This window comes from Acinetobacter sp. 1542444 (genome assembly GCF_000581835.1).
In the GTDB taxonomy this organism is placed as follows: domain Bacteria; phylum Pseudomonadota; class Gammaproteobacteria; order Pseudomonadales; family Moraxellaceae; genus Acinetobacter; species Acinetobacter pittii.
Window position 1 is genome coordinate 1 of sequence record NZ_JEYA01000010.1, and the last position, 56849, is coordinate 56849.

The 56849-nt window shown below is 39.3% G+C and carries 46 protein-coding genes, 2 tRNA genes, 3 rRNA genes and 2 pseudogenes; 24 read left to right on the top strand and 29 right to left on the bottom strand.

Going from position 1 to position 56849, the window contains the following annotated elements:
- Positions 1–657: 657 nt before the first annotated feature.
- Positions 658–1890 carry a tyrosine--tRNA ligase gene (gene tyrS / locus J580_RS22105; protein WP_081403762.1) on the bottom strand — a complete coding sequence of 411 codons (1233 nt, stop codon included), beginning with the start codon at positions 1888–1890 and terminating at the stop codon, positions 658–660.
- Between the two features lie 61 nt (positions 1891–1951).
- Here tyrS and J580_RS22110 point away from each other — a divergent pair, with 61 nt between their 5' ends.
- Both J580_RS22110 and J580_RS22115 read left to right on the top strand, forming a co-directional pair.
- Positions 1952–3079: an anhydro-N-acetylmuramic acid kinase gene (locus tag J580_RS22110; RefSeq protein WP_017386211.1), complete on the top strand. Its 1128-nt coding sequence runs from the start codon at positions 1952–1954 to the stop codon at positions 3077–3079.
- Between the two features lie 127 nt (positions 3080–3206).
- Positions 3207–4049 (top strand): alpha/beta fold hydrolase, encoded by an 843-nt coding sequence (locus J580_RS22115; protein ID WP_032005961.1) that lies wholly within the window; start codon positions 3207–3209, stop codon positions 4047–4049.
- A gap of 60 nt (positions 4050–4109) precedes the next feature.
- Here the strand turns inward: J580_RS22115 and erpA are convergent, their stop codons facing one another.
- The 4 genes from erpA to J580_RS22135 form a co-directional block, all read right to left on the bottom strand.
- Complete coding sequence (gene erpA, locus J580_RS22120) at positions 4110–4445, bottom strand: iron-sulfur cluster insertion protein ErpA (RefSeq protein ID WP_002115421.1); 336 nt, start codon at positions 4443–4445, stop codon at positions 4110–4112.
- Positions 4446–4569: 124 nt separating this feature from the next.
- Positions 4570–5574, bottom strand: a complete 1005-nt coding sequence (locus J580_RS22125; protein ID WP_005804873.1) for a putative solute-binding protein — start codon at positions 5572–5574, stop codon at positions 4570–4572.
- A 352-nt stretch (positions 5575–5926) separates the two neighbouring features.
- Positions 5927–6934, bottom strand: a complete 1008-nt coding sequence (locus tag J580_RS23595; RefSeq protein WP_002115480.1) for a putative solute-binding protein — start codon at positions 6932–6934, stop codon at positions 5927–5929.
- Positions 6935–7189: 255 nt separating this feature from the next.
- On the bottom strand, positions 7190–8194 hold the full coding sequence (locus tag J580_RS22135) for a putative solute-binding protein (RefSeq protein WP_005804874.1): 1005 nt from the start codon (positions 8192–8194) through the stop codon (positions 7190–7192).
- 253 nt (positions 8195–8447) lie between these two features.
- Here J580_RS22135 and J580_RS22140 point away from each other — a divergent pair, with 253 nt between their 5' ends.
- Positions 8448–10376, top strand: a complete 1929-nt coding sequence (locus J580_RS22140) for an ATP-binding cassette domain-containing protein (protein ID WP_032005962.1) — start codon at positions 8448–8450, stop codon at positions 10374–10376.
- A 50-nt stretch (positions 10377–10426) separates the two neighbouring features.
- On the opposite strand, the gene J580_RS0104515 is transcribed toward J580_RS22140, so the two are convergent.
- The 6 genes from J580_RS0104515 to dnaA all read right to left on the bottom strand — a co-directional run bounded on the left by J580_RS0104515 (position 10427) and on the right by dnaA (position 18179).
- Positions 10427–11353 carry a TolB family protein gene (locus J580_RS0104515; protein ID WP_032005963.1) on the bottom strand — a complete coding sequence of 309 codons (927 nt, stop codon included), beginning with the start codon at positions 11351–11353 and terminating at the stop codon, positions 10427–10429.
- Positions 11354–11477: 124 nt separating this feature from the next.
- Positions 11478–11870: a cytochrome b562 gene (gene cybC, locus J580_RS22145; protein ID WP_032005964.1), complete on the bottom strand. Its 393-nt coding sequence runs from the start codon at positions 11868–11870 to the stop codon at positions 11478–11480.
- Positions 11871–11905: 35 nt separating this feature from the next.
- Positions 11906–14374, bottom strand: a complete 2469-nt coding sequence (gyrB, locus tag J580_RS22150; protein ID WP_032005966.1) for a DNA topoisomerase (ATP-hydrolyzing) subunit B — start codon at positions 14372–14374, stop codon at positions 11906–11908.
- Positions 14375–14426: 52 nt separating this feature from the next.
- Positions 14427–15509 (bottom strand): DNA replication/repair protein RecF, encoded by a 1083-nt coding sequence (gene recF, locus J580_RS22155; protein ID WP_032005968.1) that lies wholly within the window; start codon positions 15507–15509, stop codon positions 14427–14429.
- Between the two features lie 14 nt (positions 15510–15523).
- Complete coding sequence (gene dnaN, locus J580_RS23880) at positions 15524–16672, bottom strand: DNA polymerase III subunit beta (RefSeq protein ID WP_002115478.1); 1149 nt, start codon at positions 16670–16672, stop codon at positions 15524–15526.
- Between the two features lie 97 nt (positions 16673–16769).
- Positions 16770–18179: a chromosomal replication initiator protein DnaA gene (gene dnaA, locus J580_RS22165; RefSeq protein WP_032005970.1), complete on the bottom strand. Its 1410-nt coding sequence runs from the start codon at positions 18177–18179 to the stop codon at positions 16770–16772.
- A 681-nt stretch (positions 18180–18860) separates the two neighbouring features.
- Here dnaA and rpmH point away from each other — a divergent pair.
- The 5 genes from rpmH (at position 18861) to mnmE (ending at position 22960) form a co-directional block, all read left to right on the top strand.
- Entirely contained in the window at positions 18861–18995 is a 135-nt protein-coding gene (gene rpmH / locus J580_RS22170; protein WP_000831329.1) for a 50S ribosomal protein L34, read from the top strand.
- 29 nt (positions 18996–19024) lie between these two features.
- A complete protein-coding gene (gene rnpA / locus J580_RS0104520) occupies positions 19025–19417 on the top strand; it encodes a ribonuclease P protein component (RefSeq protein WP_005063921.1) in 393 nt (130 codons plus the stop codon).
- Positions 19418–19427: 10 nt separating this feature from the next.
- Positions 19428–19748 (top strand): membrane protein insertion efficiency factor YidD, encoded by a 321-nt coding sequence (gene yidD, locus J580_RS0104525; RefSeq protein ID WP_003656027.1) that lies wholly within the window; start codon positions 19428–19430, stop codon positions 19746–19748.
- A 5-nt stretch (positions 19749–19753) separates the two neighbouring features.
- The gene (yidC, locus tag J580_RS22175; protein WP_002115440.1) at positions 19754–21514 is read left to right on the top strand and encodes a membrane protein insertase YidC; all 1761 of its coding nucleotides are present in this window, start codon (positions 19754–19756) and stop codon (positions 21512–21514) included.
- 90 nt (positions 21515–21604) lie between these two features.
- Positions 21605–22960, top strand: a complete 1356-nt coding sequence (gene mnmE, locus J580_RS22180; RefSeq protein WP_009392881.1) for a tRNA uridine-5-carboxymethylaminomethyl(34) synthesis GTPase MnmE — start codon at positions 21605–21607, stop codon at positions 22958–22960.
- A gap of 48 nt (positions 22961–23008) precedes the next feature.
- On the opposite strand, the gene J580_RS22185 is transcribed toward mnmE, so the two are convergent.
- Positions 23009–23272, bottom strand: a complete 264-nt coding sequence (locus J580_RS22185) for a metal/formaldehyde-sensitive transcriptional repressor (RefSeq protein ID WP_009392876.1) — start codon at positions 23270–23272, stop codon at positions 23009–23011.
- A gap of 42 nt (positions 23273–23314) precedes the next feature.
- Here J580_RS22185 and dmeF point away from each other — a divergent pair, with 42 nt between their 5' ends.
- Positions 23315–24313 carry a CDF family Co(II)/Ni(II) efflux transporter DmeF gene (gene dmeF, locus J580_RS22190; RefSeq protein ID WP_081403763.1) on the top strand — a complete coding sequence of 333 codons (999 nt, stop codon included), beginning with the start codon at positions 23315–23317 and terminating at the stop codon, positions 24311–24313.
- A gap of 95 nt (positions 24314–24408) precedes the next feature.
- Positions 24409–25107 (top strand): DsbC family protein, encoded by a 699-nt coding sequence (locus J580_RS22195; protein ID WP_005804888.1) that lies wholly within the window; start codon positions 24409–24411, stop codon positions 25105–25107.
- Positions 25108–25159: 52 nt separating this feature from the next.
- On the opposite strand, the gene J580_RS22200 is transcribed toward J580_RS22195, so the two are convergent.
- The 8 genes from J580_RS22200 to J580_RS22240 all read right to left on the bottom strand — a co-directional run bounded on the left by J580_RS22200 (position 25160) and on the right by J580_RS22240 (position 32664).
- On the bottom strand, positions 25160–25411 hold the full coding sequence (locus J580_RS22200) for a GlsB/YeaQ/YmgE family stress response membrane protein (RefSeq protein WP_002115476.1): 252 nt from the start codon (positions 25409–25411) through the stop codon (positions 25160–25162).
- 172 nt (positions 25412–25583) lie between these two features.
- Positions 25584–26111, bottom strand: a complete 528-nt coding sequence (hpt, locus tag J580_RS22205) for a hypoxanthine phosphoribosyltransferase (protein ID WP_002115408.1) — start codon at positions 26109–26111, stop codon at positions 25584–25586.
- A gap of 214 nt (positions 26112–26325) precedes the next feature.
- Entirely contained in the window at positions 26326–27651 is a 1326-nt protein-coding gene (gene guaD, locus J580_RS22215) for a guanine deaminase (RefSeq protein WP_032005976.1), read from the bottom strand.
- Between the two features lie 56 nt (positions 27652–27707).
- Positions 27708–28763 (bottom strand): aromatic ring-hydroxylating oxygenase subunit alpha, encoded by a 1056-nt coding sequence (locus tag J580_RS22220; protein ID WP_032005977.1) that lies wholly within the window; start codon positions 28761–28763, stop codon positions 27708–27710.
- 292 nt (positions 28764–29055) lie between these two features.
- Positions 29056–30216 (bottom strand): glutathionylspermidine synthase family protein, encoded by a 1161-nt coding sequence (locus tag J580_RS22225; RefSeq protein WP_032005979.1) that lies wholly within the window; start codon positions 30214–30216, stop codon positions 29056–29058.
- A 21-nt stretch (positions 30217–30237) separates the two neighbouring features.
- Entirely contained in the window at positions 30238–30603 is a 366-nt protein-coding gene (locus J580_RS22230) for a hypothetical protein (protein ID WP_032005981.1), read from the bottom strand.
- Between the two features lie 188 nt (positions 30604–30791).
- Positions 30792–31748, bottom strand: coding sequence for a TerC family protein (locus tag J580_RS22235; RefSeq protein ID WP_017386224.1), 957 nt, complete (start codon positions 31746–31748; stop codon positions 30792–30794).
- A gap of 319 nt (positions 31749–32067) precedes the next feature.
- Positions 32068–32664 carry an undecaprenyl-diphosphatase gene (locus tag J580_RS22240; protein ID WP_032005983.1) on the bottom strand — a complete coding sequence of 199 codons (597 nt, stop codon included), beginning with the start codon at positions 32662–32664 and terminating at the stop codon, positions 32068–32070.
- A gap of 136 nt (positions 32665–32800) precedes the next feature.
- On the opposite strand from J580_RS22240, the pseudogene J580_RS22245 reads away from it, so the two are divergent.
- Positions 32801–34052, top strand: a pseudogene (locus J580_RS22245) (low temperature requirement protein A).
- A gap of 67 nt (positions 34053–34119) precedes the next feature.
- On the opposite strand, the gene mpl reads toward J580_RS22245, so the two are convergent.
- The gene (gene mpl, locus J580_RS22250) at positions 34120–35493 is read right to left on the bottom strand and encodes a UDP-N-acetylmuramate:L-alanyl-gamma-D-glutamyl-meso-diaminopimelate ligase (RefSeq protein ID WP_032005986.1); all 1374 of its coding nucleotides are present in this window, start codon (positions 35491–35493) and stop codon (positions 34120–34122) included.
- A gap of 240 nt (positions 35494–35733) precedes the next feature.
- Here mpl and J580_RS22255 point away from each other — a divergent pair, with 240 nt between their 5' ends.
- A complete protein-coding gene (locus tag J580_RS22255) occupies positions 35734–36096 on the top strand; it encodes a DMT family protein (protein WP_075384089.1) in 363 nt (120 codons plus the stop codon).
- Between the two features lie 70 nt (positions 36097–36166).
- Here J580_RS22255 and J580_RS22260 read toward each other — a convergent pair whose 3' ends face one another.
- Positions 36167–36625 carry a hypothetical protein gene (locus J580_RS22260; protein ID WP_032005988.1) on the bottom strand — a complete coding sequence of 153 codons (459 nt, stop codon included), beginning with the start codon at positions 36623–36625 and terminating at the stop codon, positions 36167–36169.
- Between the two features lie 228 nt (positions 36626–36853).
- On the opposite strand from J580_RS22260, the gene purE reads away from it, so the two are divergent.
- The 3 genes from purE to J580_RS22275 all read left to right on the top strand — a co-directional run bounded on the left by purE (position 36854) and on the right by J580_RS22275 (position 40494).
- Complete coding sequence (gene purE, locus J580_RS22265) at positions 36854–37369, top strand: 5-(carboxyamino)imidazole ribonucleotide mutase (protein WP_032005990.1); 516 nt, start codon at positions 36854–36856, stop codon at positions 37367–37369.
- Between the two features lie 9 nt (positions 37370–37378).
- Entirely contained in the window at positions 37379–38500 is a 1122-nt protein-coding gene (locus tag J580_RS22270; protein WP_032005992.1) for a 5-(carboxyamino)imidazole ribonucleotide synthase, read from the top strand.
- Between the two features lie 701 nt (positions 38501–39201).
- Positions 39202–40494, top strand: coding sequence for a lytic murein transglycosylase (locus J580_RS22275; protein WP_032005994.1), 1293 nt, complete (start codon positions 39202–39204; stop codon positions 40492–40494).
- Positions 40495–40557: 63 nt separating this feature from the next.
- Here the strand turns inward: J580_RS22275 and J580_RS22280 are convergent, their stop codons facing one another.
- The 6 genes and pseudogenes from J580_RS22280 to J580_RS22305 all read right to left on the bottom strand — a co-directional run bounded on the left by J580_RS22280 (position 40558) and on the right by J580_RS22305 (position 47046).
- The gene (locus J580_RS22280) at positions 40558–40932 is read right to left on the bottom strand and encodes a hypothetical protein (RefSeq protein ID WP_014207668.1); all 375 of its coding nucleotides are present in this window, start codon (positions 40930–40932) and stop codon (positions 40558–40560) included.
- A gap of 101 nt (positions 40933–41033) precedes the next feature.
- Positions 41034–42001 (bottom strand): annotated as a pseudogene (locus tag J580_RS22285) (M57 family metalloprotease).
- A gap of 138 nt (positions 42002–42139) precedes the next feature.
- Positions 42140–43045, bottom strand: coding sequence for a matrixin family metalloprotease (locus J580_RS22290; RefSeq protein WP_032005998.1), 906 nt, complete (start codon positions 43043–43045; stop codon positions 42140–42142).
- Positions 43046–43376: 331 nt separating this feature from the next.
- The gene (gene dnaK, locus J580_RS22295) at positions 43377–45317 is read right to left on the bottom strand and encodes a molecular chaperone DnaK (protein WP_002115449.1); all 1941 of its coding nucleotides are present in this window, start codon (positions 45315–45317) and stop codon (positions 43377–43379) included.
- Positions 45318–45435: 118 nt separating this feature from the next.
- Positions 45436–45990, bottom strand: coding sequence for a nucleotide exchange factor GrpE (gene grpE, locus J580_RS22300; RefSeq protein WP_032006000.1), 555 nt, complete (start codon positions 45988–45990; stop codon positions 45436–45438).
- A gap of 162 nt (positions 45991–46152) precedes the next feature.
- A complete protein-coding gene (locus tag J580_RS22305; protein WP_032006002.1) occupies positions 46153–47046 on the bottom strand; it encodes a LysR family transcriptional regulator in 894 nt (297 codons plus the stop codon).
- A gap of 107 nt (positions 47047–47153) precedes the next feature.
- Here J580_RS22305 and J580_RS22310 point away from each other — a divergent pair, with 107 nt between their 5' ends.
- Positions 47154–48020 carry an MBL fold metallo-hydrolase gene (locus J580_RS22310; RefSeq protein WP_032006004.1) on the top strand — a complete coding sequence of 289 codons (867 nt, stop codon included), beginning with the start codon at positions 47154–47156 and terminating at the stop codon, positions 48018–48020.
- 391 nt (positions 48021–48411) lie between these two features.
- Positions 48412–48642, top strand: a complete 231-nt coding sequence (locus J580_RS22315; protein WP_000733015.1) for a hypothetical protein — start codon at positions 48412–48414, stop codon at positions 48640–48642.
- A 169-nt stretch (positions 48643–48811) separates the two neighbouring features.
- Here J580_RS22315 and J580_RS22320 read toward each other — a convergent pair whose 3' ends face one another.
- Positions 48812–49129, bottom strand: coding sequence for a hypothetical protein (locus tag J580_RS22320; RefSeq protein WP_032006006.1), 318 nt, complete (start codon positions 49127–49129; stop codon positions 48812–48814).
- Positions 49130–49339: 210 nt separating this feature from the next.
- Between J580_RS22320 and J580_RS22325 the strand changes: the two genes are divergently transcribed.
- The 7 genes from J580_RS22325 to rrf all read left to right on the top strand — a co-directional run.
- On the top strand, positions 49340–50410 hold the full coding sequence (locus J580_RS22325) for an alpha/beta hydrolase (protein ID WP_032006008.1): 1071 nt from the start codon (positions 49340–49342) through the stop codon (positions 50408–50410).
- Positions 50411–50567: 157 nt separating this feature from the next.
- On the top strand, positions 50568–51125 hold the full coding sequence (locus J580_RS22330) for a peptidylprolyl isomerase (protein WP_032006010.1): 558 nt from the start codon (positions 50568–50570) through the stop codon (positions 51123–51125).
- Positions 51126–51516: 391 nt separating this feature from the next.
- Positions 51517–53054, top strand: a 16S ribosomal RNA gene (locus J580_RS22335).
- A gap of 59 nt (positions 53055–53113) precedes the next feature.
- A tRNA-Ile gene (locus tag J580_RS22340) sits at positions 53114–53190 on the top strand.
- Positions 53191–53245: 55 nt separating this feature from the next.
- Positions 53246–53321, top strand: a tRNA-Ala gene (locus J580_RS22345).
- Between the two features lie 352 nt (positions 53322–53673).
- Positions 53674–56564 (top strand): 23S ribosomal RNA (locus tag J580_RS22350).
- A 186-nt stretch (positions 56565–56750) separates the two neighbouring features.
- A 5S ribosomal RNA gene (gene rrf, locus J580_RS22355) occupies positions 56751–56849 on the top strand; the annotation flags it as partial.

Below are 56849 nucleotides of genomic sequence, written 5' to 3' on the forward strand. Positions count from 1 at the left end.
AATTATTTCGATTAATCAATCAGTAAAAATCCACACAAGTTGTTCTTCAATTCTCTTAATGATCTTCTTCCTGGTTCGTCACCAGCAAGCTAGGTCGGCTATATTACTCTTAATCTCTTAAAAGTCAACAGGTAATTTCGATATTTTTAAAACTTAATCTTAAAACCAACTTACCATCAAATTCATCACTTAAAGCAACCAACTCAATTCCAAGTAACTGTTTTTCAACAAGTTTCTATCTGCATCACCGCCGATGGATGTGCATTATAGACCATCTCATCCCCTTTGCAAGGGGTATTTCAGCCTTTTTCACTTGAGTGCCGTTTTTTTCTACTATTTTGCGAAAAAAGTGATATATATGGCTTTTTTTTAGGCATTTTCACTGCCTTTTATTAGTTTTATATTTAAGAATTTAGGATATTTTTAATTTCCTATGTCTTTATATACTTCCTTAAGTCCAAAGATTCCAAAGATTCCAAAGACGGACTAGAGCAAATACTCTATTTATTGATTAATACTTTCTATTCTTTACTTATTCTATTTTTCTACTTATTAAGTTAATTACAAATTGTTCCACGTGGAACGCTTAATTGATTTTGTGATCAGAAATAAAAAAAGCAGGATTACTCCTGCTTTTTACTCTATAACTTTATTTTATTATTCAGTGAAAATTACACGTGCAATTGCTTTTTTACCTGATTGAATAATAAAGCTTCCTTTTTCTTTTACAGAGAAGCTTGCATCAACGGCATTCCAGTCAACTTTTACCGCACCACGAGCAACCGCATCTTTTGCCGCAGCTGCATTTGGGTTTAGCCCCGCTACACGTAAAATCGTAGCAATAAAGATCTCTCCTCCAAACTCACCAAGTGAAATAGTCACTTCTGGTGTGTCTTCAGGTACTTCACCTTCTGTAATACGGTTACCAGCACTCTTATGGGCATTAGTTGCAGCCTCTACATCATGGAAGCGTTCAACTAGCTCAAGCGCAAGAATACGTTTTACTTCTTGCGGATTACGACCAGCAGCAATTTCATCTAATAGAGCTTTGATCTCATCAAGAGATTTGAAGCTTAATAAATCGAAATAGCGTTCAATTAAAGAGTCTGGCATTGATAAAACTTTTTGGTACATTGCCCCTGGTGTATCAAATACACCAATATAGTTACCTAAAGATTTAGACATTTTATTTACGCCATCTAGACCTTCTAGAATCGGCACGGTGATACACACTTGAGATTCTTGGCCATAACGGCTTTGTAAAGTACGACCCATAAGTAAGTTAAAGGTCTGGTCTGTACCGCCTAACTCAACGTCAGCTTCAAGCGCAATTGAGTCATAACCTTGAACTAAAGGATATAAAAACTCATGAATTGCAATCGGCTGATGATTGCTATAACGCTTAGTAAAGTCATCACGCTCTAACATACGTGATACGGTTTGCTGACTTGCTAATTGGATAAGGTCAGCAGCGGACTTTTGATTAAACCATTCTGAGTTAAAACGTACTTTTGTTTTATTCGGGTCTAATATCTTGAATACTTGTTCTTGATAAGTTTTAGCGTTGGCTTCTACTTGTTCACGTGACAACGGCGGACGAGTTGCACTTTTACCAGTTGGGTCACCAATCATCGCTGTATAGTCACCAATTAAGAAGGTAACTTCATGGCCCAAGTCTTGGAAAGTTTTTAGTTTATTAATAAGAACCGTATGTCCTAAATGTAAATCTGGTGCTGTAGGGTCAAAACCAGCTTTAATTTTAAGAGGACGATTCTCTTTGAGCTTTTTCAGTAAATCTTCTTCTGAAATAATTTCGTGCGTGCCTCGTTGGATGAGGGCAAGCTGTTCTTCGGCGGGCAAGAAATTTGACATCACAAAACCTAAACACATCAGTTATTCAATTTGTGCGATATACTAACATTTTTTCAGCGTCTTGCAGGGGAAGTTGCATATGAGCGCAATCTATATCGGCGTAATGACTGGCACTAGTATGGATGGTGTGGATATTGTAGCGGCTTCATTTGAGCCACTACAGCTTCATGCCACTCTTACAGTTCCATTCGAACCCGAGTTACGTGATGAGCTTATGGCATTAACTTTACCTGATGACAATGAAATTGACCGCATGGGTAAAGCTGATGTTGCTCTAGCCCAAATGATTGGTCATGGGATTAATACTCTGATTGAAAAGCATCAATTAGACCGTAGCCAAATTAAAGCAATTGGGTCGCATGGGCAAACCATTCGTCACCGTCCAGAACATGGCTTTACGCTACAAATTGGCGATCCCAACATCATTACTGAAATCACTCAGATTCCGGTTGTTTCAGATTTCCGTCGTAGAGATATGGCAGCAGGTGGTCAAGGCGCGCCATTAGTTCCGGCTTTCCATCAAGCATTATTTCAACATCCAAGTATTCATCGTGTAATTTTGAATTTGGGTGGTATAGCTAATGTGAGTATGCTGCCTGCCAATAACAGTGACGGCGTATTTGGTTTTGATACAGGTCCTGCAAATATTTTGATGGATGCTTGGTGCCATCGCCATACAGGTCATCCATATGATGAAAATGGTGACTGGGCAGCTTATGGTCATCCTATCCGCTCTTTACTCGACCGTCTCCATGCCCACGAGTATTTTTCTAAAGAACCGCCTAAGAGCACAGGACGTGAAGACTTTAATATTGACTGGTTAGATGATCAGTTAATCGATTGGCGAAATGATTTAACTTATGACGAGTTAGAAGATACACCTGAAAACATCCAAGCTACCCTATTAAAACTTACTGTGCGTGCCATTCAAAAAGCAATTTATCGCTCTGAGATGGAAACAGGTGAAGTGTATGTTTGTGGTGGTGGTGCTTATAACTCTTATTTACTAGAACAATTACGTTGGCGTCTTCGTAAGCACAATTGGTCTGTTCAACCTACCGATGTGTTAGGGCTTTCCCCTACTTGGGTCGAGGCTACAGCATTTGCATGGTTAGCAATGCGCTTTGTAGATGGTTTAAGTGGTAATTTGCCAGCAGTAACAGGTGCTTCGGATTTCAGAATCCTAGGTACGATCACGGCGGTATAAAGCTACCTGTGCAATTTAATTGGACAGATTAGACCTCATAGCACATTTACTGACCCGAAATGCTGTTATTAAATTGGACATAAAAATTCATGATAAATGCCAACAAAAATAAGTAAGGCATGTTGTTATGGATCTGACCAAACGTATTCATCAATACACACGTGGGACCTGGACATTCGATGTAATTGATTCAGGCCCTATAGATGGCCCTCTCGTGGTTTTATTGCATGGTTTTCCAGAAACTGCCCATAGTTGGGAGCAGACTTCGGAATTATTGCATGAGCATCAATTTAGAACACTTGCGATTCATCAACGTGGTTATAGTTTAAATGCTAGACCTCAAAGCCGATTTCAATATTCCTTGAGTGAACTTGTAGAAGACGTAGCAAGTTTAATTAAACAACTTGGCCAGCCAGTTTATTTAATGGGGCACGATTGGGGCTCGGCAATTGCCTCGGGCGTTGCTATGAAGTATCCACAATATATTCAACATCTCACTTTAGTTTCTGTGCCCCACCAAGCTGCATTTTTAAAAGCTTGTTTAAGCAGTAGACAACTTTTTAAATCTTATTATTTTGCAATTTTTCAGCTACCGATTTTGCCCGAACTTTTATTTAAAAAGATACCTAAATTGGGTCGTAAGTTTCTAAAGTCATCAGGAATGACTGAACAGCAAATTGCGATATTTGAGGCTGAGTTTATAAAGGAAAATAGATTAACCACGGCGTTGAATTGGTATCGTGGCTTTTTTTGGGACAAACCTCAAAATCCATTTAAAGCTATAGACGTCCCCACTCTTTTTATTTGGGGTAAACATGATATTGCCGTTACAGAAAAAAGTGCCGAGCTAAACTCACATTATTTTAAAAATAGTTATGAAGCAGTTTTTATGGATGCGTCGCACTGGATTCCATATCAGAATGCACCTGAACTCGTGCAATATTTTTTAGAATCTGTTCGTAAAAGATAATGATCTGATCAATAAAAAAACCTCTCAAAATAGAGAGGTTTTTTAAATTTTAAAATTCTGTTAAATCGAGAATGAAGAACCACAACCACATGTTGTTGTTGCATTCGGGTTTTGTACGATAAAACGCGAACCTTCAAGACCTTCTACATAGTCAACTACTGAACCAATGAGGTATTGGTAGCTAAGTGAGTCAACCAGCATTTTCACATCGCCATTTACGAATTCTGCATCATCTTCATTGACGCTTTCAGCAAAATTGAAGCCATATGAAAACCCTGAACACCCGCCTCCTGTCACATATACACGTAACATGAGATCGTCATTCCCTTCACTATCACGGAGTTGGCGTACCTTATTGGCAGCATTATCTGTCAAAACTAGAGCTTGGGCATTCATGATGATTGTTCCTCGGATTTTGCTGTGCCTTTCAAAATAAAAAAGACCCTATATTGAGTATAGCATAATCAATATAGGGTCTGTCTTCGAAGTTTAAAGCGAATCTTGAGTATTTTTATCAAGATTATTTGTAATTCTCGTCTTGTAAGCCACATTCGAAGTTTTTAGCATCTTGCTTACAACGGAATTGCCATAATAGTTTCATCATGCGTTTATCATATACACCACGTTGTGTAAGGTTAATTCGAGACTCACGCATGAGCTTTTGGTAGCCCGGTTTATCGGCTGCTGGGACATCCATCCAGTATTTTTGTGGAATATCAGCTTTCATTTTACCCAAGATGGTAAAAGCACGTGGTAACTGACCGGAAACCCATTCCCTAGATTTCTGGCCAAAACCAGCTGGGAACTTATCAGGACGGATAATAATATTTCCTGTGACCTGTAAGATTGGATAATTCACGATCGCACCTTTTGTGCCTAAACCTTTTTGTAGTTCCAAAGGTTTAAATGCTGCTGCTGGCGCACCAATAATATCAACTTGATGGTTATTAAATTTTGCACCGAAATTTGTTACGTCCGCACTCACAGCCTGTGCCCCGACCTGCTGAACCATAATTTTTTGTGCTTCATCATAGTCAAGAACAGCAATTTTCTTACCAGCGGCTTTCGCTACCGTATTGATGCTGCGATCATTTACTAAAAGGTAAGCATCACCAACCGGAATAACACCGACGACCTCATAGCGACCATTAACCATATATTTACTAAAAGTCGGACTCGCTAAACCTTGCATCACTTTTACAGCAAGCTTGAGGTCAGGAATCGCTCCAATTGCGTCTAATGAACCAGTAAATGAGTTAAATTGACGCCCGCGCATCCCTGACACGCTAATACCATCACATTTACCCGCTTTAAAATCTTCAGCAATCACGGCTTCATTCTGGTTTACTTTAAGCTCGATATCAGCTCCCCAGTTTTTAGCGGCAAGTTGATAATCCTTCATCAGCGCATAAACGTCGCCATTTTTTCCAACGAAGTCAAAAACACATACTGTTTGTTTAGCCTCGGCTGCAAAAGAAACTGTGGTAAGTCCCATCGCAAGTAATAGCGTTTTGGAAAATTGCATATTCTTTTTCCTTTCCTTGTGGAGTTTTTGTTTTTCGATACCAAGAAATTTCACACCGATCAGGTATGAATCGGATAGGCTTCATATAAAAATCATGTTGGAATATTTGTATAGACCGTATTTGCTTTTATGATTTTATTTCCCTGAAAAATAGATAGCGATTGATCTATCTATTAGCAATTATTTTAATCACTCAAGTCCTTGATCCATTTTTATACCTTCATGTTTCCTTATGAAGTTTTTATCTAAATTTAGCTTAACGTCTTTCTAGTTATCCACAATGGCAGAACTGACAGCTCATATAAAACAAAAAGCCTAGAACTCAGTCTAGGCTTTTTTAGAAAAATTAAGATTATTCACCAGGCATTGAACATTCAAAGTTAGCCTTGTCTACAGAACAACGTGCTTTTTTGAGTACAGACATCATTCCAGCATCGTAAACACCGCGTTTAGTTAAGTCCATACGGCCATCACGCAACATTTTTTGATACTTAAGTTTGTCTTCTGCACTTAAGTTCATTTTGTATTTGCCAGGAATTTGCGCTTCTAAACGGTTGATCATTGCAAAGCTCTTCGGTAACTGTTTAACAAACCAGTCACGAGATTTTTGACCAAAACCAGCTGGGAATTTATCAGAACGTAATACTAGATCTGCTGTAACGTGTAATACAGGGAAGTTCCACATTACACCGTTTGCGCCTAAACCTTTATTTAACTCTAATGGTTTGTAAGCATAAGCAGGTGCACCTACCATATCTACCTGACCATTGTTAAATTTAGCAGCAAAGTTTGAGATATCAGAAAGAACTGCTTGAGCACCTACACGTTGCACCATAATTTTTTGTGCATCGTCATAGCCAAGTACAGCGAATTTTTTACCCGCAGCTTTTTCAACAGAGTTGATGTTTTTGTCGCGTACGAAAATGAATGCTGAACCTAGCGGAGAAATACCAGCAACTTCGTATTTTTTACCACCCATATTCGTGGTCATTTTTGCTGCATTACGCGCATCTAATACATAAGTAATTGCACGTTGAGCGATTTGGTTGTTTGGAACACCACCGAGTGAGTCGATAGATCCTGCGAATTTGTTATATTGGCGTGCACGCATTGCTGTCATTGCTACAGCATCACATTTACCCGCTTTAAAATCATTATCGGCAACAGCCTCGTCCTGACGAGGAACTAAGTTAATTTCAGTACCCCAGCCTTTTGCAGCAAGAGCCCATTCTTCCATCATTTTATATGAGTCGCCTGCTTTTCCTAAGAGGTCGAATACACATACGGTACTCGCTGCTTGCGCTGAAGCAGAAAAACCAACAACAGAAGCGGCAGCCATAGCAAGTACGATTTTTTTCATTTTCTTCATCCTTCCACGGAACAGATTTTTTGTTTGAAGTTTCCTTTCAAACACAGATATTAATCATGTTTTTTAGAAAAAAATAGAGCTTTTACTCAAATATTTTTATCTCATTGAACCATTGTTTGTTGGTTTTAAATTATTTATTAAAAGGAAAAATCGCTAATTTTCCGTAAGTTATTTTTTATATTCATAATTTTCATACCCATATTCAGCTTTGAAATATATGTAGCGTTTTTGTGTTTAAAAAATAAACTACTCTCCATTAAGCGTACATTCAAAATTTGTCCGTTCAACTGTACAGCGGGCACGCTTTAGCACACTCATCATTGTTGCATCGTATACACCTTGTTTTGTTAAGCTGAGGCGACCTTCACGTAAAATTTTTTGATATTTAGTTTTGTCTTCTGCTGAAAAATTAATTTTAATTTTTGAGGGTACACCCATTTCTAGCCGCTTTATCATGGCAAAATTCTGAGGTAATTTTTGTATAAACCAAGCACGTGACTTTATACCAAAATCTGTGGGGAACTTATCACTTCGGGCAATTAAATCACCCGTAACGTTAACTACGGGGAAAGTAAACATTGCCCCTTTCACGCCGACCCCTTTACCAATCTCTAAAGGTTTATAAGCATAGGCTGGTGCCGCAATTGCATCGACTTGGCCACTATTAAACTTTTTCACAAAATCGGTAATTTCTGAAGGAATGGGCTGAGCGCCAACGCTTTCCACCATAATTTTTTGTGCTGCGTCATATTGCAAAATAGCAAACTTAGTCCCACGTACTTTTTCAATTGAGTTGAGGTTTTTATCTCTTACAAATAAATAAGCCAATCCAATCTGAACAATACCAACGACCTCGTAATTGGTTCCAGTTTGTGTAGTCACCATGCGATGTTTATTACGCTTATCTAAAACATAACTAATAGCTTTTTGGGCGATTGCATTACTGGTTACCCCTCCAATCGCATCAATTGAACCTGCAAATTTATTATAATTTCGCGCCCGCATGGAGGTCATATAAGCGGCGTCACATTTTCCTTCACGCAGTCTACGGTCAACTAAGCCTTCATCTTGAAATGGAATTAAAGTGATATCTGCTTGCCATTCTTTCGCTGCAAGCGCCCACTCTTCCATCATTTTATAGGATTCACCTGACTTTCCTAATAAATCAAACACACAGACACTTTGCCCAGCATGTACTGTCCCCACAGCACAGCAAAATACTGCACCAATTATCCCCAATCTTTTTTTCATTTGACTTTCCTTAGTCTAGTTTTATTAGTAGCTCATTAATCAACCAAATTTCAAACTGTTTTTATTTTAGCCATATTTTTTTAAAAGTATTCTATCTTGTTCAATATTTTGAAAATTTCGGATGAATAGCGAAATTTAGAATGTCTGGATATATCTAATTATTAATACCTGCTCACTAAAATCCGGAAAGTTTTGTTTTCATCGGCAGTTCTCTTTAAAATACAGCATCCCTAACTCACCTCGATACAATAAGATGATTCAATTTGACCAAGTTTCTTTACGCCGCGGTGGACGTGTTCTATTTCAAAAAGCGTCTATGCAATTACACCCAGGTTGGAAGATTGGTCTAACTGGTGTAAATGGCGCAGGTAAATCGACCTTATTTGCTGCATTACTTGGAAGTTTAGGTGCAGATGAAGGTTCACTTACTCGTCCGACAGGCTGGACCGTGGCGCATATGGCGCAAGAAGTAAAAGCCCTAGATATGCCTGCAATTGATTTTGTTCTTTCAGGTGATGAAGAGTTTTGGGATATACAAAATAAGCTTGCTCAACCAGATCAACTGACTGATTTTGAACTGGCTAAATTGCATGGCCGCTTTGATGAAATTCATGGTTATTCAGCGCCCTCTAAAGCTGCGCAGCTCATGGCAGGTCTTGGCTTTCTAGAAAATCAATTACGTTTGAACGTTGAGAGCTTCTCAGGTGGATGGCGTATGCGTTTAAATTTGGCGCGTACATTGATGAGTCGTTCTGATCTACTCTTACTGGATGAACCAACAAACCACTTAGATTTGGATGCAATTCTGTGGTTAGAAGATTGGCTTAAAGCCTATGAAGGTACACTCATTCTAATTTCGCATGACCGCGACTTTTTAGATGCGATTACAGATCATATTCTTCACATTGAAAATCAAGAACTCACACTTTACACCGGAAACTACTCTACATTTGAAACCACACGTAGTGAACGTCTTGCCCAGCAACAACAAGCTTTTGAAAAGCAGCAAGAAACACGTGCTCACTTACAAAAGTTTATTGATCGTTTTAAAGCAAAAGCGACTAAAGCTCGTCAGGCACAAAGTCGTATTAAACAACTTGAGCGCATGCAGCAACTTGCACCAGCCCATGTAGATACGCCGTTTACATTTAGTTTCCGTGAACCGACTAAAATGAGTTCACCGTTACTGACTTTAGACAATGCCAGCATTGGTTATAGTGATAAACAGATAGCCGAAAAAATCAGATTACAAATTACACCTAACTCACGTATTGGTTTACTGGGTATGAACGGCGCAGGCAAGTCAACATTGATTAAGAGCTTGGTTGGTGATTTACCACTCTTGGCAGGTGAACGTAAAGCTTCCGAGCTGCTTAATATCGGTTACTTTGCGCAGCACCAGATGGATGCTTTAGATGGTCATGCTAGCCCAATGTTACAGCTTGCCCGTATAGCAGATAAACAAATCAGTGAAGCCACTCTACGTTCGTTCTTAGGTAGTTTTGGCTTTAGCGGTGAACGCATGGATACACCATGTGAAAGCTTTTCTGGTGGAGAACGTGCTCGTTTAGCTCTAGCACTGATTGTATGGCAGCGTCCAAATGTTTTAATTCTCGATGAACCGACGAACCATTTAGATCTTGATATGCGTCATGCATTGAGCATGGCATTACAAGATTTTGAAGGTGCCGTTGTTCTGGTTTCCCATGAACGCCAACTTATTGCGAGTGTATGTGATGAGCTTCTTTTGGTACACGGAGGTAAATGTACTGAGTTCGAGGGTGATTTACAGGACTATGCTAAATGGCTACGTGAAGCACGTCAGCAACAAATCAATGCTCAGACTGCTGTAGCACAGAATGACTCATCCTCTGCCGCTCCAGCGCCGGCTAAAGTTGATAAAGAAGCACAGCGTAAAGAAGCAGCTCGCCGTCGTGAACAGACTCGACCTATTCGTAAAAATATTGAAAAGGTTGAATCACAAATTGAAAAGCTACAACCGCAGCTCGCCAAAATTGAAGAATCCTTAGCAGACACATCTTTATATGAGGCTGCACGCAAGGATGATCTACTCAAACTTATGAATGAGCAGACAGAGCTGAAAGCTAAACTTGAGCAACACGAAGAGCAGCTTTTGGAACTCATGATGGAATTAGAAGAAATGGAAGCTTCTTTTGATTAATCAATTTTCTAAAATAAAAAAGCCGATTTCTTAATCGGCTTTTTTATTCGTTAATAAGGCGTATAAAAAGCCCCTAATTCATTTAAATTGGTATTTATCGGTAAAGGCCAAACACTGCTTGATAAGCTGTCTGCAATATATAAATCGTATCCGCCTCGACTCCCTGTTTGTCCTGCAAGAGACACCACCATGTAACGCTGATCTAAAGGAGCTGGATCGGAAGTATCATAATTAATATTGTTAAATGACAAACGTGTGGTTTGTTTATTAGCCATATCATAAATATATATCTGGTCATGAGGATTTGTTGAACTGTACCAGCGTACATATAAGAACCGACTTCCTTGCCACCATACTGGATAATATGAAGCGATATTGGTCAGCTGTGTATCATAAGCACCCGATTGATCAATACTAAAAATTCTAGAATTATTTCCAGCACCTTTCGCATACAAAATTTGGGTGGTATTCACCATCGGATAAGGCATCGATTCTTCTATATCCCAACCATTTTGAGTCACAGAAGTCATCGTACGATCCGTCATTCTAATGATTTTTAGATCGCCATTTTGTTTAAAAATAATACGCTGGTTATCTATGAATTTAGGATCTTCATCGCGCTTATTATTTCCTTGAGTTAGGTTAATGGGTAACTCAATGCTTCCGACTTTCCAAACGTATACATCCCATGCATCACCATAATGCTCCCCAGAGTTAACTCCCATGAACGTCAACCATTTTCCATCTGGAGAAAAATGACCATTCATCATATGGTCAATTTTCCAATTTGCACCGAGTAATGTGGTCTGCTGTGTTGTGAAGTTATAAAGATAAAGCTTACTGTCCCATGCGTCATAATCACTGTAACGATGAAATACTAATTTTCCATAAAAGGCGGGGGCTATCGCAGCATGCAGTTGAAATAAGCAATTAAAAAATATGATTCCAATGCATAAGAGTTTTTGTGTTTTTTTCAAAATTATATTCTCTTGATATAAATGGAAACTACCATCTAAATGATAGTTTAAAAGTTCAGTTCTTATAAAAGAAAAGGCTTTGTCTTAAATTAAACAAAGCCTTTTCTTTAATCATCATAAAAAATTATCTAAATTTTTTATGATTTTCATTTCGTATTTTGACTAAATTGATTGCTTCAGCTTTGGCTTGATCTAATTGTCCTTGCTCAACTAAAACAGTTACTTTATCAATTTCAGCAACAAGCTGATCTAAACCAGCTTGATACTCTTTTACCTTTACATTTTCTGATGGTAATCCTTCGAGCCTATGCGGTAAATACTGCTTAGAAGAAACGGCTGCTTCACGCATTACAACAAGCTGTTGTTTCGCTTTATCAACATCCATCGTTTCAGCAAATGCTTTAGTACTCTTAGCTAAAGTTTTCATATTCGCTTCTAGGTCTGCCGCCGAAACAGCAGAACTTCCTAAAAACGCACATGAAATTAATAGGCTAGCTAATAATTTCTGACTCATCATTCTCTCCCTAGACTGATTTAGAATCATGTTATGAATTAAGCATCAATATCCGCATTTAAAGCATTCTCTTCGATGAATGCACGACGTGGTTCAACATCATCACCCATCAAGCAAGAGAACATACGATCTGCTTCAATCGCATCATCAATTGTCACCTGCAACATATTACGGTTTTCAGGATCCATTGTTGTTTCCCAAAGCTGCTCAGCATTCATCTCGCCAAGACCTTTATAGCGTTGAATCATCATACCGCGACGAGAATCTTGCAAGATATGTTGCCAAACTTGATGGAAGTTAGCTACTTGAATACGGCGGTCACCTTTTTGTAAATAAGCACCTTCTTCAAGTAAAGTGAACCAACTCTTCGAGTTTTTCAGTAAACGTGCATATTCAGCTGAATTCAATAAAGCTGCATCAAGCAAATACGCATGCGGCAAGTTATGTACATACACCGTAATACGTGGCCAATAATGCGCAGATTTTTCACCTTGAGCATTTTCACGTTCAAAGGCCTCTAGTGAGATTTCTGGACGTAAACTTGGCTGTAATCTGGTAATGATATCGCGCACCTGATCAGCCCATTGTTGTACATAAGCTTTATCATGGTTTTGATCACTCTTGAATGCTTCTACTTCAAGTAAAGCATCCAATAAGCTAGCTGGATAACGTAAAGTTAAGCGCTGTAAGCTCTTTTGTGAAACTTGATAGTCTTGAATCACCTTCGCAAGTGCTTCACCAGTAATTGCAGGTGCTTCAGCATTGGTATGCAAAGATAGCTCATCAATCGCATTTGAGATGAGATAAGTTTCTAACGCGTCATTATCTTTGATGTATTGTTCTTGTTTACCTTTCTTCAACTTATACAATGGTGGCTGAGCAATATAAATATGCCCACGCTCAACCAATTCCGGCATTTGACGGAAGAAGAATGTTAACAATAAGGTGCGGATATGCGAACCATCTACGTCGGCATCGGTCATGATAATGATTTTATGATAGCGAAGCTTATCAGGATTATATTCTTCACGCCCAATACCACAGCCAAGTGCAGTGATTAAAGTACCCACTTCCTGACTAGAAATCATTTTGTCAAAACGTGCACGTTCAACGTTCAGGATTTTACCTTTCAACGGTAAAATAGCCTGCATTTTACGATTACGACCTTGCTTAGCACTACCACCAGCAGAGTCACCCTCGACTAGATATAATTCAGAAAGTGCTGGGTCTTTTTCCTGACAATCTGCCAATTTACCTGGTAAACCTGCAATATCAAGTGCACTCTTACGACGTGTCATTTCACGCGCCTTACGTGCAGCATCACGTGCACGCGCAGCATCAATAATTTTACCAGCAATTGATTTTGCAGCTTGCGGGTTTTCAAGTAAGTAAGCAGAGAACTCTTTGTTCATTGCTTGCTCAACCGCTGGTTTTACTTCACTCGATACTAGTTTTTCTTTAGTTTGAGAAGAGAATTTCGGATCAGGTACTTTTACCGAAATAATCGCGGTTAAACCTTCTCGTGCATCATCGCCTGTCACATTGACTTTTTCTTTCTTGAGAATATTTTCATTTTCAAGATATTGGTTAAGACCACGGGTTAAAGCTGCACGGAAACCTGCTAAATGAGTACCGCCATCCTTTTGAGGAATATTGTTGGTAAAACAACGCACGTTTTCTTGATAACTTTCATTCCACTGTAATGCAACTTCTACACCAATACCGTTTTCTGTATCAGCAGTGAAATGGAAAATCTCGTTTAGATGAGTTTTACCTTCGTTAATGTATTTTACAAACTCAGATAAACCACCTTCGTAGTCATATACGTGCTCAAGGTTAATACGTTCATCACGTAAAACAATACGCACGCCCGCGTTTAAAAATGAAAGCTCTCTTAAACGACGCGCTAAAATTTCAACGTTAAAAATAGTTTGACTAAAAGTTAGTTCACTTGGCCAAAAACGTACAGTTGTACCACTGCTATCCGTTTCACCAATCACACGTAATGGATATTGCGGATCACCGTGGTGATACTCTTGTTCGTGCACTTGGCCAGCGCGATTAATAATTAAATGCAATTTACTTGAAAGCGCATTTACAACTGAAACGCCTACGCCATGCAAACCACCTGAAACTTTATAGCTGTTGTCGTCAAACTTACCGCCTGCGTGCAGGATCGTAAGAATTACTTCCGCTGCAGACACCCCTTCTTCAGGGTGGATATCTGTTGGAATACCACGGCCATTATCAGAAACACTTACCGATTCATCTTCGTGAATCGTGACAATAATTTCGTCACAATGCCCAGCTAAAGCTTCATCGATTGCGTTATCGACAACCTCGAATACCATATGGTGTAAACCGGTACCGTCGTCTGTATCCCCAATATACATACCCGGACGTTTACGAACTGCATCTAATCCACGTAATACTTTAATACTAGAGGAATCATAAGCCTTTTCATTGGTTTGTTCTGTTTGAGAGGCTGATTGAGACTCTGAACTCATGGTTTCTCCCTAGCAAATATAGGTTTATTCAAAGATGGGTAACATCAAAAAATTATGGTGAAGCAAGACTAACTTGACCGGATTCAACATTGAATAATTGATATGAAATAGACAGATCATGTAAGTGTTTTTTTACCGATGCATGATCTAAAGTTGTCATAAAAACCTGGCTACCAAGTTGGCTTAATCGTTCAATTAAACGTTGTTGTGCGGTTAAGTCTAATTCTGCTGTCAGATCATCTAATAATACCACAGTTTCCTTATTACTCGCATGTAACATTGCAATTTGTGACAGTTTTAAGGCAATAATCAAGAGTTTTTTCTGACCTCTTGATAAAACTACATCAGCATGTCCAAACGGGGTTTTTAAGCGCAAATCTGCACGATGTGGGCCATATTCGGTATAGCGTCGTTCGATGTCTTTTTGGTGTTGATTCAGCAAGTCTTGCATGAGTCCCTGCTCTGTATGAAAACCGGGACTATATTCCAGTTCAATCTCTAGATCAGGTAGCAATTGACTTAAATCATTTTGAAAAAAGACATTCCATTGTTCCACAATACTTAAACGCTGAGAGTGTAAAATTTCACCATAATTACTCAACATTTTATTCCACGGCTCTAAATCCGCTAGAGAAATATTCCTTCTGGTTTTAAGTAAAGTATTACGCTGCTTTAATGCACGAGAATAATATTGCCAAGCAAAATAAAACTCAGGTTCCACGTGGAACATCAGCCAATCTAAAAGCTGGCGCCGAGGTTTCGCCCCATGGTCAATAATATCTGTACTTTGTGGATCAATATGCTGCAAAGGAAGCAGTTTAGCGAGTTGTCCTTGTGTAGCCACTGTATCGCCATTGACCTTCATCAACTGCTCACCAGAGGCCAACTTTTGCATACCAATTTTTTCAGTTGCAGATTGCGCGAAAACAATCGCATCTTCAGCAGAGTATTGAATATAATTTTTAGGTATGTGGGTGCGGAACGACCGCCCTGTTGCAAGCAAATGGATTGCTTCCAGTATTGAAGTTTTTCCTGAACCGTTAGCGCCATAAAATACATTAAACGGTTGCAACCCTTGGAGTGCAACCGTTTTTAAATTACGCACACGTTCAATATTTAAACGCGTAAGATGCATATTAGATAGCCAGATTATACACGCATCGGCATAACGACATAGGTTTGATCAGGATGTGCCGGATCTTGAACCAATACAGATTGATTTGCCTCAGTCATGCTCATATTTACATCATCACCATCAAGCACACCTAAAACATCCAGCAAATATTGCGCATTAAATGACATCTCAAGCGGTATGTTTTGATACTGAATCGCTAAATCTTCAATCGCTTCGTCTTGTTCTGGGTTATTTGCACGCAGCTGTAATGAATCTTGATTAAAATTCAAGAAAACACCACGTAACTTCTCATTACTCAAAATCGCAACGCGTTGTAATGATTGTTTGAACACATCATGGCTAATTAATACATGTTTATCGCCACCACGTGGAATTACACGACGATAATCAGGGAATTTTCCATCAATCAACTTTGTAGTAAAGCGAACAGTGATATCGCCCTGCTCTTTGTCACGGCTTGGCGTATTAATTGTGACATTTAACAATTCACGACCAATCAGCAACGTTAATTGTTCATCTTCAATGCTAAGTAAACGCTGTAATTCACCAACAGCTTTACGAGGCACAATTGCTTGGACCAATTGAGATGATGTAGAAGAAGCAGTAATTTCACATAGTGCTAAACGGTGACCATCTGTTGTTACTGCACGCAATTGATTTTCATCAATTTCTAATAAAGTACCCGTTAAATAGAAACGTACATCTTGTACAGCCATAGCAAAAGCCGTTTTTTCAAATAAACGCTTTAACTCACGTTGAGTGACCTGTACTTGTGTACCTTGACTATTTTCAGTGGTCAATAATGGATAATCTTCTGCCGGTAAAGTACCTAATACAAAACGGCTATTACCAGATTTTAAAATACATCTTTGATCTTCAGTAATTTGTAAGTCAATCAATGCAGCTGTAGGCAATGATTTACAAATTTCCATCAACTTACGAGCAGGAACAGTTGTTTCACCTGCTTCAATGCATGCCCCTTCTGTTAAAACAGTACTGGCAACCAGCTCAACTTCCAAATCAGAACCGGTAATGGTGAGTGCCTGAGCATTAGTCTGAATTTTGACGTTTGAAAGAATATTCAATGTATGACGACGTTCTACCGCACCGACAACATGCGATAAAACATTGAGTAAGCTTTCTTTAGCGATTTTCAAACGCACGATTCATTCCTCTAGCAACTTGGAGCAAATATTTCATTTTTTAGCTGTGTACTATGCTGCACTTACGTAGACTTTGCAACAACGTCTTATCATTTCATTAACTCTGGAGTAGACGCAGTAAATTTTTATAATCTTCGTCAAAAATCGGATCTTCTTCACGTAGACTTACTACTTTTTCGCAAGCATGCATCACTGTACTGTGGTCACGTCCACCAAAAGCCATTCCAATTTCGGGAAAACTATCACCAGTTAACTCACGAGCAAGTCCCATTGCTAACTGACGTGGTCGCGCATAGATTCGAGTCCGCTTTGGTCCTACCAATTCTTTTAAAGGAATACGGAAATATTCACTCACCACACGTTGGATATTTTCTACACTAATTGTACGTGCACGGATTGCCAACACATCTTTTAAAGACTCGCGGACAACATCAAGATCAATTGGTGCACCTTTAAAACGAGAAATTGCGACGACTTTATTGAGTGCACCTTCAAGTTCACGTACGTTGGCAACTACTTGTTGTGCAATAAATAATGCACAATTTCGAGGTAAATCAACGCCGCTATTTTCGGCTTTTTTCAATAGAATTTCGATACGAGTTTCAATATCTGGCGGTTCAACGCCTACTGAAAGACCCCAAGAAAAGCGAGAAACCAAACGCGGGTCTAACTCGGTCAATTCTTTTGGATAACGATCTGAAGTTAAAATAATCTGTTTAGATTCATCAAGTAATGCATTGAATGTATAGAAGAATTCAACCAAACTTGCTTCTTTACCTGCTAAAAGATGAATATCATCGACCAACAATAAATCTAAAGAACGGCAATTTTTCTTAAATTCTTCAACTTTGCCTTTTTGCAAAGAACTTACAAAATCCTGAACAAAGCTCTCAGAGGTCATATACATCACCCGTGCATTAGGCTTGGCTTGCAATAAAGCATTACCAACTGCCTGCATCAAGTGAGTCTTACCCAATCCTGTCGGACCATATAAGAATAAAGGGTTATGCTGTGAAGCACCTAATTGTGTTAATACCTTTCTACATGTTTCAGCAGCCATCTGGTTCGAACGGCCTTCAACAAATAAAGAAAAAGTAAATTGGGGATTTAATAGTTTCTTTTTCGGTGTTTTTGGGGTCACTACACTATTAGTAGTAGGTGAACTGGAAATAGAATCTGGTTCTTTTTTTACTTTAATACTTTGTTGGGGCGCAGTTTGCAAAGCAGCAGTTGTAGTTGCTGGCTGCTCACCTGATGACAAAATACTACCAGGACGAGAATCAACTAAAATCTCAACCTGACGTACTCGCCCTTCTGATAACTGTTCGGCCAATATAGAAATTAATTCTAGATGGTTCTCTTGAATGTAACGCGTCCAATAAGGATTAGGTGCATAAAGACGCAGTGTCCCTTCTACTTCTTCAGCAACTAATGGGCGAATCCACATCGCAAAGACGTTATCAGAGAGCTCTTGTCGCAAGCGAGTTAAGCAGTCTGTCCAAAGCATGTGTATCCCCTATTTCTGCGTTTTTAAATTCAAATAATCTAAAGATTAACCCTTCCTGATGAGAAGGGGTCGCCATTCTAACCAAGTTATCCACATCTGTCATGACGATTTCAGTTGATTTTGTCTAAAAAGAAATCTCTTGTGAATAAATTTAAATTCAAAATGGCTTGTGTATAACTTTTTGCACAAGCTGTGGATAAATTAACACATAAACTTATCCACAATCCATAAATATAGTAAAAACAGAGTTATCAACAACTCAAATATATGTTTTTTAAATTTAAAAGTGCGAAATCCACAGGAAAAGTTATCCCTAATAAGAATAAATTTAAATTTCTAAATTTGAATTTATTTAATAGGGTGGAGATCTTTTGTGGATAACTGCAAAATATGAATTTAAATTCAAATACAGCAAATCCAAACCAAGATGGTATCTTGTTTTGTTGATAAATATGTATATAAGGTGTGTATATATTAAAAGTTCTAATAAAAATAGACAATTACTTTGTGTATAACTTTTAAAGCTATATATTGCACTGAATTATGACCGTGATAAAAAGAAGAGAAGAGATTAAAAATTTGGGTTAAATACAAAACTTTCTTGGTTTTTCATTGACAGCGTAAACATTGCGCAATAAAATCGCGGACCTTTATAGAAAGATCATTTTTGGGAGTTTCAATATGAAACGTACTTTCCAACCATCTGAATTAAAGCGTAAACGCGTTCATGGTTTCCGTGCTCGTATGGCAACTAAAGCTGGTCGTCAAGTATTAGCTCGTCGTCGTGCAAAAGGTCGTCATAGCTTAACTGTTTAATACTGTTACGCTGACCAGACTTGGGTGTGATGACACTTTACAGTTTTAGCACAGACGTGCGAATACGCTGTGCTGCAGATTATAAAAGTGTATTTGATGGTGCGCTTTTTAAAGTGCATCAACCCCATTTTTTATTTCTTGCAAAATTAACCGAACAGCCTAAAAGCCGTTTGGGTATTGTTGTTGCTAAGAAAAAAGTGCGCCGAGCGCATGAAAGAAATCGAATAAAACGTCTTGCTCGTGAGAGCTTTCGTCTACATCAGCCGAATTTTGGATCAGACATAGATGTTGTGGTGATGCCGAAAGTTGGTATAGAAACGATTACGAATGCTGAGCTATATCAACAATTAGACTTTGCTTGGCAAAAATTACAGCGCTTAGCAAAAAAACATTCTAAAGTTGGCACAACCTCGCAGAATTAAGAGATAGCCAATGGTCCGTTTTCTACGTTGGTTGATTCGACTGTATCAAATTGCGATTAGTCCGCTTCTTGGACCCCGTTGTCGTTATATCCCGACTTGTTCCCAATATGCGATAGAAGCATTGCAAACTCATGGTGCGATAAAAGGCGTTTGGTTATCTTCTAAACGGATATGTCGTTGTCATCCGTGGGGAGGATCTGGATATGATCCGGTACCGCCAAAAGCAATTCGTTTTATTTCGTTTCATCAAATAGATTCTCAAACGCATCATGTTGCTGTACCCTTTCGTGATCGTTTACTGAAGCAAAATCTCTCTAACCATTTGGGGTAATAGATATGCAACAATGGGCCAGGTTTGCAATTCTCGGGGCCATGTTTGTCACCGCATATTTGCTCATTTTGGCTTGGCAAAAAGATTATGGAAATGCTGCAACTGCTCCGCAACAACAAGCGGCAGCTGTAAGTTCGCATGAAGTATCTGCTGATTTGCCAAATGCTAAAAATGCAACAGTGGCTTCCGATGTGCCACAAGCAAATATTGCGCAGTCACAAACCACAGATGCAACTGCACCTGTGAATCAACAGCTTATTTCAGTACAAACTGACCTTTACCATATTTGGATTAATCCAAAAGGTGGTGATATTGTTCGTATTGAATTACTCTCACACGACAAAAGCAAAGACAGCGATCAACCTTTTGTTATGCTTGAAAATGATGCCAAGCGTACATATGTTGCTCAATCTGGCTTAATTGGTTTGAATGGACCAGATAGTAGTCGTGGTGGTCGTCCATTATATGCTGTTGAAAAGACATCATATACTTTGGCTGATGCTAAAGGTGTACAGGACCAAAAGGGTCAATCTGAAAAAGTTTTAAACGTTCCGATGGTATTTAAAACACCTGAAGGCGTTGAAATTATTAAAACTTTTACCTTTACTCAAGGTCAATATCCAATTGTTGTAAAACATCAAGTCATTAACCGTAGCCAACAAAGCTGGCAAGGTCAGATGTTTGGACAATTAAAGCGCGATAATTCTGAAGATCCAGGTAAATCTTCTCAAGGTATTTTCACTCTAGGAACTTTCTTAGGTGGAGCTTGGGGAACGCCTGATGCACATTACAACAAGCTTAAATTTGCTAATTTCTCAGAAGAAAAAGTAAATACTGAAGCGAAAGGTGGATGGGTTGCGATTGTTCAGCATTATTTTGTAAGTGCTTGGATTCCTGGAAACCTTAAGCTGACTCAAGCGAATGGTCAGCCTTATGTAGCTAAGCTTGAATCTCGTCAATCTGCTGATCACATGAATATCATTGGTTTTACCTCACCAGTGATTAATGTTCCGGCAGGCACTTCAATGGAAGTGGATGCAAAACTTTATTCAGGTCCGAAAGTACAATCTGAATTAAAAGATTTAGCTGTTGGTTTAAATCAGACTGTTGATTATGGTTGGTTATGGCCGATTGCTAAACTCTTGTTCTTAGGTCTTCAATTCTTCCATAGCATTGTGGGCAACTGGGGATGGTCAATCATCTTGCTTACCATTATGGTGAAGATGATCTTGTGGCCTTTATCTTCAAAAAGTTATCGTTCTATGGCAAAAATGCGTGTGATTGCACCAGAAATGCAACGCATGAAAGAAGAGTTCGGTGAAGACCGTATGCGCTTCTCGCAAGAAATGATGGCTTTATACAAGCGTGAACAAGTAAATCCACTTTCAGGTTGTTTACCATTGTTGCTACAAATGCCAATTTTCCTTGCTTTGTACTGGGTACTCATGGAAAGTGTGGAATTACGTCACGCACCATGGTTAGGTTGGATTCAAGACTTGTCAGCAATGGATCCTTGGTTCATCTTGCCGTTAATCATGGGTGCTACCATGTTTGCACAGCAAATGTTGAACCCTCAACCCGCTGATCCAATGCAGGCAAAAGTGTTCCGCATTATGCCGATTATGTTCACGGTATTTATGTTGTTCTTCCCTGCCGGTCTCGTACTGTACTGGATTGTGAACAACAGTATTACTATTTTACAGCAGTCGTTTATTAATAAGAGCGTTGAGAAAAGTCGTATCAATAAGACCGAATCAGCTTCTTAATCGTTGAACTTTTGCTGAATAAATCCGCTTAAGATGGTAATCTTAGGCGGATTTTTCTTTGGCTGGATTTTAGGTTTTTAGGTGAATAATATGCAAAGTCAAACCACGATTGCCGCAATTGCAACGCCACCTGGGCGTGGTGGTGTGGGCGTGATTCGCCTATCTGGACCTAAGGCTTATGAAATTGCTCAAAACCTGACACAAAAAAACTTGCCAGAAGCGCGTATGGCGGGTTTCCGTAAATTTTATGATGCTGATGGCAGTATTATGGATGAAGGGATTGTTCTATGCTTTCCCAATCCTCACTCGTTTACAGGTGAAGATGTTGTAGAGCTACAAGGTCACGGCGGTCCAGTCATCCAAAATGCCTTGCTTGGGCGTCTATTTGAGCTTGGTGCAATTGCTGCAAAAGCCGGCGAATTTTCCATGCGTGCTTTTGAAAATGGCAAGATGGACTTGGTACAAGCGGAAGCGATTGCTGACTTGATTGATGCGACTTCGCAAGCTGCGGCACGCTCTGCGGTTCGCTCTTTACAAGGCGCATTTTCAACAAAAATTAATACCGTTTTAGAAAAACTGATTCATTTACGCTTGCATGTTGAAGCAGCAATTGATTTTCCTGAAGAAGAAATCGATTTCTTGGCAGATGGCAAAATTTTAGCTTTACTTGAAGATGTTCAGCAGTCGGTACATGCCGTTCAAACCTCTGCACGACAAGGGCAATTATTACGTGAAGGTCTACAAGTCGTTATTGCGGGTAAACCAAATGCGGGTAAGTCGAGCTTGTTAAATGCACTTGCTGGTGTTGAGCGTGCAATTGTGACCGATATTGCTGGTACTACTCGTGATGTTTTACATGAAAAAATTAGTTTAAATGGTCTACCAATCACCTTAACAGATACTGCGGGTCTTCGTGAAACAGGTGACATCGTTGAAAAAGAAGGGATTCGTCGTGCAATCAAAGAAATTGAACAAGCTGATTTGTTATTGCTGGTTTATGATTTAAACCAAGGTGATGACCCATTAAAACTCGCTCAAGAGTATTTTGCGGAACATATTGAACCGCGTCGTTTAATGTTAATTGGTAATAAATGCGATTTAACTGGACAATTAGCTGAAATAAGCGATTTTCAAGGTTTCCGTCATATAACCGTTTCTGCAAAACAAGAGATGGGCGTACAAGGCCTCGTAGACGCGATTACAGCGCATGCAGGCTTCCACCCTGAGGAAGACACCTTTATTGCAAGAACACGTCATTTAGACGCAATGAAGCGCACGCAGCTCTATCTTTCAGAAGCACGTGAGCAACTTGTTGTGTTTAACGCAGGTGAACTGGTTGCTGAGTCATTACGTCTTGCCCAAAATGCTTTAGGTGAAATTACCGGTGACTTTAGTGCCGATGACCTATTAGGCAAGATTTTTGGTTCATTCTGTATTGGAAAATAATTACAAAATTCTGAATGATGCACATCGCTGTGTCATTCAGTTACCTTGTTAACCGTATCTTTTTAGAACCTTTAAAAACTCATCTAGCTCATTTTGATCAACTTGTGCGTCTTTGAGCACGTGATGATGTAAATGTTGTTCCATTAATTCACTCATCAAACCGTTTATTGCCCCTTTAATTGCAGCAACTTGTTGTAGTATTTCTATACATGAAATATCTGGCTGTTCAACAGCATGCTCAATGCTGTTGATTTGTCCTTTTAGTCGTTTTACACGATTAACTATTTTTTTATCCTGACCAATGTGACTCATCTATGTTCTCTTGTATAATTCAATATACTGGTAGGGAGTATATTGGGTTTAAATATTATGCAGGATCATAGTGTATCACGTCATCATCAACATCAGTTTGATGAAGGAAATCCACTTGCACAAAAACGTATTTTGATTGCAACAATTTTAACGGCATCAATGATGGTGTTAGAAATATTCGGTGGATGGTTTTTCAATTCAATGGCACTTTTGGCTGATGGTTGGCATATGAGTTCCCATATGTTGGCTCTCGGTTTAGCGTATTTTGCCTATCGCGCGGCTCGTCATTATTCCAAAGATCGTCGGTTTAGTTTCGGAACTTGGAAAATCGAGATTTTAGCGGGTTATAGCAGTGCAATTTTGTTGATGGTTGTCGCCATTTTTATGGCGTTTCAGTCGATACAACGTTTATTTAATCCAGTTGAAATTTTTTATAATGAAGCGATTCCGATTGCAATTTTAGGTTTGGTCATTAACTTGATTTGTGCATGGTTACTTCACGATGATGGGCACCATCACCATCACCATCACCATCACCATCACCATCACCATCACCATCACGAACATGATCATGGGCATCATCATGATTTAAACCAAAAAGCTGCATTTTTACATGTGGTTGCAGATGCAGTAACTTCTGTTTTTGCAATTATTGCGCTTTTCGCAGGTAAGTATTTCGGATGGGATTTTTTAGATGCACTTTTAGGAATTTTAGGTGCTATTTTGGTTGCAAAATGGTCTCTGGGATTAATGAAAGAGACAGGAAAAACCCTTTTAGACGCAGAAATGGATCATCCGGTAGTTGAAGAGATTCGTGAAGTCATTGCTGAGTTTCCTAAATATATTGAAATTACGGATATTCATGTCTGGAAAGTCGCGAAAGGTAAGTTTTCTTGTATTTTGGCACTCGAAACTGATGATATTTCTTTAACCGCAGATCAGATTCGTCATGCTTTGTCCATTCATGATGAAATCGTGCATATATCTGTAGAAATTAATACTCTAAAACCTATTTATGTTCCACGTGAAACATTGGCATAAATGAGTGGAAGTTTGGTTATAACTCGGTAATCAGTTCTGTTTTAAAAAGCTGAACTGATTAAAATGATCTCCTCTCCTACCTATGAGTCAGTTTTATGCTTAAAAAATTAGGAATATTGGCGTTATTTAGCCTAACTACAAGTGTGAGTTTCGCTAATGTAGATACTGTTAGGGAAAATATTAAAAAACAATATCCTAATTTGAAAATTAGCAATATTCAGAAAACTGAAATGCCCGGGCTATATAGCGCTAATCTTGATCAGCAAATCATTTATGTTGGTGAAGATGGGCAACATATGTTTGTAGGCTCTATGATTCGGTTAAAAGACCAAAAGAACTTAACCAAAGATCTAGTTTTAGGACAGAACTCAATTGATTGGAAACAACTGCCTTTAAAAGATGCGATTAAAACAGTCAAAGGTAATGGCCAGCATGTTTTAGCAGTATTTTCTGATCCAAATTGTCCTTATTGTAAGCAGCTTGAACCTGAACTCGATAAGCTTAAAGATGTGACTATTTATACGTTCATCTATCCTTTAAAACCTCAGTCTATTGTGGTTTCTAGACAAGTTTGGTGTGCACCAAATCAATCTTACTCATGGAAAAAACTGATTCAGCAAGGTGTTAAACCAACAGTTACGAGCTGTGCAAACCCAATTGACCGTAATTTGGAATTAGGAAAAAAACTCGGCTTTAACGGCACCCCTACCCTAATTTTTGCGAATGGTTTCAAACTGGTTGGCGCACGCTCTGCTGAAGAAATTCAGGCCGTATGGAAAGAGTTAGGTCTTTAAAATAAATTAAAAAAAGCACCATAAGGTGCTTTTTTTATAAATGAATTAAAGTTTAGCTTTTTCGTGCAATCAAGTTGTAGATAAAAAGAATAACGATGGCACCAATCACGGATGCGATAAAGCCTGCAGCTGAGTTTTCGCCGTAAAGTCCAAGTAAACGACCACCATAAGTAGCTAGAAGTGAACCTGCAATACCAATCAAGGTCGTTACGATGAAACCTGCTTTATCATCCCCAGGATGCAAAGCACGAGCGATTAAGCCAGCAAAGAAACCAACTACAATAGCAACAATAAGTGACCACATATTTGTTCTCCAGTTGTTTTTTTGATGAAGTTAATGATTTTGCTTCATATTCTATCGTGCGGTAGAGCTGTCTATTTTGTCTGTAGCAGATTGCGACTTTTTGTGTCTTTTTTGTTCAAAGCTAAGGCTTTATATAAAAAAATAGCACCTTGCGGTGCTATTTCTCTGAAATTTATAAACCAATTTCACCAATAAATGGCAAGTGGCGATATTTTTGATCGTAGTCTAAGCCGTAACCCACAATGAATCTGTCTTCAACTTCAAAACCTAAAAATTTCACTTCAAGATCAATTTCACGGCGAGATGGTTTACTCACTAATGTGCAGAGTTGAATTGAATTTGGCTCGCGAGTTTGCAACATTTCAACGACTTTGCTTAAGGTATTGCCTGAGTCGATAATGTCTTCAACAACCAATACATCTTTACCGCGAATTTCACCGTCAAGATCTTTTAAGATTTTGACATCTCGACTTGAAGTCGTACCGCCGCCGTAGCTAGACACTGTCATGAAGTCGAGTTCATGCGGTTTAGTAATTGTACGGCACAAGTCTGCCATGAAAATAACAGAACCACGAAGTAGTCCAATAAGAACTAATTCTTTATCACTATTTGCATAGTGAGCGTTAATTTGCTCGCCGAGCTCTTTGACTTTTGCTTGAATTTCTTCGGTTGAAATCATGATGCTCATTGCAACAGTCATGGCAGATTCCTACAAGATATAAAAGAAAAAATAAAAAAGGTGTTGACCTGCAACACCTCGAAAATCTGAGTTAATGGTAAAATTTTAAAGCAAAATGACGTTTCATGCACCCTTTGATGGCTGTGAAATTTTATCATTTTGCGGATTATGTCGATCACGCTTTAATGCAAGAGCGCATATTCCAAATAATAACAAAAACTTAACAATGCCTTTTTTATTTGGCTGTTTCTTTTTGATAAGCACGTTTTCCATAAATATAAGTCGCCTCAATATTACGGTCATCACCTAAAGTGAATAAAGCAAACAGCGAATCTTCAACAGTTTTGGATTTAGACTGGCGAAGTTGCTGTAATGCAGTTGGCTTAAGATTTAGTACCACAAAGTCTGCTTCTTTACCGACATTGAAGTTGCCTAACTGATCTTGCAAATCAAGCGCTTTTGCGCCGCCTAAAGTTGCATGATAGAGCGCTTCATAAGCTGAAAGTTTATCACCTTGTAACTGCTGAACCTTATAAGCCTCGTTAACGGTTTGCAGTAAACTAAATGATGTACCAGCACCGATATCTGTACCCAAGCCCACTTTCACTTGTTTTTCCCATGTTTTTTTCAATGGAAATAAACCACTGCCTAAGAACAGGTTTGATGTTGGACAAAATGCGATAGCCGATTGCGTATCATGCATACATTGCCATTCTTGATCTTCTAAGTGAACGCAATGAGCAAATACAGAACGTTTACCAGTCAGGCCATAATGTTGATAAACATCTAAATAGCCAGCTTGTTCTGGAAATAAAGATTTCACCCAAGCGATTTCATCTTTGTTTTCACTTAAATGGGTATGTACATAAACATCTGGAAATTCTTGTTTTAACTGCCCTGCTCTTTCTAATTGCTCAGGTGTAGACGTTGGTGCAAAACGTGGAGTAATCGCATAGAGAGCACGGCCCTTACCATGCCATTTCTCAATCAATGCTTTGGTGTCGCTGTAAGCTGTTTCTGGCGTATCACAAAGCGCTTCAGGTGCATGGCGGTCCATGAGTACCTTACCAGCAATTAAACGCATCTGAACGTGTTCTGCGGCTTCAAATAAGGCATCAACAGACTCGGGGTGAACTGTACAGAAAACCAGTGCTGTGGTTGTACCGTGTTTCAGTAGTTCTTGAACAAAGAACTGGGCAATTTCACTTGCATATGCTTTGTCCTGAAATTGGATTTCAGTTGGGAAAGTATAAGTATTGAGCCAGCTTAAAAGTTGTTCGCCGTATGCTCCAACCATTTCTGTTTGCGGGAAATGAATATGGGTATCAATAAAGCCAGGTACAATCAATTGTTCTGGATAATGTTGAATCTCAACCCCAGCAGGTAGATGCGCTTGAGCGTCTTCCCATGCACCAAACCATTTGATTTTTCCATGTTCACTAACCAATACACCATCTTCTAAATAACGCACTTGATTTGGAATATCAGTTGGCTCAGAGACGGTTTGCTGGATATCTAAAAAACGACCACGCACAACAGTGGTATTTGCGATCAATGACATGGAAAGCCTTTATATTTTCACTTTTTTCGATTGATTGTACCCCAGTTAGCCAATATTTAAACGGTATAACGTTTACTTAGTCCCCATTCAGCCAAAATCCGTCGATAAGTTGTTGATGAACGGTCTGCTTCAAAATGTGCTTCCATCATTAAATCAAGCGGCAGTTCTTCTGGCTTTTGTGATTCGACCATATCTTGGTCTTCGGCAAAAATTTGGGCATTAAATGCATATACCTTTTCTAAATCACCTGTCTGATCAAAGTTACGGGTGAGTGGAACAAATAAACGGGTTTTATTGCTTGAAATAGGACAGCACGCATTCAAGATTTTTAAGACCCCACCTTCTGGAAAATCGACTGTAAGGACGGCTGAAAAAGGTGGATAGACATCAAAGGTGCGCTTCCACAAAAAGCCTTCTGGCTCGAGATGTTTTAGTTCATGCGGATAATTACTGACATTGCTGATATAGACCGTTTTTAAACCATAGTCGGTACGTTCAGTGTGATATTTAGGGACGATGGGATTATCGCGATTTGCAAAGGCATTGTGATGTACCCACGCAAAATGAGCGACATCGATAAATCCTTCAAGTTGACGTCCACTAGAACCACCAATATCGACGAAAGGCGGTAAAATTGACTGATGCTCTGCGTGGTCCCAAGTATCTAATATAGGAATATTAGCTTTAGCAATATCACGACCATGAATACTGGTCCAAATGAGACCATATCTTTGTACAACTGGAAATTTGGTCAGAGAAAAACGATCAGAAATTTTAGTCAGTTCGGGCTGAGCTGGTATTTGGGTACATTTCCCTTCAGTGTTATAGCGTAGACCATGATAAGGACAGACAATCTCCTCACCATCCACCCAACCTTTGGTTAATGGCACCCCACGATGTGGGCAAATATCTCGAACCAGATGAATTTCCCCACTTTCTGTTTTATATAACGCCATATTGACGTCTAGTAGCGTGACTCGTTGAGGTGCAGTAGAGACATCTTGAGTACGTGCGACGGGATACCAGTGAGTAGATAAAATTTCCCAATCTTTTGCTTCAAAACTGCTGTTACACGGCATGGCAAGGGGCGTTAAAGTTGGAATCGCATTCATGGCATCACTCCTTAAAAAAATCAGGGCTCTCACGAGCCCTTAAAATCTAGGCTTTTTTCTTTTTAGGAGATGCAAAGAGCTTGCCAATATTGATTTTTAATTAAAGAAATAAGAATAAAAGTATTAAATTACATAAGATTAAGTCATTATATTTTTGAATTTTTGTTCTAATTTAGCTTTAGAAACTAAAGTTCATTATTCGCTATATGCTTAAAATGCACTGATTGACTGCGTGGAAGGCACAATAAAAAAGCACCTAAAAAGTGCTTTTTAAAATACCTCTAGGCACTTATTACTCGACAAAATAATGTGCTGCAAAGTGAGCATCATTACCAATAATGTCATAGCAATCTTCACGAATAGACATGCCTGCACATTGATGTCCGACCATCCATAAACCGAGTGTAGGTAGTTGTCCTGAAAATAATGGGGTATCTACCCATTTCTGTACGACATAACCATATTTGTCATAGTCATCAAAATAAAAGCTACCAGAAGCCGCGCCTTGGTCATGACCATCTTGTAAAACTCGAATATTGGCCCCTTCCCTTGCCAAAATCGGCTTTTTCACCCATTTGCCAGACAAAGCTTGTTGCGGGTCATATGTATGGGTTTCGACCAACAATGGATGGTTTGGATAACGCTTCCAAAGCTCAACCAGAATCGCTTTATTTGAAAGTAACATTTTCCAGCAGGGTTCAATCCACTGTGTTTGTGGGTGGATATATTGAGAAAATGCTTCTTCCCAGATCCATTCCCAAGGGTAGAGCTTAAATATGTTTTGAATGGGCTGATTATGGAGATCAACAAAATCTTGCCCGTTCCAGCCTATGTTCTCCATAGAAAGCTCGGAAACTTGTAGATGAGCTTGATAAGCGGTATCCATCAAGTACTCTAAATTACCCCAGTCTTCCCTTCCAGCCTCCTGACAAGCAGCAAAATGTACATGGCTACCACGCGGTAAAATTGTTTTCCAGCGTTTAATCAGGTCTTCATGAATGCTATTGAATTGATCTCGGTTTGCAATGCCTGAGACTTGTTCTATCCACAGCCACTGCGCGACAGAGGCTTCGAGTAAGCCAGTCGGTGTGTCGGCGTTATATTCCAGCATTTTGATATTTCGCCCATCGTAAGCGAAATCAAAGCGGCCATAGAGCATGGGAGCATTTTGTTTCCATGAGTGTTCAATATGGCTTATGGCTGTTTCAGGAATTTGAAAATAAGCTGGGTAGTCCCCGCGTTGAATGAGATCTCCTACTACCGATAAACACATCTGATGCAGTTCATTTGCTGCATCTTCAAGTTGTTCAATCTGTTTAAGGGTAAACTCATACGCAACCCCTTCAGACCAGTAAATTGAGCCATCAAGAGAAGGTAAATTAAAATAATCAAAACCAATATTTTGATGCTCCACTTGCCAGTCTGGTCGTGGAGTAAATATTTTTCTTTTCATATTAAGTGAATGCCTAAAGACTTAGCCGCCGAAAGAAAAACCGCTACGGCCAAAACCACCACGAATTGGGGATGAAAAAGACGAACTTTTCGCTGTGCTTGAAATAATTGGTCGGCCTACACTCAAATTGCTGTAAGGATGTAAGGTATTGCCGTGATAAGAAACTTCCCGACTATTTCGATAATACGCAGGACCTAAATAGCGACCACCAACATAGCTAGAACCATGTCCACTGGAGCTATTTTCTTGTTTACATGTTTCATTATTCCAGTCGCGAGCACAGTCATATTGGTTGTTATATACATCTTGTACTAAAGGACCATCATTATGGCTACATGCCGTGAGTAATAGAGGGACCACGACAAGATTAATTTTTTTAGAACGCATGAGACTCCACACATTTTAATAAGTATGTTCGGCATAAAATACCGAATAGCTATTATCTATTATGTTTCTGATTAGGAAAGATAAAATTTAAGTTGGCATATGATATTAATCTGTTTTTTTAAAGTACAGTCTATTTTGAAAATTTAGATAACAAGGCATCTCACGTGTAGATGCCTTGTTGTGATGAATTAAGACTGCAATTGCTTTTTGTTGTGTCGTAGAGAAAGGTAAGCAGTGATTGCTAACACTATTACGATAAAGCTTAACGAGATCCAGATTGGCATGTGGAATACATCAAGCAACAACATTTTCGCACCAATGAACAATAAGATGATGCCTAAGCCGTATGGCAAGTAATGCAATTTAGTCGCAGCGCCAGCAAGTAAAAAGAACATTGCGCGTAAACCTAAAATTGCCATTAAGTTCGCCGTTAAAACAATAAACGGGTCGCTAGTTACCGCGAAAATAGCAGGAATAGAATCTACTGCGAAAATCACGTCTGAAGCTTCAACCAAAATCAAAACTAGAAATAACGGCGTTGCCCACAATAAACCGTTTTGACGTACAAAGAATTTGTCACCTTCAAGCTGTGGTGTAATACGCATATGGTTACGTAACCATTTTAAGAGCTTGATATCTTCAATATTGGTTTCTTCATCTTGGCCTTTTAAGAACTTAAAGCCTGTATATACCAAGAACGCACCGAAGATATAAAGTACCCAAGAAAATTCTTGAACGAACCATGCACCAATAAAAATAAAGAGGGTACGTAGTACGATTGCACCTAATACGCCGTAGAGCAAAATTTTACGTTGTAGTGCAGCTGGAATAGCAAACGCTGCGAAAATCATTAACCAGACGAAAACGTTGTCAATTGCGAGGGACTTTTCGAGTAAGTAACCTGCAAAGTATTCCATAGTTTTTTGGTTTGCTAAGGTCACCCCAACTGTTTGTTGTAGGTAAAGCCATAAACCACCACCAAATAGGGCTGCGACGCTTACCCACGCCACACTCCAGTAAGCAGCTTGCTTAATTGAGACATCCTGACCTTGCTTTTGCTTAAAGCCTAAAAAGTCAATCAGGAGCATCACAATGACTATGCCAAAGAATGCTATGTACAGCCATAAATTGCCGATCGATTCCATAAATCCTCCATACATCCGGCAATTGGGCATAAAAAAAACCTCGACCAGTTGCCAGATGAATTAAACATCTGTATCAACATGATCAAGGTCTTGCCTACACCATGAATTTCACGATGCTCAGATACCGACTTTTTAATAAAAGCGTATTGACGATATCTGACACATAACATTGCTGTTATGTTTGGAGGAGGCTACTCCCCTTGTCAAACTAAATTCTTTTTTGGATAAAACATATCCAAGTCCACATAGAATGGCAGATTTTTTTGTATTACGCAACTGAACTTAATGTCGTGGTTTGAATGCCAAAAAGATCTATGGGTTATTTAATCAAACCGCGGTCTAAAAGTGGTTTGCATATAATTTGATAAAGGTGAATACAGAATGCGGTCAAACTTGTACCGTAAGCATTCCAGAAGTAATAACCTGCTGTATTGACTAGTAGTGCGACAATAAAAGCCCCCAGCATGTCTAAAGGGAAATGCACACCTAAATAAATACGTGACCACGCTACCACAAATGACAAAAATAAAAGGATAATTCCAATTATTTTGCGCTGAGCAAACAAATAAGATAAAGCAATGGTGCTAAAAATCAGCATATGATTACTTGGAAAAGATGCCGTTGGTGCATGTTCAATAAAAGTCGTACCCACACCTATGACAAACGGTCTTGCGTGATGGTAAAACAGAGAAATAACGTAACCGACTAAAAGCGATACGCAGGTTAAAAAGACAGATTTAATGACCCTATTTTTTAAATCTTGATCGCCATAAAACCATAAAAATGTAAGGATGAATAAGAGAATATAGAGGAGATCATTAGCAAAAAAGATAGCAAGACGAATGATAAATTGACTCGCATCCTGAGCCCCATTAATCACATGGAATAAGCTAAGGTTGAGTGTTTCTAAAGACATTCATATTCCAAACAAGAACAAAAAACGTAGGCTATGATAAAGAATTAAGCCTGTTATCTTGATAAAGAATTGTCACAAAAATGAAATATAGTTTGTTTGTGAGTAAAGATTAAACAGCAGGTCTAGATATTTTTTAATGCGTGTTCTGGGCGTTAATATTAAAGTGTTAACGTGTTGGCACTTTATTCGAGAACGTTAATTTTATGACTACTCAAGAAAAACAGAAAAAATTAAGCTTGAGGCCCCTATCCCCAAGAGATCCTGATCAGCAGCATAGAGCAGCGACTCCACTTGAATTATTGTTCGATTTAATTTTTGTGGTCGCGATTGCAACAGCGGGTCAGCAGTTACATCATGCAATTATTGAAAATCACCTCTGGCATGCATTACCAAGCTACCTGATGGTATTTTTTGCGCTGTGGTGGGCATGGATGAATTTTTCATGGTTTGCTTCTGCTTACGATAACGATGATGCATTGTATCGATGCCTTACTTTTGTACAGATTGTAGGGTCATTGGTGATGGCAGCGGGTATCCCTGATGTATTTCGTAGTCAGGATTTTGATGTAATCATTATCGGTTATGTGATCATGCGCATGGTCTTGGTGACTCAGTGGCTCAGAGCAGCAAAACATGATCCTGAAAGGCGAGTTACGGCTTATCGCTATGCAATAGGTATAGTCTTAGTACAAATTGGCTGGCTTGTGGCTAACTTTGCTCATGTACTTTCAATACCTCTATTTTTATTTCTGGTTGTCGTGGAATTATTTGTTCCAATTTATGCAGAAAAATATTCTCCAACGCCGTGGCATCCTCATCATATTGTAGAACGTTATGCCCTACTCACAATTATTGTGTTGGGTGAGTCGATTGTTGGTAGTTTTAATGCCATACGTGATGCTTTAGCCGCTCAGTCAATGAATATCCCTGCCATTTTCTTAATGGTCGGTGGATTGATGTTGATGTTCGCAATGTGGTGGGCTTATTTTGACCGTAGCGAACAACACCATCATGTTAAAGGTGTGCGCCCATTTGTTTGGGGATACGGTCATTATTTTGTTTTTGTCAGTATTGCTGCGGTAGGTGCTGCGCTTGCTGCTGCCGTGGATGTTACAACCCATCATGCGCATATTTCTGATCTATATATGGGAATAGTTGTTGCGGTGAGTGTAGTGCTTTATACCACCTGTATTTGGATACTTTATGAGTTCCAATGCTTATCTGGAATCACGAAATGGTTTTATCCAATCACAGCGCTCATTATCTTATGTATTCCCTTTATTTGTAATAACGTGGGATATAGCGTTTTTGCGATGGGCATTGTCTATAGTTTACGTTTAATGGTTTCTAATAAATTTATGGCCAATATAGAGCCAGAAAAGCTTTAAAAGTTACTGATAAAAAATGGGTTTCAATTTGAAACCCATTTTTTTATTGAATCATCTAAAGCGAAATTTAAGCAGCTTTTGCTTTTAATGCGCTCATTAATTTTTGATGTAAGCCACCGAAGCCACCATTAGACATAATCACAACGGCATCGCCCTCACCTGCTTCATTGACAATACGCTCAATAATTTCATCAAGTGAACGGCTCACTTGAGCATGGTTAGAAGCAGCTTCAATCACAGGTTGTAAATCCCAATCTAAGCCTTCTGGCTGATACCAGATCACTTCGTCTGCTAAGCGTGCTGAATGTGCCAAGCCATCTTTGTGACTGCCCATACGCATCGTGTTTGAACGTGGTTCAATAATGGCCCATAAACGGCGTTCACCTAAGCGTTTGCGTGCGCCATCTAAAGTTGTGTCAATTGCTGTTGGATGGTGCGCGAAGTCGTCATAAACCTCAATGCCATTGACTGTGCCGAGTAACTCCATACGACGTTTCACACCGCCAAAGTTAGACAAAGCTTCACAAGCTTGTTCAAACGTAACACCTACATGTTGAGCGGCTGCAATGGTTGCCAAAGCATTCGCTACACTATGCTGCCCTGTCATGCTCCATTTCACTTCGCCAACGACATTGCCATTTTCGAGTACTTTAAAATGGCTGCCATCAATTGAAATTAATTCGGCAGAGAGAGCAGCTTTTTCATTCGCTTCTAGACTTGTACGAATTACTGGTGTCCAGCAACCCATTTCAAGCACTTCATCAATATGCGTTTCAGTAATTGGCGCAATAATACGGCCTTCACTTGGAATGGTACGCACAAGATGATGGAACTGCTTTTGAATCGCTGCTAGGTCATCAAAAATATCGGCATGGTCAAATTCAAGGTTATTTAAAATCGCCGTCTTTGGGTGATAGTGAACAAACTTAGAACGTTTATCAAAGAAAGCAGAGTCATATTCATCGGCTTCAACACAGAAGTATTTACCACCGCCTAAACGAGCACTTTCACTAAAACCAAGTGGAACACCACCAATTAAAAAGCCCGGATTTAAACCAGCCTGATCAAGTACCCAAGCTAACATGGTTGTAGTTGTTGTTTTTCCGTGAGTACCTGCTACACCAAGTACATGTTTACCTTGTAAAACATGATCGGCAAGGAACTGTGGACCAGAAATATATGGCAGGCCTTCGTTTAGCATATATTCAACAGCATCAATACCACGTTTCATGGCATTGCCGACAATAACCAAGTCCGGATGAGGCTGTAAATGACTACGGTCATAGCCTTGCATGAGTGTAATGCCTGCATTTTCTAACTGGGTAGACATCGGTGGGTAAACGTTTAAGTCGGAACCGGTTACCTTATGTCCTAAATCACGAGCCAAAAGTGCTAAAGAGCCCATAAAAGTGCCACAAATACCCAAGATATGCAGATGCATTGCTCGCCTTCTCCACTGCTTTTGTACACAACATTAAAATGAATTGCTGTGTGTGCATTATTGATAAATTTGCCAGCAACGATAGCAAGGCTAAACTCGAAAAGATAGTCAAAAATCGTTGTTGTTCTATGTGTTTGAGACCCTAATAAAACTACAGCTTTATTTTTTAGATTTAAGCTGAATTACAGTTTTATCTTTTATAATGTTTTGTATCGTTAAAATACTTAAATCATCGTGATGATGAAGGATGTGCCTTTGAGCCCAACGGTTTTAGCTTTTACGCTATTAATTATTTCTAACTGCTTTATGACACTTGCATGGTATGGGCATCTTAAATTTTTGCACCATGCTCCACTTTGGCAAGCGATTCTATTCGGTTGGATTATTGCCTTACTTGAATACAGTTTTATGATCCCAGCCACTCGTATGTTAAGCGCGCAAGGCTGGTTACTCGGTGAAATGAAGATCACTCAGGAAGTGGTTACATTGGTCGTGTTTGTACCTTTTATGATTTTCTTGTTTAAGCAACCCTTTAAACTCGATTACTTATGGGCGATGTTATGCCTATTTGGTTGTGTGTATTTCGTATTTAGAAGCCAGTAAGCTCCTATGGCTTGTGAATTAAATGATTTATTCTATTTAATAACAAGCCATAGTTAGTAGACATAACTATTTATTTAGCTGAATACTTACATGCTTTTTTTAGAATTTTAGAAAATTGCTGATCTCTTGGCGTTGGGTCTTCATAGTCAAAAGCATAATTACTGTCTGTTGTAGTTAAACTTAAGGCGCCATCAGGCTCAAAATTAGACATGGCAAAACCATAGGTCTGATCGTCACAGTAAATGCGATATTCAGTAATTGAATATAAATTTCCTACCTCAGTTGCTCCAAGATAATAACCAGTCATCAGAACTGGTTCTCTCTCATCAGTAGCAGATGTTCCAGTAACAATAAATTTCTCTTGGACTTTACCAGTTAATGCTCCACTTTTGATTTCTCCGTTATAACCTTTTTCTTTATTTAAAGTTTTAATGGTTTTTTGAAATTCATCGATGTTTAAATTTACTAAAGCCGCGTAACCCGTTGTTGTGCAAAGTGTGAGTGTTAGGGCTCCAAGAAATTTTTTCATTATTAAGCTCTTATTGATTTGATTAAGCGCGTTATATTAATAAAAATTGAGAATGTGTCACTGTTAAACCATGACATTTTTTGATGATATTAAAAATATTCACAGAGCTGGTCAGTTAAATTTTCGTGAGATGAAAAATCAGTCTATAATAATGGGCTTCCGAACCATTTAAAACTTGGCTCTCGTCGAGATTTATCTTCTTTTACTTTTGTCTCTGGAACATTAGCAATGAATGCGGCCGCAGCACAAGACGTTCAACCTCTCGTTGGAATTATTATGGGTTCTCAATCTGATTGGGCAACTCTCGAAAACACAGCCAATATGCTTAAACAGCTTGGTGTCCCATTTGAAGCGGAAGTGGTATCTGCTCATCGTACTCCAGATCGTTTATTTGAATATGCAGAAACTGCACGTGATCGCGGTATTCAAGTGATTATTGCTGGTGCAGGCGGTGCAGCGCATTTACCTGGAATGTGTGCCGCAAAAACTGATTTACCTGTTTTAGGTGTGCCAGTTAAATCATCAATTTTAAATGGCGTAGACTCTTTGCTTTCAATTGTACAAATGCCAGCAGGTATTGCAGTTGGTACTTTAGCGATTGGTCCAGCTGGTGCAACGAATGCGGCAATTATGGCTGCACAAATCTTAGGTTTAACTCGTCCTGAAATCGCAAAAAATGTTGCTGATTTCCGTGCTGCGCAAACTGATAAAGTTGCAAGCAAAAATATTCCGGGTCAGGTGTAAGAGGCTGAGATGGATAAAACTATCGGTATTTTTGGTGGTGGGCAACTGGGCCGTATGATGGCTCAAGCAGCGTTACCATTAAATATTCAATGTACTTTTTTTGAAGCAAATACAGATTGTCCAGCAGGTGTTTTAGGCCAGGTCTTTTCTAGCCAAGATGAGCAAGGTTTAAAGCAGTTTATTGAAAGTGCTGATGTTTTCAGTCTTGAATTTGAAAATACGCCAGTTGAAGATGTTGATGTTTTGACACAAACCAAAGCATTGCACCCTCCCCGTGTTGCTTTAGCAACTGCGCAAAATCGTTTGTCAGAAAAAGCATTGTTTGATGAGCTGACAATTCCTGTTGCGCCGTATCGTGCTGTAGATAGCTTAGAAAGCTTGAAAAAGGCTGTAGCTGAGCTTGGTTTGCCGATTGTACTTAAAACTGCAACTGGCGGATATGACGGCAAAGGCCAGTTTGTACTTCGTTCAGAAGACCAGATTGATACTGCTTGGGCTGAGCTTGGTCCTGCAAAAAGTCTAGTTGCCGAAAGCTTTGTTAAATTCTCTCGCGAAGTTTCAATTATTGCGGTGCGTGGCCAAAATGGTGAAGTAAAAACTTGGCCATTGGCTGAAAACCATCATCATAATGGTATTTTATCGCATTCAATTGTTCCTGCACCGAATAGTGAAGCTTTGCAACCCGTTGCTCAAGACTACATTACTCGTTTGTTGAATCACCTTAACTATGTTGGTGTACTGACTCTCGAGCTATTTGTAACAGAACAAGGTTTGTGTGCAAATGAGATGGCACCGCGTGTGCATAACTCAGGCCACTGGTCAATTGAAGGCGCGGTTTGTTCTCAGTTTGAAAACCATATTCGAGCTGTTGCAGGATTACCATTAGGCTCAACAGAAGTTGTTCGCCCAACGGTTATGATCAATATTATTGGTCAACATCCTAAAACTGAGGATGTACTTGCCTTAAATGGTGCTCATCTGCATCTTTATAACAAGTCAGAACGTGCTGGCCGCAAATTAGGTCATATCACTTTAATGCCTGTGGATAGTAATGAATTGACAAATTTATGCCGTCAATTGGCGGAAATTTTGCCAGAACCACTCGCTTTAACAGCAGATATGACCCTCTAAAAGTATTTTTAATTCTCTAAAAAGCGATCTTCGGATCGCTTTTTTTATCTTTTAAATTTAAAAGATAATAAATCCTGAGTAATTTCTTGTTTGTGGATAACTTTTTATAGGAATTTTTGAATTTAAATATTGATGATATTTTTTAAATTTAAAAAGTGAAGCTTGATTATTTTGAATTTAAAGTTAGTTATCCACAAGAGAGTTTGATTTGTAGCTGATGATAGAGCTCATGTTTTTTGAATTCAAAACTAGTGGTGTTTGCTAAAGTGTTTTAAATTTAAAATAACGCGGTAAGTTTGAATTTAAATTATGCGTGATTTTTGAATTTAAAAATATAGATTGTTTGGTTGATTGGATTTTTCGTGTCATCAAGAATAATGAAATATAGAATGGAATCAATAAATAGTGCTGTTTTTGCTCGATTGTGGATAAGTTTATCCACAGAAACGCCTGTGTTATAGTTTAAATTTAAAGAAGTACTTTTGAATTTAAACTTGAGTATCGGTTTTGAATTCAAAAACAATAATTTTGATCTAGAGAATTTTAAATTCAAAAATAAAGTAGAAAATTTGAATTTAAAACATGGGAAATGAATTTAAAGTAGAGATTATGAATTCAAATTTACGTTTTCTCTCTGAAATTTTGGACTCATAATGGTATGGTACTTACAAATTTAAATTTAAAAATCGAACTAGGATAATATGCGACGTTTTTCTTGTATTGTTGGCTCTGTATTTTTAGCGATGACTCAGGCTCAAGCAGAGCTCGTAATTAATGGTTCTACAATATCTAGCAGTGCTACTGTTCCAGTAGTGACGAGTGAAGATTATACGCCTAATAATAATTTCCAAAGCTGTTTGGCAAATTTACGTTCTCAAGCAATTGCTGCTGGAGTATCTGGTACAACTTATGATCGTTATACCCAAAACTTGACCCCAGATTATTCAGTTATTGATAAATTAAACTATCAACCAGAATTTTCGACACCAATTTGGGATTATCTTTCTGGTCTAGTTGATGAAGAGCGCGTTGAGCTTGGTAAACAAAAACTGGCGCAACATCGAGATGTTTTAAACCGTGCTTCTCAAACCTACGGTGTGCCGCCGGAAACAATTGTAGCAGTGTGGGGGGTTGAAAGTAATTTTGGTGATATTTCTGGAAAATATCCTTTATTACAAGCACTCGGGACTTTAAGTTGTGAAGGGCGTCGACAAAATTATTTCCGCACTGAGTTTTTTGCCACTATGCGTATTTTACAACGTGGTGATTTAACCGAAGATCAATTGAAAGGTTCATGGGCTGGGGCATTTGGTCATACTCAATTTATGCCATCTACTTATGAACGTTTAGCTGTTGATTTTGATGGAGATGGTCGTCGAGATTTAGTGTCGAGTACAGCTGATGCACTGGCTTCAACGGCTAATTTCTTAAATAAAGCAGGTTGGCAAACAGGAATGCCCTGGGGTTTTGAAGTCAAAGTTCCCCAAGGTATGTCAATTGATGGAGAAGGGCGACGTTCAAAGAAAGCTTTAAGTAGCTGGAGTGCACGAGGGGTAACCCGAATTGATGGTTCTCCACTTGTTCAAGGGGCTTTATCTGGCAATACTTCAGCGGGTTTAATGGCACCTGCAGGTGTAAATGGTCCAGTATTTTTAGTATTTAAGAATTTTGATGCTATCTACAGCTATAACGCTGCGGAAAGCTATGGACTTGCGATTGCACATTTATCTGATCGTTTAAAAGGTGCTGGTCCATTTGTTGCGTCTTGGCCAACTGATGATCCGGGAACTTCACGTGCAGAACGTCGTGAAATCCAACAGTTTTTGATTAATCGTGGCTATGATATTGGTGCAGTTGACGGTCTTATTGGAGATAAAACCCGCGTAGCTATTCGTCAAGAACAAACTCGTTTAGGTTTAAATCCAACAGGACGGGCAGGGCAGCAAATTTTACATGCATTCCGTCAAGAACAAGCTCAAAAAATGATGCAATAAACTGGAAATAATAAAAAAGGTCTGCTCATGCAGACCTTTTTTATAGATACTTGTATAAGAGGATTACTCTAATTTAACTGCTTCCAAAATATCAAAAATAACTGACGTAACATCTTGGCTTAAATCACGATCATTAAAGATTTCATACGCAGTGATCGTGACATCAGTATCACTTGGTAATTGCTTTTGCTCTTCTTCAATTAAATGTTCAATCGGTAACAGAGTCTGTTTTACTTCAAGATGGAGAATATCTTTATATTCGATATTTTCATCCTCAAGCTCGATTTCATGCTCATTGAAAAAGGGAATTAAAATAGAATGGAGGTATGGTTTAATTTCAATAATATCAAACAGTTCAATGTCGCGAGTCTGTTCAATTGTGCTGATATGATCATTTACTTCAATCAGGATATGATAATAACTCATCTTGATCTCCATTCTATTTTCGTTAGCTCTTATGACCACAATAACATGACTTTGATACCAATTTCGATGTATCTACATAGAAATAGATACATCATTTTATATCAAGCTCTTAATTATTGAGGTAAAGCACTTAATAGATCACGGTCAGCATCCGTAAGTCCAGTGATTTTTTTGTCACCATCTTTACGTACTGAGTACATCAATGCATTTGGTTGATCACTATGTTTTAAACCAAGCGCATGTCCTAACTCATGAGCAATCGTTAAGCGTAAATCATCAATAGACTTAAACTCATAAATCACAATTTGTTTGCCGTTATAGATACCTTTTTTAAAGACATCCGCTTGAGCATTTTGCTTAAATTGGTTCAATGAATTATTAAACTCATTATTAATCTGATTAAAATGAGTCACTTTGACATTTAAGTCTTTAGCTTGCTGATTATATGCAGCAATTTCTTTCTTTAAAGCAACAGTTTGTTTTTTCAAATCTTTCTGAGTTTTAGCCAAAGATTTAGCGCTGTATTCAGGTGCTAATTTGCCTTGGTTAAGCTGCATCATTAGTTGATCAAGATTTTTCAATTTGCCATTCAAAATCTGCTTCTTATTTTCAAGCTCAGACTGAGTTTGACCAAGGGTTTGCTTCAATTGCTTAATTTGTTGCTGTTCATCAATTACACGTTGCTGTTCTTGTTGGAACTGAGCTGCGATTTTTTGACGCTGTTCAGAACGGCTTTGACTATTATCGTAAACTAAACGAATTTCTAACTTTGCATTTGGATCATAAGTAAAATAATCCTGTCCAGTACCTTGTTTCCAAATGTCCGCAGCTTGTTGACTAATTTGAATTAATTGGTCTTGGCTTAAACCAAAACGTGGATCAATATCAGCAATTTTATAAGTCAAATGTTGACCTGTTTTTTGCTGGATTTGAGTATGTGCTGGAGTTGCAAGATTAGCATTAGCCTGAAAATTAGAAAAAGCAAAGGCTACGCCTAATAACAAAGATGTTAAACGCATAATCGAAAGGGGAGATTTTAAAAAAAACGTATTATAAGAATATAAAATGAAAAATCAATCAAAAAACGTACAAATCAGGAAAATAAATGAGACTTTAGTCTCATTATTTTTTACCAAATGCCAAATTATTTTTTTAGAAAAAATTTAATATATTTCGTTTTATTTAGTTTTTTTAATCATTTAACTTTAACGATTTTTCCTTAATTTGGTCTATAAATTGAACCTAATAAATCTAAATCTGAATCTGTTAATTTAAAGTTATGAATATCTTGCTCTTTTAATCGTGGATACATTAATGATTTAGGATCAGTAGTATGTTTTAGTCCTAATGCATGGCCGAACTCATGAGCAAGGGTCAAACGTAAGTCATTTAAAGAAGCATAGCCGTAAATCTGGATTTGGTTTTGACTGAATAAACCTTTATGGAAGGGTTGAATACTCGTTTTCTGCTCTAGTTTGAATTGTGTTTTTAAAGCGCTTAAATCACTTTGCTCTCGATTTAGCTCTTTAATTTTTAAGTTAAGTGATTGAATCTTAATATTTAGACTATTGGATTCATTTCGTAAATATTCCGATTTTTGCTCTAGTTGTTTTTGCCATTCTTTTAAATTATTGGCACTAGAGTACAGCTGTTCTCCTTGATTAAAGCGCGTTACCTCTTGTTGATATTGTTCAAACTCCGCTTTTAGATTGGCCTTATTCTTGTTTAAATCACTTGATAGTTGAGCAACTTGCTGTTTGTTTAGAACAATTTCTTCATTTTTAATGCGCCAAGCTTCCTGCTTTTGCAAAAGTGCATCCAAATTGTTTTGTTGTTCATCTTTAAGCATTTGATGATCATCATAGATTAAGTTAATTGACAATTGAGCCTGTGAATCATAAATAAAATAGATCTTCCCAGTTTCTTTTTGCCAGATTTCAGCAGCTTGTTGGCTTACCTCAACTAATTGTTCTTTAGTGAGTTGAAATCGAGGATCAATAAAAGCAATTCGGTATTTTAAAGGCTGATGAGATGAATTAATTGGCAGATTGCTTTGAGCAAAAAGTGTTGTTTGTAAGCCCATGCATAAGCATAAGCTCAATCCCCACCATAGAAATTTTTTCATGGCAAAATAAAAAAATATAAATAAATCTTATTGTTAGCTACTTAATTTAATTCGTCAAAATGATAAAAATCTCAATAGATTAGGTAGCGTTTGTGATATTCGTCGAAAAATTAAAAAAGATGTTCTCAGACTTGGCAATAATCAAATAATTAATGTAGTAAATAACAGTGGTTTTTTAACAAAAAAATATTATTTAAAATTAAATATTTAGTTTTTATAATTGATATTTCTGACAGAAATATTTGAATAATATCATTAAAAAACTTATTGTTACTTTTTGTAAACAATAAAAAACCGCGCCTAAGCACGGTTTTTTTATTAAAGAAACAAATTATTTTTTGTCATCTTTAACTTCAGTGAACTCAGCGTCTACAACACCATCATCTGCTTTTTGTTGACCCGCATCACCACCTTGGAATGCATTTGGATCAAAGCCTTCAGCACCACCAGCTTGTTGCGCTTGTTCATAAGCACGTTGAGTGATAGGCATCAAGATGTTTTGTAAAGCTTCAGTTTTTGCTTTGATATCTTCTACATCATTTTCTTTTGTTGCTGCTTCAAGTTCAGAAACGGCAGTGCTTACAGCTGTTTTTTCATCTTCAGTAACTTTATCACCAAGATCTTTAACAGCTTTGTTCGAGCTTGAAATTAATGCATCAGCTTCGTTACGCGCTTTTGCAAGTTCTTCAAACTTACGATCTTCTTCAGCATTCGCTTCAGCATCTTTAATCATTGCTTCAATTTCAGCATCAGACAAACCTGAGTTCGCTTTAATCTGGATCGATTGCTCTTTACCAGTGCTCTTATCTTTAGCAGATACTTTCAAGATACCATCAGCATTGATGTCGAAAGATACTTCAATTTGTGGCACACCACGTGGAGCAGGTGGAATGTCGCCTAATTGGAAGTTACCCAACAATTTGTTTTGTTGAGCCATCTTACGTTCACCTTGGTAAACTGAAATGTCTACAGCAGGCTGGTTGTCAGCAGCAGTAGAGAACACTTGTGATTTCTTCGCAGGAATCGTCGTGTTTTTCTCAATGATTGGTGTTAATACACCACCCATTGTTTCAATACCTAAAGTTAATGGTGTTACGTCTAATAAAAGAACGTCAGTTTTGTCACCAGACAATACAGCACCTTGAATCGCAGCACCGATTGCAACTGCTTCGTCAGGGTTCACGTCTTTACGTGGCTCTTTGCCAAAGAATTCTTGTACTTTTTGTTGTACAAGTGGCATACGAGACTGACCACCAACCAAGATCACGTCAGAGATGTCTGAAGTCGAAAGACCAGCATCTTTAAGTGCGATTTTACAAGGCTCAATAGTGCGAGCAACTAAATCAGCAACTAAACCTTCAAGTTTCGCACGTGTTACATTGATCACTAAGTGTTTAGGACCAGTTGCATCAGCAGTGATGTATGGAAGGTTGATTTCAGTTGCATTTGATGAAGAAAGCTCGATTTTTGCTTTTTCAGCAGCTTCTTTCAAACGTTGTAACGCAAGTGGATCATTTTTCAAGTTCACACTTTGTTCTTTCTTAAATTCTTCAACTAAGAATTCAATTAAGGCGTTATCAAAGTCTTCACCACCAAGGAAAGTATCACCGTTTGTTGATAACACTTCGATTTGTTGGTCGCCATCAAGGTCTGCGATTTCAATGATTGATACGTCAAAAGTACCACCACCTAAGTCGTAAACTGCAACTTTACGGTCGCCTTCTTTTTTGTCCATACCAAACGCAAGTGCAGCAGCAGTTGGTTCGTTAATGATACGTTTAACGTCTAAACCAGCGATTTTACCCGCATCTTTAGTTGCTTGACGTTGAGCATCGTTAAAGTAAGCAGGAACAGTAATAACTGCTTCAGTAACTGTTTCACCTAAATAGTCTTCTGCAGTTTTCTTCATCTTTTTCAAGATTTCAGCAGAAACCTGTTGAGGCGCTAATTTTTTATCGTTTACTTCAACCCAAGCATCGCCATTGTCTGCTTTGATGATTTTATAAGGTACAAGACCGATATCTTTTTGTACCGCTTGATCTTCATAACGACGACCGATTAAACGCTTGATAGCGAATAATGTATTTTTCGGGTTAGTTACTGCCTGACGCTTAGCACTTTGACCTACTAAGATCTCGCCATCTTTATAAGCAATGATCGATGGAGTTGTACGTGCGCCTTCAGCGTTTTCGATTACTTTTACTTTATCGCCTTCAAGTACAGCAACGCATGAGTTGGTAGTACCTAAGTCAATACCAATAATTTTTGCCATGTGACGTTTTCCTCAAAAATTCTTTTGCAATGTTTTTGCTTGTTATCCGATATGAGAGTGAATCTATTTTTTTCAAGCGTTTTAGCGAAAAAAAATCTAAAAACTCTGAAAAAATTATTTATTGACCAACCATAACCATAGCAGGGCGCAATAAGCGACCATTTAACGTATAGCCCTTTTGTAAAACGCTACCGATTTCATTCGCTTTAGCATTTGGGTCAATACCTACAGCTTGATGTAAATCCGCATTGAAGCCATTTTTCGTATCAGCTTCTACAACACCAAATTTTTCAAGTGTGGTTAACAGCGACTTCAAGGTCAGTTTAATACCTTCAAGTACTGGTGTTTCTTCATCACCAGCCGCTTGAATTGCACGCTCTAAATTATCAACAGAATCTAGTAACTCTTTTGCAAATTTTTCAAGCACAGTCTCTTTATGCTTGTCAGACTCACGTTGAATACGCTCTACACTTTTTTGTGCTTCGTAAACTGCATTTGCAGTACGTGCTTTTTCAAGTTTTAGGCTTTCTTCTAATTTGGTGATTTGCGCTTGTAAAGATTCAACGGTAACGTCGTTTGCTTGCTCTACACCTTCAGCCTGAGTTTGCTCATTAGATTGCTCTGCTTGCTCGTCTTGAATGTCTTGAGCTTGCTCATTTTGCTCATTAGCCATTGATGATCTCCGTTTAAATGGGTTTTTAAACATGTACAGTCCTTTTGGCATCAGCATTTACTGGGTAAAACCTGAACTGCCATGCATATGCTGTAATTCATTAATAGGGATGAAGTATGGGCATTGCCTAAAAATTCAAGCGTACACGGCAATTTAAAACTTTTAATTTTGCGGTTTTAAGTAAAAATCTAAATTTTCGATCATAAAAGCAATAAATTCCTGAGTTATTTTGGGTAAATGTTGTCTTGAAGCATATACTACCGACAAACTTAATTCGGGAGCCGAATAGTTTTTAAATAAAGGCACCAATCGTTTTTCTTTTAAATCTTTTTTAACTAATAAAGTCGGTAACATTGCCACACCTTGAGCATGTACACACATGTCATAAACAGCATTTACATCATTACTTTTAAAGGTGACGTTCAAAGGATAATTCTGAGGTTGCTGTTCAGTATCAAAAAGTGTCCAAAATTGATGTTGGCTATGGTGAGCTAAACATTCATGTTGAATAAGTTGCCGTGGATGGGAGAGGGGGCTGTGTTGCTTTAAATAATCAGGATGAGCACAGAATACAGACTCGATTTGACAAACAGGTCGTGCAATTAAACCATCGGCAACTTTTTGCGTTATACGTAAGGCTAAATCGACCTGAGCATCAATTAAGTCCATCGTATTTTCAGTCAGATATACATCAAATTGAATATGTGGATGTTGCTGTTTAAATTGGCGAATACATTCCCCAACCCCTAATTGAAATAAAAATAAACCACAGGTAAAGCGAATCGTACCGTTATGTTGTTCGGGTGCGGCTAACTCTTGTAAAAGTTGCTGTTGTTGTAAAATATTCTCGCAGTAGAGTAGGGCTTTTTCGCCTGCTGGAGTGAGAGATATTTTTCGTGTATTTCTTTGAAATAGTCGAGTTGAGAAGGTGTGCTCAAGGTGCTCAAGATAGCGAGAAACCATCGCACGGGAATAATTTAGATGTTCGGCGGCTTTGGTTAAATTGCCATGTTGAGCAATAGAAACAAAGACGTGTATGGCTTTTAATGTGTCCATATACTTTATCATTGTTACAATATATGCAACAGTTTATCTTAATTTAGTGCATTTACCTTACAAGAATTGCAATTTAAAGTATTTCTCATGAATTTGGAGAATATATAATGAAATTTTTTAAATTAACTGCTTCAGCCCTAGCAACTGCCACTGCTTTAACGGTAGCTTCCTCTGCTTTTGCGCAAGATTTGAAGATCCAAAGTTTTCTGGCTAAACCCGAACATTTCGGCGTGACTTCTACTTTAATTGAAGGCGATAAAGAAGTTCTGTTGGTGAATGCACAATTCTCAAAATCTGAAGCATTACGTATTGCTGCCGATATTCTCGATAGCGGTAAAACACTAAAGACAATTTTCGTAAGTTATGGCGATCCGGACTATTACTTTGGCTTAGATGTATTTAAACAATACTTCCCAAATGTACAAATCATTGCAACACCAGAAACTGTTAAACATATCCAAGATACTCAAGCGCTTAAAGTAAAATACTGGGGCCCACAAATGGGTGCAAATGCGCCTAGCCAAATTATTGTGCCTCAAGCTTATACCGCTAGAACTTTAAAACTAGAGAATGAGTCAATCGAGATTAAAGGTAAGAAAGAACTTACTTATTTATGGATTCCTTCTTCAAAAGCAGTTGTAGGCGGTATTCCTGTCTCTTCAGGTATTCATTTATGGATGGCAGATACACCAAAAGTTAAAGATCGCAATGAAGTGATTCAAGCTTTAGAAACTATTAAATCACTCCAACCTCAAACAGTTGTTCCAGCTCATATGGTTGAGGGGGCTCCACAAGGTTTGGATGCGGTTAACTTCTCTATCGACTATCTCAAGAGCTATGAGAAAGCGGTCAAAGTAAGTAAAAATGCGAGTGAGCTAAGTCAGCTCATGCAGAAACAATATCCAACATTAAAGAGTGTAGATAGCCTAGAGCTAGGTGCAAAAGTTGTAAAAGGCGAGATGCAATGGCCATAATTTGAATCGAAACACTATAAATTTTTAAAAAAGCCGTGGTCTATCCTCGGCTTTTTTTATGAAATAAGGCATTTTCAAGTAAAAAGTTTGTGTAACATTCTACGCACCTTATATAGCGTTTCTATGAAGAGAAAATTTTTAACGAGAGTAAAAGGCTAAGATAAAAATTAGAAATTGATAAAAATAAACAAAAGCTTAAGTTATAGCTTCTATATAAAAGGTAGAGGTGGGGCTAAGGAAGAGGTTTTAATAAAAAATTGCACAATTTGTACTTCTATTACTACAAAAGACAACCAATGATACGCACGCCAGAAAAAAAAATTGTGAATTATAGGCAGCGCGAAGATGAACTTTGCATTTAAATGTTTGTCGTAATGAAAGGAAAGTGATTATGAAAAAATTAGGTCTTATCTCTGTAGTACTTGCTGGTGTTGCTTTTACAGCTGTTGGTTGTGCATCTGAAGCTGGCTTAAATGCATCAGGTTCAGCTCAAACTAGCGCTAGCCCATCTGGCGTACAAGCTGGTGTTGGTGTAGATGCTGGTGTTTCTGGTCAAGCACAACCAGGTCAAGTTGATGCTGGTGCTTCTGGTTCTGTTTCAGGTTCTGCAACTGCTCAGTAATTCTTAGCGATAAGAACAGTTAAAAGATTATAGAGTACATATATTCAAGATGCCGATTTATATATGAAATGAGCTGCTACTCATTATTCTATAGTCAAGAGAATGTGGATTTCTCAACAAAAAAGCCCCAAGAGATTTTTTCTTTGGGGCTTCCATATTCCAATAGATTTTAGTCATCATCATGATAATCTCTATGATTGTGATCACGATCTTCTAATCTTTTCTTCTCCCATTCACGGTGTCTTTTTTCCCACTCACGACGATTTCTATCCTGTTCGCGAGCATCCTTACGTTGTTGTTCGTATATTCTCTTACGCTCTTCCCAACGTTTTCGTTCCCAGTCACTATAGCGACGTCCATCATAGCGGTCATCATCATGATCATGGTAACCATAACCACCGCGGTAATAAGGATCATCTGTATAAGCAACACAACCTACAGTTAAAAGACTGGTTGCTAATAAAGTAACAACTAGTTTTGCTGACATAGCACAATCTCCTTTTGTCTGTTAACAATAATTGGCAAAAAAGTCCTGTTTTAAACGACAGATTTGTTAATGACATTTGCTATAAATCAGATTAGCGTAGATTGGTTTTTACCTTTGTATCTTGATTACATGAGTTGTATGCGAATATAGTCAAACAACAAAGAATTCTGTAGAAAATATGAAGGATAAGAGGAATTCATGGAGATAGGCATGACAGCATTTAATCAAAAAATTCAAACATTGCTAGATAAGGGCCAAGGGCCTGCTGCTCGAGCTCTTGATAAGTTACCTCGATTAGCTCAAGAATCACTTGCCAAAATCCTTGGATATGCCTACCAATACCCGGAGCTCGATTCGTTTACTAAATGTATGATGGCCGTACAAATTAAACAGGGACGTATTGGTTTCATTGGTTCAGATCCTATTGAGTCTAGACGGCAGTTTGATACACAAATGTTGGCTATACGCCAGAAATCAACTGAAATTGAGTCAGTGGAAGACATTCGTTTGCCGCTTCAAAGTGGAACTGTTTTCGCAAGACACTATCATCCGTCACCGAATAAAAAATTACCTCTGATTGTTTTCTATCACGGGGGAGGGTTCGTTGTAGGTGGTTTAGATACTCATGATGAGGTTTGTCGTATATTGGCAAAATATGCAAAAGTACAAGTACTCAGTATTGATTATCCACTTGCACCTGAGGTCTCACCTCAACATTTAATCCAATCATGTGAAGATGCATTAGCTTGGGTATATCAAAATCGCAGACAACTAAAAATATTAAAAAATCGTATTGCTGTAGCAGGGGATAGTGCAGGCGGCAATATTAGTACGGTTGTGGCTCAACGATCAGTAAACAAACCTTATGCTCCACAAGCACAGCTTCTCATTTACCCTACAGTTGATTTTAAAAGCCGACATCCTTCTTTCTATGCCTATAATGAAGGATTGGTTTTAACAGATAATGATATCAATTATGTTACCCAATATTATGCAACTCAGCATAATGTAGAATTAGATGATCCAATTATTTCTCCAACCTATGGTAATTTGAAAAAGAATCCACCAGCTTTTGTGATTACGGCTGGTCATGACGTATTGCATGATGAAGCGAAAATTTATAGCTATAAGTTAAGACAAAATGGCGTCAAAATGCATTATGAAGAATATCCGGATCAAACCCACGGTTTTATAAACTTGACACCTATTTCGAAAAAGGCAAAACGCTATACCATCGAGATCAGTAAAAACTTCAGAAAGTTCTGGGATAAAAATAGTTAAACAAAAGCTTAGTCCATGTTTCACGTGGAACGTGGACTAATACTCAAATCTAAAATATAAAGTACTAAATAAAAGATAATAAATACTCACTAGAATTCTTTTATATAGATGATTAAATTTATCATTTATTAAGTTTGGCATTTTGTTGTAGGAAGATATGAAAAAATTATTAATGTTATGTTGTTTAGGTATAAGCAGTCATTCAGTATGGGCTGACACCTTAGTTGAAATGCAAACGAATTTGGGTAATGTTGAAATACAACTTTATGATGATAAAGCACCAAACAGTGTGAAGAATTTTAAAGACTATATAAAGTCAGGCTTTTATAAAGATACGATATTTCACCGCGTAATTCCTGGTTTTATGGTGCAGGGCGGTGGACTTACTGCAAATATGCAGGAAAAGACTACGCGAGCACCTATCAAAAATGAAGCTGGAAATGGAATTGCTAACACACGCGGAACGTTGGCGATGGCTCGTACTGCAAATCCTGACTCAGCTACTAGTCAGTTTTTCATAAACGTTGCAGATAATAATTTTTTAAATCGTTCTGCGGGTAATGCGGGTTACGCAGTTTTTGGAAAAGTAATTAAAGGAATGGAAGTGGTTGACCGTATTGTTCAGGTCCCTACATCAAACTATGGCATGCATCAAAACGTACCAAAACAGTCTATAAAGATAGTAGATATAAAGTTTAAAACTCTTCAAAAATAAATTAACTATATAAATCAGATATTTGTTTGTTTTTGAGAGTTTTTTTGGCTGAAAAAGAACCGGTCGAACGTACATATTTATAAAAGTGCTTGCGTACCAGTTTTTTTTCCCTATAATGCACTCATCCCGACGCGATACACGAGAATATCTTAGCTTACAGGGTTAAGATGAAAGCTTGGTGTTGCGTTGAATTCTGTCTCTGACGAAGAGCAGAAAAATCATTAAGAGAATTGAAGAACAACTTGTGTGGATTTTTACTGATTGATTAATCGAAATAATTTTCATTGATTGATTGGTTTAAATTACTCGAAGTTTATTTGAGCGAAATTTAAGTCAGTAATTGATGAGCCAGAATTGGCACCTTGTCTTTAAATAAGGTGCAAAATGATTTTAACTGAAGAGTTTGATCATGGCTCAGATTGAACGCTGGCGGCAGGCTTAACACATGCAAGTCGAGCGGAGAGAGGTAGCTTGCTACTGATCTTAGCGGCGGACGGGTGAGTAATGCTTAGGAATCTGCCTATTAGTGGGGGACAACATTTCGAAAGGAATGCTAATACCGCATACGTCCTACGGGAGAAAGCAGGGGATCTTCGGACCTTGCGCTAATAGATGAGCCTAAGTCGGATTAGCTAGTTGGTGGGGTAAAGGCCTACCAAGGCGACGATCTGTAGCGGGTCTGAGAGGATGATCCGCCACACTGGGACTGAGACACGGCCCAGACTCCTACGGGAGGCAGCAGTGGGGAATATTGGACAATGGGCGCAAGCCTGATCCAGCCATGCCGCGTGTGTGAAGAAGGCCTTATGGTTGTAAAGCACTTTAAGCGAGGAGGAGGCTACTTTAGTTAATACCTAGAGATAGTGGACGTTACTCGCAGAATAAGCACCGGCTAACTCTGTGCCAGCAGCCGCGGTAATACAGAGGGTGCAAGCGTTAATCGGATTTACTGGGCGTAAAGCGCGCGTAGGCGGCTAATTAAGTCAAATGTGAAATCCCCGAGCTTAACTTGGGAATTGCATTCGATACTGGTTAGCTAGAGTGTGGGAGAGGATGGTAGAATTCCAGGTGTAGCGGTGAAATGCGTAGAGATCTGGAGGAATACCGATGGCGAAGGCAGCCATCTGGCCTAACACTGACGCTGAGGTGCGAAAGCATGGGGAGCAAACAGGATTAGATACCCTGGTAGTCCATGCCGTAAACGATGTCTACTAGCCGTTGGGGCCTTTGAGGCTTTAGTGGCGCAGCTAACGCGATAAGTAGACCGCCTGGGGAGTACGGTCGCAAGACTAAAACTCAAATGAATTGACGGGGGCCCGCACAAGCGGTGGAGCATGTGGTTTAATTCGATGCAACGCGAAGAACCTTACCTGGCCTTGACATAGTAAGAACTTTCCAGAGATGGATTGGTGCCTTCGGGAACTTACATACAGGTGCTGCATGGCTGTCGTCAGCTCGTGTCGTGAGATGTTGGGTTAAGTCCCGCAACGAGCGCAACCCTTTTCCTTATTTGCCAGCGAGTAATGTCGGGAACTTTAAGGATACTGCCAGTGACAAACTGGAGGAAGGCGGGGACGACGTCAAGTCATCATGGCCCTTACGGCCAGGGCTACACACGTGCTACAATGGTCGGTACAAAGGGTTGCTACCTAGCGATAGGATGCTAATCTCAAAAAGCCGATCGTAGTCCGGATTGGAGTCTGCAACTCGACTCCATGAAGTCGGAATCGCTAGTAATCGCGGATCAGAATGCCGCGGTGAATACGTTCCCGGGCCTTGTACACACCGCCCGTCACACCATGGGAGTTTGTTGCACCAGAAGTAGCTAGCCTAACTGCAAAGAGGGCGGTTACCACGGTGTGGCCGATGACTGGGGTGAAGTCGTAACAAGGTAGCCGTAGGGGAACCTGCGGCTGGATCACCTCCTTAACGAAAGATTGACGATTGGTAAGAATCCACAACAAGTTGTTCTTCATAGATGTATCTGAGGGTCTGTAGCTCAGTTGGTTAGAGCACACGCTTGATAAGCGTGGGGTCACAAGTTCAAGTCTTGTCAGACCCACCATGACTTTGACTGGTTGAAGTTATAGATAAAAGATACATGACTGATGATGTAAGCTGGGGACTTAGCTTAGTTGGTAGAGCGCCTGCTTTGCACGCAGGAGGTCAGGAGTTCGACTCTCCTAGTCTCCACCAGAACTTAAGAGAAGTTCGGATTACAGAAATTAGTAAATAGAGATTTTGGTCTTGGTTTATTAACTTCTGTGATTTAAGTATCACGGTATTAAGCATGACCTGACGAAGGCGTGTTTATTCATTAACAGATTGGCAAAATTGAGTCTGAAATAAATTGTTCACTCAAGAGTTTAGATTAAGCAATTAATCTAGATGAATTGAGAACTAGCAAATTAACTGAATCAAGCGTTTTGGTATATGAATTTAGATTGAAGCTGTACAGTGTTTAAGTACACAGGCAACAGATAGTAGCGATGAAGAATCGCACGGACAACACTCACTTGTAGGTGTTGACGACTGTTTGGGGTTGTATAGTCAAGTAATTAAGTGCATGTGGTGGATGCCTTGGCAGTCAGAGGCGATGAAAGACGTGATAGCCTGCGAAAAGCTCCGGGGAGGCGGCAAATATCCTTTGATCCGGAGATTTCTGAATGGGGGAACCCACCTACTTTAAGGTAGGTATTGCAACATGAATACATAGTGTTGCAAGGCGAACGAGGGGAAGTGAAACATCTCAGTACCCTTAGGAAAAGAAATCAATTGAGATTCCCTCAGTAGCGGCGAGCGAACGGGGATCAGCCCATTAAGTTATGTGTGTTTTAGTGGAACGCTCTGGGAAGTGCGAACGTAGAGGGTGATATTCCCGTACACGAAAGGGCACACATAATGATGACGAGTAGGGCGAGGCACGTGAAACCTTGTCTGAATATGGGGGGACCATCCTCCAAGGCTAAATACTCCTGACTGACCGATAGTGAACCAGTACCGTGAGGGAAAGGCGAAAAGAACCCCTGTGAGGGGAGTGAAATAGATCCTGAAACCGCATGCATACAAGCAGTGGGAGCACCTTCGTGGTGTGACTGCGTACCTTTTGTATAATGGGTCAGCGACTTATATTCAGTAGCGAGGTTAACCGTATAGGGGAGCCGTAGAGAAATCGAGTCTTAATAGGGCGTTTAGTTGCTGGGTATAGACCCGAAACCAGGCGATCTATCCATGAGCAGGTTGAAGGTTGGGTAACACTAACTGGAGGACCGAACCCACTGTCGTTGAAAAGCCAGGGGATGACTTGTGGATAGGGGTGAAAGGCTAATCAAGCCTGGTGATAGCTGGTTCTCCCCGAAAGCTATTTAGGTAGCGCCTCGGACGAATACCATAGGGGGTAGAGCACTGTTTCGGCTAGGGGGTCATCCCGACTTACCAAACCGATGCAAACTCCGAATACCTATGAGTACTATCCGGGAGACAGACTGCGGGTGCTAACGTCCGTAGTCAAGAGGAAAACAATCCAGACCGCCAGCTAAGGCCCCAAAATCATAGTTAAGTGGGAAACGATGTGGGAAGGCATAGACAGCTAGGAGGTTGGCTTAGAAGCAGCCACCCTTTAAAGAAAGCGTAATAGCTCACTAGTCGAGTCGGCCTGCGCGGAAGATGTAACGGGGCTAAAACTATGTGCCGAAGCTGCGGATTTGACATTAGTCAAGTGGTAGGGGAGCGTTCTGTAAGCCGATGAAGGTGTATTGAGAAGTATGCTGGAGGTATCAGAAGTGCGAATGCTGACGTGAGTAACGACAAAACGGGTGAAAAACCCGTTCGCCGAAAGACCAAGGGTTCCAGTCCAACGTTAATCGGGGCTGGGTGAGTCGACCCCTAAGGCGAGGCCGAAAGGCGTAGTCGATGGGAAATTGGTTAATATTCCAATACTTCTGTGTAATGCGATGAGAGGACGGAGAAGGTTAAGTCAGCCTGGCGTTGGTTGTCCAGGTGGAAGGATGTAGGTATGTATCTTAGGCAAATCCGGGGTACTCTATACTGAGATCCGATAGCAAGCTGTACTTGTACAGTGAAGTGGCTGATACCATGCTTCCAGGAAAAGTCTCTAAGCTTCAGTTACACAGGAATCGTACCCGAAACCGACACAGGTGGTCAGGTCGAGTAGACCAAGGCGCTTGAGAGAACTCTGCTGAAGGAACTAGGCAAAATGGTACCGTAACTTCGGGAGAAGGTACGCTGTTGTTGGTGATGGAACTTGCTTCCTGAGCTGACGACAGCCGCAGAAACCAGGCCGCTGCAACTGTTTATTAAAAACATAGCACTCTGCAAACACGAAAGTGGACGTATAGGGTGTGATGCCTGCCCGGTGCTGGAAGGTTAATTGATGGGGTTAGCGTAAGCGAAGCTCTTGATCGAAGCCCCAGTAAACGGCGGCCGTAACTATAACGGTCCTAAGGTAGCGAAATTCCTTGTCGGGTAAGTTCCGACCTGCACGAATGGCATAATGATGGCGGCGCTGTCTCCAGCAGAGGCTCAGTGAAATCGAAATCGCTGTGAAGATGCAGTGTACCCGCGGCTAGACGGAAAGACCCCGTGAACCTTTACTGCAGCTTGACACTGAACTTTGACCTTACTTGTGTAGGATAGGTGGGAGGCTTTGAAGTTGGAACGCTAGTTCCAATGGAGCCGTCCTTGAAATACCACCCTGGTAATGTTGAGGTTCTAACTCTGTCCCGTTATCCGGGACGAGGACCGTGTCTGGTGGGTAGTTTGACTGGGGCGGTCTCCTCCTAAAGAGTAACGGAGGAGTACGAAGGTGCGCTCAGCGTGGTCGGAAATCACGCGTAGAGTATAAAGGCAAAAGCGCGCTTAACTGCGAGACCCACAAGTCGAGCAGGTACGAAAGTAGGTCTTAGTGATCCGGTGGTTCTGTATGGAAGGGCCATCGCTCAACGGATAAAAGGTACTCTGGGGATAACAGGCTGATACCGCCCAAGAGTTCATATCGACGGCGGTGTTTGGCACCTCGATGTCGGCTCATCTCATCCTGGGGCTGAAGCAGGTCCCAAGGGTATGGCTGTTCGCCATTTAAAGAGGTACGCGAGCTGGGTTTAGAACGTCGTGAGACAGTTCGGTCCCTATCTACCGTGGGCGCTGGAAATTTGAGAGGATCTGCTCCTAGTACGAGAGGACCAGAGTGGACGAACCTCTGGTGTACCGGTTGTGACGCCAGTCGCATCGCCGGGTAGCTATGTTCGGAAGGGATAACCGCTGAAAGCATCTAAGCGGGAAGCCTACCTCAAGATAAGATTTCCCTAGGAATTTATTCCTCTAAAGAGCCGTTCGAGACTAGGACGTTGATAGGTTGGATGTGGAAGCATAGTGATATGTGAAGCTGACCAATACTAATTGCTCGTGAGGCTTGACTATACAACACCCAAGCAGTTGTATATGAAGCATCAATCGATTCATAAACATGCAAAGCAACTTGATTTAGTTAAACACTTAGCTAAAATGAACAACGAAAAATCAGACCAATCAGCCCATCTGTAAAGATTTGGAAAACGCAACGTATCACACAGTGAATAAAACGAAGCAAGTATCCATACCAGTTGTGCTGGCGACCATAGCAAGAGTGAACCACCTGATCCCTTCCCGAACTCAGAAGTGAAACCTCTTAGCGCTGATGGTAGTGTGGGGTTACCCATGTGAGAG

Excerpts from the sequence above, each read along its gene's own strand:
- tyrS (WP_081403762.1), bottom strand. The coding sequence starts at position 1,890 with ATGTGTTTAGGTTTTGTGATGTCAAATTTCTTGCCCGCCGAAGAACAG.
- J580_RS22110 (WP_017386211.1), top strand. The coding sequence starts at position 1,952 with ATGAGCGCAATCTATATCGGCGTAATGACTGGCACTAGTATGGATGGT.
- J580_RS22115 (WP_032005961.1), top strand. The coding sequence starts at position 3,207 with ATGGATCTGACCAAACGTATTCATCAATACACACGTGGGACCTGGACA.
- erpA (WP_002115421.1), bottom strand. The coding sequence starts at position 4,445 with ATGAATGCCCAAGCTCTAGTTTTGACAGATAATGCTGCCAATAAGGTA.
- J580_RS22125 (WP_005804873.1), bottom strand. The coding sequence starts at position 5,574 with ATGCAATTTTCCAAAACGCTATTACTTGCGATGGGACTTACCACAGTT.
- J580_RS23595 (WP_002115480.1), bottom strand. The coding sequence starts at position 6,934 with ATGAAAAAAATCGTACTTGCTATGGCTGCCGCTTCTGTTGTTGGTTTT.
- J580_RS22135 (WP_005804874.1), bottom strand. The coding sequence starts at position 8,194 with ATGAAAAAAAGATTGGGGATAATTGGTGCAGTATTTTGCTGTGCTGTG.
- J580_RS22140 (WP_032005962.1), top strand. The coding sequence starts at position 8,448 with ATGATTCAATTTGACCAAGTTTCTTTACGCCGCGGTGGACGTGTTCTA.
- cybC (WP_032005964.1), bottom strand. The coding sequence starts at position 11,870 with ATGATGAGTCAGAAATTATTAGCTAGCCTATTAATTTCATGTGCGTTT.
- gyrB (WP_032005966.1), bottom strand. The coding sequence starts at position 14,374 with ATGAGTTCAGAGTCTCAATCAGCCTCTCAAACAGAACAAACCAATGAA.
- recF (WP_032005968.1), bottom strand. The coding sequence starts at position 15,509 with ATGCATCTTACGCGTTTAAATATTGAACGTGTGCGTAATTTAAAAACG.
- dnaA (WP_032005970.1), bottom strand. The coding sequence starts at position 18,179 with ATGCTTTGGACAGACTGCTTAACTCGCTTGCGACAAGAGCTCTCTGAT.
- rpmH (WP_000831329.1), top strand. The coding sequence starts at position 18,861 with ATGAAACGTACTTTCCAACCATCTGAATTAAAGCGTAAACGCGTTCAT.
- rnpA (WP_005063921.1), top strand. The coding sequence starts at position 19,025 with ATGACACTTTACAGTTTTAGCACAGACGTGCGAATACGCTGTGCTGCA.
- yidD (WP_003656027.1), top strand. The coding sequence starts at position 19,428 with ATGGTCCGTTTTCTACGTTGGTTGATTCGACTGTATCAAATTGCGATT.
- yidC (WP_002115440.1), top strand. The coding sequence starts at position 19,754 with ATGCAACAATGGGCCAGGTTTGCAATTCTCGGGGCCATGTTTGTCACC.
- mnmE (WP_009392881.1), top strand. The coding sequence starts at position 21,605 with ATGCAAAGTCAAACCACGATTGCCGCAATTGCAACGCCACCTGGGCGT.
- J580_RS22185 (WP_009392876.1), bottom strand. The coding sequence starts at position 23,272 with ATGAGTCACATTGGTCAGGATAAAAAAATAGTTAATCGTGTAAAACGA.
- J580_RS22195 (WP_005804888.1), top strand. The coding sequence starts at position 24,409 with ATGCTTAAAAAATTAGGAATATTGGCGTTATTTAGCCTAACTACAAGT.
- J580_RS22200 (WP_002115476.1), bottom strand. The coding sequence starts at position 25,411 with ATGTGGTCACTTATTGTTGCTATTGTAGTTGGTTTCTTTGCTGGCTTA.
- hpt (WP_002115408.1), bottom strand. The coding sequence starts at position 26,111 with ATGACTGTTGCAATGAGCATCATGATTTCAACCGAAGAAATTCAAGCA.
- guaD (WP_032005976.1), bottom strand. The coding sequence starts at position 27,651 with ATGTCATTGATCGCAAATACCACTGTTGTGCGTGGTCGTTTTTTAGAT.
- J580_RS22220 (WP_032005977.1), bottom strand. The coding sequence starts at position 28,763 with ATGAATGCGATTCCAACTTTAACGCCCCTTGCCATGCCGTGTAACAGC.
- J580_RS22225 (WP_032005979.1), bottom strand. The coding sequence starts at position 30,216 with ATGAAAAGAAAAATATTTACTCCACGACCAGACTGGCAAGTGGAGCAT.
- J580_RS22230 (WP_032005981.1), bottom strand. The coding sequence starts at position 30,603 with ATGCGTTCTAAAAAAATTAATCTTGTCGTGGTCCCTCTATTACTCACG.
- J580_RS22235 (WP_017386224.1), bottom strand. The coding sequence starts at position 31,748 with ATGGAATCGATCGGCAATTTATGGCTGTACATAGCATTCTTTGGCATA.
- J580_RS22240 (WP_032005983.1), bottom strand. The coding sequence starts at position 32,664 with ATGTCTTTAGAAACACTCAACCTTAGCTTATTCCATGTGATTAATGGG.
- mpl (WP_032005986.1), bottom strand. The coding sequence starts at position 35,493 with ATGCATCTGCATATCTTGGGTATTTGTGGCACTTTTATGGGCTCTTTA.
- J580_RS22255 (WP_075384089.1), top strand. The coding sequence starts at position 35,734 with ATGAAGGATGTGCCTTTGAGCCCAACGGTTTTAGCTTTTACGCTATTA.
- J580_RS22260 (WP_032005988.1), bottom strand. The coding sequence starts at position 36,625 with ATGAAAAAATTTCTTGGAGCCCTAACACTCACACTTTGCACAACAACG.
- purE (WP_032005990.1), top strand. The coding sequence starts at position 36,854 with ATGAATGCGGCCGCAGCACAAGACGTTCAACCTCTCGTTGGAATTATT.
- J580_RS22270 (WP_032005992.1), top strand. The coding sequence starts at position 37,379 with ATGGATAAAACTATCGGTATTTTTGGTGGTGGGCAACTGGGCCGTATG.
- J580_RS22275 (WP_032005994.1), top strand. The coding sequence starts at position 39,202 with ATGCGACGTTTTTCTTGTATTGTTGGCTCTGTATTTTTAGCGATGACT.
- J580_RS22280 (WP_014207668.1), bottom strand. The coding sequence starts at position 40,932 with ATGGAGATCAAGATGAGTTATTATCATATCCTGATTGAAGTAAATGAT.
- J580_RS22290 (WP_032005998.1), bottom strand. The coding sequence starts at position 43,045 with ATGAAAAAATTTCTATGGTGGGGATTGAGCTTATGCTTATGCATGGGC.
- dnaK (WP_002115449.1), bottom strand. The coding sequence starts at position 45,317 with ATGGCAAAAATTATTGGTATTGACTTAGGTACTACCAACTCATGCGTT.
- grpE (WP_032006000.1), bottom strand. The coding sequence starts at position 45,990 with ATGGCTAATGAGCAAAATGAGCAAGCTCAAGACATTCAAGACGAGCAA.
- J580_RS22305 (WP_032006002.1), bottom strand. The coding sequence starts at position 47,046 with ATGGACACATTAAAAGCCATACACGTCTTTGTTTCTATTGCTCAACAT.
- J580_RS22310 (WP_032006004.1), top strand. The coding sequence starts at position 47,154 with ATGAAATTTTTTAAATTAACTGCTTCAGCCCTAGCAACTGCCACTGCT.
- J580_RS22315 (WP_000733015.1), top strand. The coding sequence starts at position 48,412 with ATGAAAAAATTAGGTCTTATCTCTGTAGTACTTGCTGGTGTTGCTTTT.
- J580_RS22320 (WP_032006006.1), bottom strand. The coding sequence starts at position 49,129 with ATGTCAGCAAAACTAGTTGTTACTTTATTAGCAACCAGTCTTTTAACT.
- J580_RS22325 (WP_032006008.1), top strand. The coding sequence starts at position 49,340 with ATGACAGCATTTAATCAAAAAATTCAAACATTGCTAGATAAGGGCCAA.
- J580_RS22330 (WP_032006010.1), top strand. The coding sequence starts at position 50,568 with ATGAAAAAATTATTAATGTTATGTTGTTTAGGTATAAGCAGTCATTCA.